Annotated in this window: 55 protein-coding genes, 1 tRNA gene and 1 other annotated feature; of the genes, 38 read left to right on the top strand and 18 right to left on the bottom strand. The window is 38.6% G+C overall.

Going from position 1 to position 57,671, the window contains the following annotated elements; genetic code table 11:
- The first annotated feature begins 76 nt into the window (after window positions 1-76).
- Window positions 77-1,390: a CitMHS family transporter gene (locus tag AC1TO6_RS02405; RefSeq protein WP_482100120.1), complete on the top strand. Its 1,314-nt coding sequence runs from the start codon at window positions 77-79 to the stop codon at window positions 1,388-1,390.
- A gap of 94 nt (window positions 1,391-1,484) precedes the next feature.
- Here the strand turns inward: AC1TO6_RS02405 and yyaC (AC1TO6_RS02400) are convergent, their stop codons facing one another.
- Together yyaC (AC1TO6_RS02400) and AC1TO6_RS02395 are read right to left on the bottom strand one after the other, a co-directional pair.
- Window positions 1,485-2,078, bottom strand: a complete 594-nt coding sequence (gene yyaC / locus AC1TO6_RS02400) for a spore protease YyaC (protein WP_482100000.1) — start codon at window positions 2,076-2,078, stop codon at window positions 1,485-1,487.
- Window positions 2,079-2,175: 97 nt separating this feature from the next.
- On the bottom strand, window positions 2,176-3,336 hold the full coding sequence (locus AC1TO6_RS02395; RefSeq protein ID WP_482099999.1) for an AbrB family transcriptional regulator: 1,161 nt from the start codon (window positions 3,334-3,336) through the stop codon (window positions 2,176-2,178).
- A 131-nt stretch (window positions 3,337-3,467) separates the two neighbouring features.
- Here AC1TO6_RS02395 and AC1TO6_RS02390 point away from each other — a divergent pair, with 131 nt between their 5' ends.
- Window positions 3,468-4,340, top strand: a complete 873-nt coding sequence (locus AC1TO6_RS02390; protein WP_482099998.1) for a LysR family transcriptional regulator — start codon at window positions 3,468-3,470, stop codon at window positions 4,338-4,340.
- 95 nt (window positions 4,341-4,435) lie between these two features.
- Here AC1TO6_RS02390 and asd read toward each other — a convergent pair whose 3' ends face one another.
- Both asd and pssA read right to left on the bottom strand, forming a co-directional pair.
- Complete coding sequence (asd, locus tag AC1TO6_RS02385; protein WP_482099997.1) at window positions 4,436-5,212, bottom strand: archaetidylserine decarboxylase; 777 nt, start codon at window positions 5,210-5,212, stop codon at window positions 4,436-4,438.
- Window positions 5,213-5,235: 23 nt separating this feature from the next.
- A complete protein-coding gene (pssA, locus tag AC1TO6_RS02380; RefSeq protein WP_482099996.1) occupies window positions 5,236-5,769 on the bottom strand; it encodes a CDP-diacylglycerol--serine O-phosphatidyltransferase in 534 nt (177 codons plus the stop codon).
- A 240-nt stretch (window positions 5,770-6,009) separates the two neighbouring features.
- On the opposite strand from pssA, the gene AC1TO6_RS02375 reads away from it, so the two are divergent.
- The 3 genes from AC1TO6_RS02375 to AC1TO6_RS02365 all read left to right on the top strand — a co-directional run bounded on the left by AC1TO6_RS02375 (window position 6,010) and on the right by AC1TO6_RS02365 (window position 9,894).
- The gene (locus AC1TO6_RS02375; RefSeq protein ID WP_482099995.1) at window positions 6,010-7,626 is read left to right on the top strand and encodes an ATP-binding protein; all 1,617 of its coding nucleotides are present in this window, start codon (window positions 6,010-6,012) and stop codon (window positions 7,624-7,626) included.
- A gap of 2 nt (window positions 7,627-7,628) precedes the next feature.
- A complete protein-coding gene (locus tag AC1TO6_RS02370) occupies window positions 7,629-8,333 on the top strand; it encodes a response regulator (RefSeq protein ID WP_482099994.1) in 705 nt (234 codons plus the stop codon).
- 238 nt (window positions 8,334-8,571) lie between these two features.
- A complete protein-coding gene (locus tag AC1TO6_RS02365) occupies window positions 8,572-9,894 on the top strand; it encodes a CitMHS family transporter (protein WP_482099993.1) in 1,323 nt (440 codons plus the stop codon).
- Between the two features lie 18 nt (window positions 9,895-9,912).
- Here AC1TO6_RS02365 and yyaC (AC1TO6_RS02360) read toward each other — a convergent pair whose 3' ends face one another.
- The 3 genes from yyaC (AC1TO6_RS02360) to AC1TO6_RS02350 all read right to left on the bottom strand — a co-directional run bounded on the left by yyaC (AC1TO6_RS02360) (window position 9,913) and on the right by AC1TO6_RS02350 (window position 12,283).
- Entirely contained in the window at window positions 9,913-10,524 is a 612-nt protein-coding gene (yyaC, locus tag AC1TO6_RS02360) for a spore protease YyaC (RefSeq protein WP_482099992.1), read from the bottom strand.
- A 332-nt stretch (window positions 10,525-10,856) separates the two neighbouring features.
- The gene (locus tag AC1TO6_RS02355) at window positions 10,857-11,297 is read right to left on the bottom strand and encodes a YusW family protein (RefSeq protein WP_482100119.1); all 441 of its coding nucleotides are present in this window, start codon (window positions 11,295-11,297) and stop codon (window positions 10,857-10,859) included.
- Window positions 11,298-11,377: 80 nt separating this feature from the next.
- Entirely contained in the window at window positions 11,378-12,283 is a 906-nt protein-coding gene (locus tag AC1TO6_RS02350) for an AEC family transporter (protein WP_482099991.1), read from the bottom strand.
- Window positions 12,284-12,507: 224 nt separating this feature from the next.
- Between AC1TO6_RS02350 and AC1TO6_RS02345 the strand changes: the two genes are divergently transcribed.
- The 5 genes from AC1TO6_RS02345 to AC1TO6_RS02325 all read left to right on the top strand — a co-directional run bounded on the left by AC1TO6_RS02345 (window position 12,508) and on the right by AC1TO6_RS02325 (window position 15,744).
- Entirely contained in the window at window positions 12,508-13,305 is a 798-nt protein-coding gene (locus AC1TO6_RS02345) for an ABC transporter ATP-binding protein (protein ID WP_482099990.1), read from the top strand.
- 106 nt (window positions 13,306-13,411) lie between these two features.
- Window positions 13,412-13,963, top strand: coding sequence for a DUF420 domain-containing protein (locus AC1TO6_RS02340; protein WP_482099989.1), 552 nt, complete (start codon window positions 13,412-13,414; stop codon window positions 13,961-13,963).
- Window positions 13,964-14,520: 557 nt separating this feature from the next.
- Window positions 14,521-14,973 carry a hypothetical protein gene (locus tag AC1TO6_RS02335; RefSeq protein ID WP_482099988.1) on the top strand — a complete coding sequence of 151 codons (453 nt, stop codon included), beginning with the start codon at window positions 14,521-14,523 and terminating at the stop codon, window positions 14,971-14,973.
- Between the two features lie 186 nt (window positions 14,974-15,159).
- Entirely contained in the window at window positions 15,160-15,372 is a 213-nt protein-coding gene (locus AC1TO6_RS02330; RefSeq protein ID WP_482099987.1) for a DUF6366 family protein, read from the top strand.
- Between the two features lie 183 nt (window positions 15,373-15,555).
- On the top strand, window positions 15,556-15,744 hold the full coding sequence (locus AC1TO6_RS02325) for a hypothetical protein (RefSeq protein ID WP_482099986.1): 189 nt from the start codon (window positions 15,556-15,558) through the stop codon (window positions 15,742-15,744).
- A gap of 441 nt (window positions 15,745-16,185) precedes the next feature.
- Here the strand turns inward: AC1TO6_RS02325 and AC1TO6_RS02320 are convergent, their stop codons facing one another.
- The 3 genes from AC1TO6_RS02320 to AC1TO6_RS02310 all read right to left on the bottom strand — a co-directional run bounded on the left by AC1TO6_RS02320 (window position 16,186) and on the right by AC1TO6_RS02310 (window position 20,426).
- Complete coding sequence (locus tag AC1TO6_RS02320) at window positions 16,186-16,902, bottom strand: 3-ketoacyl-ACP reductase (protein WP_482099985.1); 717 nt, start codon at window positions 16,900-16,902, stop codon at window positions 16,186-16,188.
- Window positions 16,903-17,508: 606 nt separating this feature from the next.
- Entirely contained in the window at window positions 17,509-18,360 is an 852-nt protein-coding gene (locus tag AC1TO6_RS02315) for a collagen-like protein (RefSeq protein ID WP_482099984.1), read from the bottom strand.
- 29 nt (window positions 18,361-18,389) lie between these two features.
- Window positions 18,390-20,426 carry a PKD domain-containing protein gene (locus tag AC1TO6_RS02310; RefSeq protein ID WP_482099983.1) on the bottom strand — a complete coding sequence of 679 codons (2,037 nt, stop codon included), beginning with the start codon at window positions 20,424-20,426 and terminating at the stop codon, window positions 18,390-18,392.
- 165 nt (window positions 20,427-20,591) lie between these two features.
- Here AC1TO6_RS02310 and AC1TO6_RS02305 point away from each other — a divergent pair, with 165 nt between their 5' ends.
- The 8 genes from AC1TO6_RS02305 (at window position 20,592) to AC1TO6_RS02270 (ending at window position 27,987) form a co-directional block, all read left to right on the top strand.
- A complete protein-coding gene (locus AC1TO6_RS02305) occupies window positions 20,592-21,011 on the top strand; it encodes a hypothetical protein (RefSeq protein WP_482099982.1) in 420 nt (139 codons plus the stop codon).
- Window positions 21,011-21,481 (top strand): hypothetical protein, encoded by a 471-nt coding sequence (locus AC1TO6_RS02300; protein ID WP_482099981.1) that lies wholly within the window; start codon window positions 21,011-21,013, stop codon window positions 21,479-21,481. Before AC1TO6_RS02305 ends, AC1TO6_RS02300 begins: the two co-directional genes overlap by 1 nt.
- 40 nt (window positions 21,482-21,521) lie before the next feature.
- Window positions 21,522-22,100, top strand: a complete 579-nt coding sequence (locus AC1TO6_RS02295; protein WP_482099980.1) for an SCO family protein — start codon at window positions 21,522-21,524, stop codon at window positions 22,098-22,100.
- A 114-nt stretch (window positions 22,101-22,214) separates the two neighbouring features.
- Complete coding sequence (locus AC1TO6_RS02290; protein WP_482099979.1) at window positions 22,215-22,940, top strand: hypothetical protein; 726 nt, start codon at window positions 22,215-22,217, stop codon at window positions 22,938-22,940.
- A gap of 48 nt (window positions 22,941-22,988) precedes the next feature.
- The gene (locus AC1TO6_RS02285) at window positions 22,989-23,279 is read left to right on the top strand and encodes a hypothetical protein (protein ID WP_482099978.1); all 291 of its coding nucleotides are present in this window, start codon (window positions 22,989-22,991) and stop codon (window positions 23,277-23,279) included.
- A gap of 18 nt (window positions 23,280-23,297) precedes the next feature.
- The gene (locus AC1TO6_RS02280; RefSeq protein WP_482099977.1) at window positions 23,298-23,585 is read left to right on the top strand and encodes a hypothetical protein; all 288 of its coding nucleotides are present in this window, start codon (window positions 23,298-23,300) and stop codon (window positions 23,583-23,585) included.
- Window positions 23,586-23,604: 19 nt separating this feature from the next.
- A complete protein-coding gene (locus AC1TO6_RS02275) occupies window positions 23,605-27,249 on the top strand; it encodes a multicopper oxidase domain-containing protein (RefSeq protein WP_482099976.1) in 3,645 nt (1,214 codons plus the stop codon).
- A 63-nt stretch (window positions 27,250-27,312) separates the two neighbouring features.
- The gene (locus AC1TO6_RS02270) at window positions 27,313-27,987 is read left to right on the top strand and encodes a hypothetical protein (RefSeq protein ID WP_482099975.1); all 675 of its coding nucleotides are present in this window, start codon (window positions 27,313-27,315) and stop codon (window positions 27,985-27,987) included.
- A gap of 67 nt (window positions 27,988-28,054) precedes the next feature.
- Here AC1TO6_RS02270 and AC1TO6_RS02265 read toward each other — a convergent pair whose 3' ends face one another.
- Window positions 28,055-28,636, bottom strand: a complete 582-nt coding sequence (locus AC1TO6_RS02265; protein ID WP_482099974.1) for a hypothetical protein — start codon at window positions 28,634-28,636, stop codon at window positions 28,055-28,057.
- A 227-nt stretch (window positions 28,637-28,863) separates the two neighbouring features.
- Here AC1TO6_RS02265 and AC1TO6_RS02260 point away from each other — a divergent pair, with 227 nt between their 5' ends.
- The 6 genes from AC1TO6_RS02260 (at window position 28,864) to AC1TO6_RS02235 (ending at window position 36,203) form a co-directional block, all read left to right on the top strand.
- Complete coding sequence (locus AC1TO6_RS02260; RefSeq protein ID WP_482100118.1) at window positions 28,864-30,612, top strand: EAL domain-containing protein; 1,749 nt, start codon at window positions 28,864-28,866, stop codon at window positions 30,610-30,612.
- A gap of 242 nt (window positions 30,613-30,854) precedes the next feature.
- Complete coding sequence (helD, locus tag AC1TO6_RS02255; protein WP_482099973.1) at window positions 30,855-33,080, top strand: RNA polymerase recycling motor HelD; 2,226 nt, start codon at window positions 30,855-30,857, stop codon at window positions 33,078-33,080.
- A 219-nt stretch (window positions 33,081-33,299) separates the two neighbouring features.
- Window positions 33,300-34,094, top strand: coding sequence for a basic amino acid ABC transporter substrate-binding protein (locus AC1TO6_RS02250; protein WP_482099972.1), 795 nt, complete (start codon window positions 33,300-33,302; stop codon window positions 34,092-34,094).
- A 56-nt stretch (window positions 34,095-34,150) separates the two neighbouring features.
- On the top strand, window positions 34,151-34,861 hold the full coding sequence (locus tag AC1TO6_RS02245) for an amino acid ABC transporter permease (protein ID WP_482099971.1): 711 nt from the start codon (window positions 34,151-34,153) through the stop codon (window positions 34,859-34,861).
- 16 nt (window positions 34,862-34,877) lie between these two features.
- The gene (locus AC1TO6_RS02240; RefSeq protein WP_482099970.1) at window positions 34,878-35,600 is read left to right on the top strand and encodes an amino acid ABC transporter ATP-binding protein; all 723 of its coding nucleotides are present in this window, start codon (window positions 34,878-34,880) and stop codon (window positions 35,598-35,600) included.
- Between the two features lie 153 nt (window positions 35,601-35,753).
- Entirely contained in the window at window positions 35,754-36,203 is a 450-nt protein-coding gene (locus tag AC1TO6_RS02235; protein ID WP_482099969.1) for an SRPBCC family protein, read from the top strand.
- Between the two features lie 103 nt (window positions 36,204-36,306).
- On the opposite strand, the gene AC1TO6_RS02230 is transcribed toward AC1TO6_RS02235, so the two are convergent.
- Complete coding sequence (locus tag AC1TO6_RS02230) at window positions 36,307-37,008, bottom strand: DUF421 domain-containing protein (RefSeq protein WP_482099968.1); 702 nt, start codon at window positions 37,006-37,008, stop codon at window positions 36,307-36,309.
- 126 nt (window positions 37,009-37,134) lie between these two features.
- Complete coding sequence (gene thpR / locus AC1TO6_RS02225; RefSeq protein ID WP_482099967.1) at window positions 37,135-37,680, bottom strand: RNA 2',3'-cyclic phosphodiesterase; 546 nt, start codon at window positions 37,678-37,680, stop codon at window positions 37,135-37,137.
- A gap of 313 nt (window positions 37,681-37,993) precedes the next feature.
- On the opposite strand from thpR, the gene AC1TO6_RS02220 reads away from it, so the two are divergent.
- From AC1TO6_RS02220 to AC1TO6_RS02210, 3 genes are all read left to right on the top strand, one after another.
- On the top strand, window positions 37,994-39,082 hold the full coding sequence (locus tag AC1TO6_RS02220) for a branched-chain amino acid aminotransferase (protein WP_482099966.1): 1,089 nt from the start codon (window positions 37,994-37,996) through the stop codon (window positions 39,080-39,082).
- A 180-nt stretch (window positions 39,083-39,262) separates the two neighbouring features.
- Complete coding sequence (locus AC1TO6_RS02215; RefSeq protein WP_482099965.1) at window positions 39,263-40,057, top strand: HAD family hydrolase; 795 nt, start codon at window positions 39,263-39,265, stop codon at window positions 40,055-40,057.
- A 268-nt stretch (window positions 40,058-40,325) separates the two neighbouring features.
- Entirely contained in the window at window positions 40,326-40,580 is a 255-nt protein-coding gene (locus AC1TO6_RS02210; protein ID WP_482099964.1) for a GlsB/YeaQ/YmgE family stress response membrane protein, read from the top strand.
- A 121-nt stretch (window positions 40,581-40,701) separates the two neighbouring features.
- On the opposite strand, the gene serA is transcribed toward AC1TO6_RS02210, so the two are convergent.
- Window positions 40,702-42,288, bottom strand: coding sequence for a phosphoglycerate dehydrogenase (gene serA, locus AC1TO6_RS02205; RefSeq protein WP_482099963.1), 1,587 nt, complete (start codon window positions 42,286-42,288; stop codon window positions 40,702-40,704).
- Window positions 42,289-43,449, bottom strand: a complete 1,161-nt coding sequence (locus AC1TO6_RS02200) for a pyridoxal-phosphate-dependent aminotransferase family protein (protein ID WP_482099962.1) — start codon at window positions 43,447-43,449, stop codon at window positions 42,289-42,291.
- Between the two features lie 70 nt (window positions 43,450-43,519).
- Window positions 43,520-43,747, bottom strand: a binding site (T-box leader).
- Between the two features lie 154 nt (window positions 43,748-43,901).
- Between AC1TO6_RS02200 and AC1TO6_RS02195 the strand changes: the two genes are divergently transcribed.
- Window positions 43,902-44,918 carry an LLM class flavin-dependent oxidoreductase gene (locus tag AC1TO6_RS02195; protein WP_482099961.1) on the top strand — a complete coding sequence of 339 codons (1,017 nt, stop codon included), beginning with the start codon at window positions 43,902-43,904 and terminating at the stop codon, window positions 44,916-44,918.
- A gap of 171 nt (window positions 44,919-45,089) precedes the next feature.
- Here AC1TO6_RS02195 and AC1TO6_RS02190 read toward each other — a convergent pair whose 3' ends face one another.
- Entirely contained in the window at window positions 45,090-46,052 is a 963-nt protein-coding gene (locus AC1TO6_RS02190; RefSeq protein ID WP_482100117.1) for a M23 family metallopeptidase, read from the bottom strand.
- A 202-nt stretch (window positions 46,053-46,254) separates the two neighbouring features.
- Between AC1TO6_RS02190 and AC1TO6_RS02185 the strand changes: the two genes are divergently transcribed.
- The 4 genes from AC1TO6_RS02185 to AC1TO6_RS02170 all read left to right on the top strand — a co-directional run bounded on the left by AC1TO6_RS02185 (window position 46,255) and on the right by AC1TO6_RS02170 (window position 48,883).
- Window positions 46,255-46,761, top strand: coding sequence for a DUF3231 family protein (locus AC1TO6_RS02185; protein WP_482099960.1), 507 nt, complete (start codon window positions 46,255-46,257; stop codon window positions 46,759-46,761).
- A 109-nt stretch (window positions 46,762-46,870) separates the two neighbouring features.
- The gene (locus AC1TO6_RS02180) at window positions 46,871-47,668 is read left to right on the top strand and encodes a GNAT family N-acetyltransferase (RefSeq protein ID WP_482099959.1); all 798 of its coding nucleotides are present in this window, start codon (window positions 46,871-46,873) and stop codon (window positions 47,666-47,668) included.
- 105 nt (window positions 47,669-47,773) lie between these two features.
- On the top strand, window positions 47,774-48,091 hold the full coding sequence (locus tag AC1TO6_RS02175) for a thioredoxin family protein (protein WP_482099958.1): 318 nt from the start codon (window positions 47,774-47,776) through the stop codon (window positions 48,089-48,091).
- A gap of 78 nt (window positions 48,092-48,169) precedes the next feature.
- Window positions 48,170-48,883 carry a gamma-glutamyl-gamma-aminobutyrate hydrolase family protein gene (locus AC1TO6_RS02170; RefSeq protein ID WP_482099957.1) on the top strand — a complete coding sequence of 238 codons (714 nt, stop codon included), beginning with the start codon at window positions 48,170-48,172 and terminating at the stop codon, window positions 48,881-48,883.
- 54 nt (window positions 48,884-48,937) lie between these two features.
- On the opposite strand, the gene AC1TO6_RS02165 is transcribed toward AC1TO6_RS02170, so the two are convergent.
- Together AC1TO6_RS02165 and AC1TO6_RS02160 are read right to left on the bottom strand one after the other, a co-directional pair.
- On the bottom strand, window positions 48,938-49,672 hold the full coding sequence (locus AC1TO6_RS02165; RefSeq protein ID WP_482099956.1) for a glycerophosphodiester phosphodiesterase: 735 nt from the start codon (window positions 49,670-49,672) through the stop codon (window positions 48,938-48,940).
- A gap of 423 nt (window positions 49,673-50,095) precedes the next feature.
- Window positions 50,096-50,653, bottom strand: a complete 558-nt coding sequence (locus tag AC1TO6_RS02160; protein WP_482100116.1) for an SLOG family protein — start codon at window positions 50,651-50,653, stop codon at window positions 50,096-50,098.
- Window positions 50,654-51,006: 353 nt separating this feature from the next.
- On the opposite strand from AC1TO6_RS02160, the gene tnpA reads away from it, so the two are divergent.
- The 6 genes from tnpA (at window position 51,007) to AC1TO6_RS02130 (ending at window position 57,655) form a co-directional block, all read left to right on the top strand.
- On the top strand, window positions 51,007-51,444 hold the full coding sequence (tnpA, locus tag AC1TO6_RS02155) for an IS200/IS605 family transposase (RefSeq protein ID WP_482099955.1): 438 nt from the start codon (window positions 51,007-51,009) through the stop codon (window positions 51,442-51,444).
- A gap of 15 nt (window positions 51,445-51,459) precedes the next feature.
- Window positions 51,460-52,674 (top strand): RNA-guided endonuclease TnpB family protein, encoded by a 1,215-nt coding sequence (locus AC1TO6_RS02150; RefSeq protein WP_482099954.1) that lies wholly within the window; start codon window positions 51,460-51,462, stop codon window positions 52,672-52,674.
- A 282-nt stretch (window positions 52,675-52,956) separates the two neighbouring features.
- Window positions 52,957-53,028: transfer RNA gene (locus AC1TO6_RS02145), tRNA-Asn, on the top strand.
- Between the two features lie 203 nt (window positions 53,029-53,231).
- Complete coding sequence (locus AC1TO6_RS02140; RefSeq protein WP_482099953.1) at window positions 53,232-54,905, top strand: ribonuclease J; 1,674 nt, start codon at window positions 53,232-53,234, stop codon at window positions 54,903-54,905.
- Between the two features lie 638 nt (window positions 54,906-55,543).
- Window positions 55,544-57,121: an FAD-dependent oxidoreductase gene (locus AC1TO6_RS02135; RefSeq protein WP_482099952.1), complete on the top strand. Its 1,578-nt coding sequence runs from the start codon at window positions 55,544-55,546 to the stop codon at window positions 57,119-57,121.
- A 300-nt stretch (window positions 57,122-57,421) separates the two neighbouring features.
- Window positions 57,422-57,655: a DUF2798 domain-containing protein gene (locus AC1TO6_RS02130; RefSeq protein ID WP_482099951.1), complete on the top strand. Its 234-nt coding sequence runs from the start codon at window positions 57,422-57,424 to the stop codon at window positions 57,653-57,655.
- The last annotated feature ends 16 nt before the right edge of the window (window positions 57,656-57,671 follow it).

Here is a 57,671-nt window from a genome sequence, read left to right as displayed (position 1 = left end):
AAGATAAACTAGTAAGTGAAAAGCATATTTCACTTACATTGGTTCTGAAAGCGGTTTCTTTATAGGGGGTATTATTATTCTTACATTTTTAGGGATATCAATGGTTGTTGTTTTCACGTACTTAATCATGTCTAAGCGGTTGTCGCCAGTTACTGCGCTTGTAATAGTACCGATTGCCTTTGCATTAATCGGCGGGTTTGGTATTTTAGAGCTTGGTGGCATGATGATGGATGGATTGAAAGTTGTTGCACCATCAGCTGCTTTACTGCTCTTTGCAATTCTGTTTTTTGGAATCCTAATCGATGCAGGACTATTTGATCCTCTAATCAATAAAATGATGAAAATTGTAAAAGGTGATCCAGTCAAAATTGCCGTAGGGACAGCAGTGATTGCTATGATTGTTGCATTAGATGGTGATGGGACAACAACACATATGATTACAATTTCCGCAATGTTGGCACTTTACCTAAGAATAGGTATGAACCCACTGATTTTAGCGACAATTTCAATGCTGGCTGTCAGTATAATGAGCGGTATGACTCCTTGGGGGGGACCCGCGACTAGAGCAATCGCATCTTTGGGGCTTGATGCAAACGAATTTTTTATTCCGCTGATTCCTACGATGATTGCAGGAATGGCAAGTATTCTTTTTATTGCCTATGTGCTTGGAGTAAAGGAACGTGTTAGATTAGGTGTTATCGTGCTCGAAGAAATTCCAAGGGAGACATTAGCGATGAGTGGTATAGCTGCCACTACTGTAGCCCTGAAGGAAGATCTTAAACGTCCAAAACTAAGATTAGTTAACCTCGTTTTAGTGATTGTGATTATGGGAATCTTAGTAACTGGAATTATGCCTGTACCTATATTATTTTTAATAGGTTTTGTGATTGCTGCTATGATTAACTATCCGAATTTGGAACAGCAAAAAGAGCGTATTGTAGCACATGCAGGTAACGCAATTACAGTTGTCACTTTGGTGTTTGCAGCCGGTATATTCGCAGGAATCTTCTCTGGAACCAGCATGGTAGATGCTATCGCAAACTCATTGATAGCCATCATTCCAGAATCTCTAGGTTCGTTTTATCCGTTAGTTGTTGCGCTAACAAGCATGCCTTTTACATTTGTTTTATCGAATGATGCATACTACTTCGGTGTTTTACCTATCCTTGCTGAAGCAGGGGCCGCGTATGGAGTGAGTCCATTGGAAATTGCGAGGGCTTCGGTATTAGGACAACCTATACATTTCCTGAGCCCGCTCGTTGCGTCCACTCTTTTACTCGTAGGAATGGTTAAAACAGATATTGGCACATTTCAACGGTTTGCAATTAAATGGGCTTTTCTTTGCTCGTTAGTCGTTATCATCGTTGCCTTTGTTACAAATGTTATTTAATATCTATAATCAACTATCATAAAAACGAATCCTTCCAAACTCCATTAGGAATTTTGAAGGATTCGTTTTTTCTTCATATTTTCAAGCCATACATTTAACCTTCAACCACTTCAATTCTCGTAATAACTTCTGTAATGGTTTTGGCAAGGTTCATTACAGTATGTAATCGTGTATCATTTATAAATTGGGATTTTGGAAGTGGATCGATATAATTGACCACACCTTTGAAATGATAATCACCTACTTTGGGTAAAATCTTTTCAAGAGCCTTTCCAGGGGATAGTGGCCCTTCTTCAAAAAGAATAAATCCGACTTGATCTCGTTCGCCTAAACAAGCATCAATGCAGAAAATTAGTGGTTTTCTAAACTGTTTATTAATATTTTTCAAAGTCACTTTTAAATTAAATGCATGAATCGGTTCTTCCAATGTACCGTAAACAAGATATGGAGTCTTGCTATCCTTTAGCATGGAACCTACTAAAGGGCCTAAGGAATCTCCGACATAGCGATCTGAGCCAATGCATAAAAAAACGATATCTTTAGCTTCGTTTGATGGATGATCAATAATTTTTTTTAGTACAAGCGCTAGTAATTCAATTTCTTTTTCTGCGGTACGTTCATTCGAATTCAGTGAGTAAGATATAGCCCCCTGATTTCCTTTATCTATACCGTTGTAAAAAATATCCATTCTAACCCTCCCCTTGTATTCAACAGCAACAATGAACAAGTGAAACTGTTCTCTACCAAAATTATAACGTTAAAAACATAACTAACATAGCAATAACCTAGGCGGAAAATTGTGCAGGCGTGTTCTTTTTGCTATCTAAGCGATTTAAGAACTTGAAAAAGGGCGGAAGAATCATACAAACAGCCATTATTCTAAGCACTTGTACGGCAACGACAAAAGTAGCGTCAGCATTGAGGACAACTGCAGTGGTCGTCATTTCAGCGATACCCCCGGGAGCAAAAGCCAAAGCCGAAGTAATCAAAGGTAATCCTGTTAGTACTGAAACGATGTATGCACATAGGAACATGGAGAAGATAAGAAAGATTGTACTTAAAAATGAAATGGCTAATGTTTTCTTTAATCCGTAAAACATGCTTTTATGTATACGGGAGCCGATGCTAGCGCCAATGAGCACTTGGGAACATATGACTAATCCCGAAGGCCACCAGGCTACAATGGAATAATCAAAAACTAGCGAACTGAAAGACTTTACAATTGCAATACATATCATACTGCCGATTAGCCAAGGTGCAGGGAATTTTAAAAATTTCCCAACGTGATATCCGAGGAATGCAACAATAATTAGCAAAGCAGTCGAAATAATATGTCCCGATTGAAATTGTACTATTACTGAAGTAGTGCTAGGGACAGTCGCAGTGGCAACAGGATTGCTTACCCAAATAGATAAAATAAGTGGGATGGAAAGGACAACTAAAAATATGCGCATCGTTTGAATGATGCTGACAACACCTGTATTGGCACCGACTTCTTCCGCAATACTAGGGATAGAAGACAATCCACCTGGTGCAGTAGCAAAAAAACTAGTTAACATATCTAAATTGCTAAATTTCCATAATACGAGTCCGGATAACAAAGAAAATAAGATAGATAGTAAAAGCATAGTAATAACAGTTGCCCAGTTTTCCATAAAAACGAATAAAACAGAATCATTCATTTTCTGTCCAAGTTCAATTCCTAGGATACATTGTCCAATAGCCATCCAGTATTTCGGAATACCTTTTTGTGGGAGGGACATGTTCAATAAAGTAGGACTAAAAATAAAAATGAGGGTTGCAGTTAGAAGGGTTCCAATCATCCAACCGACTGGAAGGCCTGTAAGTGCAAGAAAAAATCCCCCGATTCCACTGATGACAACAAATGTGGAAGTTTTTATGAATTCATTTTTACTTAACAATAATATACCTTCTTTCAGTAACATTTTTAATATATTTTGTCTACCCACTGTATTTGCAAGTCTTATTAAGTATAGTACAATATAAGAAATAAAAATAATATCGATTATTGATAAATAGACATAAAGTATATTGATAGCTGAAGGGTGATATTTGTATGGACGAGCAGGATTGGGTAGTTTTACAAATGCTCTATCGCGAAAAAAATATAACAAAAGCAGCTCAAAAGTTATTTATTTCACAACCAGCACTGACACATCGCCTTCAACAATTAGAAAAGAAGTTCAATGTAAGAATCGTAAGTAGAGGAAGACGTGGAGTTCAATTTACTCCACAAGGAGAGTATTTAGCAAAATGTGCAGACGATATGCTTTTGAGTCTTCAGAAAATTAAAGAGAATGTCCTGAATATGGAAGATAAAGTAGAGGGGATATTACGATTAGGTGTTTCGAACTTTTTCACGGATTATAAGCTTCCATATCTATTAAAACTTTTTAAGGAACAGTATCCCAATATTGAATTTAAAGTAACGACGGACTTCAGCAGTCATATTGTACATTTAATTCATAATCAGGATGTCCATGTTGGTTTTGTAAAAGGAGAATACGGTTGGAAAGATCAAAAACGATTGCTATTTGAGGAAACATTATGTATTGCTTCCAAAGAAAAAATTGATATTAATAACCTACCATCCTTGCCAAGAATTGATTATCGTACTGATCCATTACTTAAAACTTCTGTCGACAATTGGTGGTATGAGAATTTCAGCCAGCCATCATTGGTGAGCATAGAGGTTGATAAAGTCGATACATGTAAAAAAATGGTTGTGAATGGATTAGGTTATGCGATATTACCAAGTATGATTTTAAATGACGTAGAGGACATCCATAAAATCGTTATCAAAACGAAAGATGGAAAGCCGATCATTCGAAAAACATGGATGTTATATCATGAAGATTCCTTGGAATTAAATATTGTTAAGGCCTTTGTTAAATTTGTTGAACAAATAAACTTGGAAGATGGGATATAAAAGTTAACGTTTATTTAGATGTTGATTAAAAAAACAATTAAAAAGCAATCCTTGAACAGTATGTACACTGATCAAGGATTGCTTTTTAATTACTGTTACAACCAATTACCAACTGGTTGTCCCACTCTTACCTCGCTATTCAACTCTATTGTCGGAGTGAAGTGTGGGTTGTTCTCCAGAAATAGAATAACAGTAGAACCAAAACTGAAATAGCCGAAGTCATTTCCCTTAATACAATCTTTCGATGAATTAAGGAGTTGTATACTATTCACATTTAAAGCACCGACTTTTACAATCGCCACTTTTCCAAAAGCCGTATCTATTTCAGATATGAGACGATGGTTTGTAGAAAATGGGCTCTGACCAAGACGTAATCCTAAACTGTTCACGGGATAAGAAACTCCGCCAAGTGCGTAACGTGAAACCAGTTTGCCCGTTACTGGATAGTGGAAATGATGATAATGACTCGGAGAAAGATAAAAAATAAAATACGAGCCATCTTTATAGGGAGCTGCTTTTTTTTCAGTGCCCATTATTTCGTTTATCCTGTACTGGTGGCCTTTTATGAGGAAAGTTTGGTCATTAGCTATTTTCCCTGCACCGCTAACTATGCCGTCTACCGGTGAAATGAGAGCATGAGGTGAAGAGTTTATTTGACGGATACCTGGTTTAAGGTTTCGTGTGAAAAGTGACTGTAAACTTTTATAGTGTGAAATAGGGTATTCCATTTCATCATTACTAATACGATAAAAATTGCTGAAAGGCCGAATCAACGGCCGACTTACTATTGAACTAGAAAAAGATTTTAACAGAGCCGAAGAAACAGGATTTCCCGTCAACTCAACAAAAGATTTAAAGAGTGCTTTTTTCATTTAGTATCCTCCGTTGTATTCATTTACACTTTCGCAATTCGAATGTTACTTATCATTAATAACGACATAATAAACATCAGTACAACGAAAAATAATGGAGCCATATAAGGAACAAGGAAAAAGCTTAATGTCATAACCACACCCGCCGCTGTGATCGGTACTCCATAAAATGCACCATCGAATTCACTTGAATTGTAGCGGGCAAGACGAACCGCTCCAGCTAAAACATAAAAAATGGTAGCAATGGTTCCTAACCAAGGCGAGGTATTAAGTGTTGTTTCATAAATTAATAAAGCAGGTGCAAGTCCGAATGAAACCAGATCACACAACGAGTCTAGTTCTTTTCCGAAAAGTGATTCTGCATTATAACGTCTTGCAACCATCCCATCAAAACGATCGAATAACGCAGCAAGGAATATAAATAGTAAACTCATATGGCCTAAGCCTTTTATAATAAGGATAATAGCTATAACGCCAAAACTTAAGTTCATCAAGGTAATTGCATTCGCCAACTGTGCTTTGACTTTGGAATGTTCGAAGTACCTAGGTAAATACATGCTATACCTCCCAATTATATTATGATTATATTATTGATTTAAAACCATTATTTGTAATCATTAATACTTAATTATACTTGAATACAGATAGAGTCGCAATTTTAATTCAATATTTAATAGCTACTGTTACAATTCGTTTTATAAATTATGATGTATTATAAAGATAAGGCTCACACAGCGGGAAATATAGAAGGATTATCCGAAATAGTAAAGTTAGACGTAAAGGTTGTGAATGAACAGATGGTCAGAGTGGTTAAGAAATCTAGAATGACTCTGTTAACTCAAATAACATCACTTATAACAATCGTTGTTTTGATCAGTACGCTTCTGGTAAGTATTCTTTTTTATACAATGATTGACGATATAGTTGAAAGTTATATGGGAAAACAAGCGATGACAGTAGCGAAGTTAACGGCCCAACATCCAGCAATAATTTTAGCATTTAACGATGGAAAACCATCACAGATAATCCAACCGATTGCTGAAACAATTCGTCGGTCAACAGGTGCAGACTACGTAACCATCGCTAATGATAAAGGACTGCGTTATTCGCATCCCAATCCAGAAAATATAGGAAAACCAACAGCTACGGGTAATGATCAAGTGCTTGAATTGCACCAGTCCATCATTTATCGGGGAAATGGGATATCTGGACCCGCCATTAAAGCGAAGACACCCATTTGGAATGACAAAGGGGAAGTTATCGGTGTTTCATCCGTCGGTTTTTTAGTGAATAATATCGAGCAGCAAGTACTCGATTATAGAAAACGCATCATTTTGTTGGCAATTATTCCTCTCCTTGTAGGTATAATTGGGGCGATTTTGATAGCGAGACGTTTGAAAAAACTAATTTTTGGTTTGGAACCGCAGGAAATTTCGCTCCTCTTTACAGAAAAAGAGGCGACACTTGAGTCAATTCGTGATGCAACAATTACTGTTAATAATGAAAAAGAAATCACCTCAATGAATAAGCGGGCACGTGAATTATTCGACGATCAACAACTAATAGTGGGCTCAGTTATTACAGATAATCATTTGGGGAATTATATCGATAATGTCCTCGAAACAAAGGAAAGTGATATAAATAAAAAGCTGTTGTTTGGTCAACAACTTTATATTTTAGATACATCTCCAATCATACTGGCAGATGAAGTTATGGGAATCGTTTTAACAATACGGACAGTAACAGAAATTGAACAATTGACGGAAGAGTTTTCTAAAATAAAAACATTTTCTGAAAGTATGCGTGCTCAAAACCATGAGTTTCTAAATAAATTAAACACAATCTATGGATTGCTTATGTTAAAAGAGTATGATCGTGCTATTAAGATTGTGTCTTCAGAAGTTAGTGAACGTCAAGATATCATTTCTTTTCTGATGTCGTCAGTAAAAGACCCATTGATTGCAGCTTGTTTACTTGGTAAAGTAAACCGTTCTAAGGAATTACAAGTACGTTTGGATATTGACTCTGAAAGCCGCTTGGATAGTGTTTCAGATAATGCAAAGTCGAATCATTTTGTTCCAATCATTGGTAATGTCATCGACAATGCGATGGAAGCTGCAAGAGCAAAGAATGGCAATAAAGGAATCGTCAATGTTTCATTTACAGATTTGGGTAATGAAATCATTTTTGATATTGAAGATAACGGAGCGGGAATACCAATAATGATGGAAGATGTTATTTTCCTAGATGGCTACACGACAAAAAGTGGGGAGAATCATGGAATCGGTTTATCGATTGTGAAAAATGCAATTGGATTACTGAATGGTCAAATCTATGTCGATAAAAGTGAGTTAGGTGGAGCAAGATTTACAATTGTTATTCCACAAGAGAGCTGGACTGAAAAGGATGTGTGAAAATGTCTAATGGAACGATTAACGTTGTTATCGTTGAAGATGATGAAGACGCAGCAAAAATCTATAAGCAGTTTACCAATCAAATCGATCATTTCAATGTTATTGCAACAGCAAGTTCGGGGAGACAAGCCTTGCAACTATTGGAAGTCATACAACCTCAACTGCTATTACTGGACGTCTATTTACCAGATATGAATGGAATTGAATTGCTCCGAGAAATTCGGAAAGAGTATCGTGGCATTGATGTTATTATGATTACTGCTGCTAACGATACAGAAACGGTCAGTGAAGCAATACGCGGAGGTGCTTTCGGTTACTTGATAAAGCCGATAATAATCGACAAGTTAATTGCTACGCTTACGCAATATGACGTTGTCAGAGGACAACTTTATCAAAATCAATTAGTTAATCAGGACAATATAGATGACCTATTTCGTTCGAATAATAAGATGCTAGCGGCGGCTGGACCTAAAAAAGAGACATATCCTAAAGGAATTGACAAACATACGCTGAAACTGGTCAGGGGTAAGATAGAGGATATGGAAGGAAGTTTAAGTGCAGATGAACTCGGCCAAATGGCTGGAATTAGTTATTCAACGATGCGCAGGTATTTGGAATATCTCGTTTCTCTTGAGGAAATAGAAGTTGAAGTATTATATGGAAATGTTGGAAGACCAGAGAGAAAATATAAAAAGACAACAAACTAAAAAAACGATTGCTCAGTCATTATTTATAATTGAGCAATCGGTTTTTTCATTTGTTAGAGCGTCCGTGGAAAATATGAAAACAATACAAACTATAAAAAGAATACGCTTTACTTTCTTTATCTATTTCTTTGGCCAAATTATTGATACTATTCTTTTAAGAAAGCGCTATCATTAGTTTTTGTTTCTACCGAACAAAATGAAGCTGCAATTTAATAAAGGGAAAATAGGGGGATGAAATATGTTATCAGTTTTAGGTTTTTCAATGATTGCCGTATTTATGTATTTAATCATGTCGAAGCGCCTTTCTGCATTGGTTGCGATTATGGTCGTGCCTATCGTATTCGGAATTCTTGGGGGATTCCTAACTGAGCTTGGACCGATGATGCAGGCGGGTGTAGAAAATGTTGCAATGACAGCAATAATGATCTTATTTGCGATTCTATACTTCGGAATAATGATCGATACGGGTCTGTTTGATCCTTTAATAGCGAAAATCTTGCAAATAGTAAAAGGCGATCCATTGAAGATTGTTATTGGGACAGCCGTTCTATCCATGATGGTAGCGCTAGACGGAGATGGGACAACGACTTATATCATCACGGTCTCCGCATTGCTGCCTTTATATAAACGCCTTGGTATGAATCGGTTGGTATTGGCTACAACGGCGATGCTCTCGATGGGTGTCATGAATATGACGCCGTGGGGCGGTGCCTCTGCTATGGCGATGGCTTCGTTAGGGCTCGATTCTTCGGAGCTATTCATCCCGATGATTCCGGTCATGGGATTCGGCTTGATTTGGGTACTGATTTCCGCTTTCATGTTAGGGAAAATGGAACGCAAGAGATTGGGTGTTGTTGAACTTGAACCCATTAAAAAAACTGATTCAAAACAAACTGTAGCGGATATGGAATTGGCGGCAACTGCAGAAGTAGCCGATTACCGCCGCCCTAAACTCGTTTGGTTCAACCTTTCATTGACGGTAGCCCTAATGGCTTGTTTGATCATTGACTTTATGTCATTGGGAGTTCTCTTTATGATTGCATTTGCAATTGCATTGCTCGTCAACTATCCAGAATTGAAACAGCAACAAGAACGTATCGCGGTCCATTCGAAAAATGCATTAGCAGTTGTCTCTATTGTTATTGCTGCAGGTATCTTTTCTGGTATTATGAGTGGTACGGAAATGATTGATGCGATGGCAAAGACAATGGTTATGATTATTCCCGATGCACTGGGCCCATATTTAGCGGTAATCGTAGCATTTCTAAGTGCGCCATTCACTTTCTTTATGTCGAATAATGCATTTTACTTCGGCGTGTTGCCTATTTTGGCACAAGCAGGCGAAGCTTATGGAGTGAGCGCTGTTGAGATAGGGAGGGCGTCTTTGATAGGTCAGCCGATTCACGTGCTGAGCCCACTAGTGGCAGCAGCTCATTTATTGATTGGCTTAGTTGAAACGGAGTTTGGTGATCTGCAACGTTTTGCTGTGAAGTGGGCATTCGGAACCGTAGTCGTTATGACTCTAGCTGCATTAGGATTAGGTGTTATAACAATTGGTTGAAATTAAAATGACGACGAATCAATAATGATTCGTCGTCATTTTTGCATGGGTTTTATTTTTTGTTGAATTCAATATGATCGTAGAAGTGATTTTTGCAAGAGTCAGGACCGTATCCAAGCGTGTAGAATTCAAAGAACTAACGGGGTTTATGGCATCCAAATAATTTACAACCGCTTTCAAATGATAGTTGCCCAGTTCAGGAAGAGCATTATTGATGGCACATCCGGGGATAAGAGGGCCCTCTTTTAATAGAATGGAACCAACCTGATGTCTATCACCCAAACAGGCATCTATGCTGAAAATGATTGGTTCAGAAAATCGGTTATTAATGTCTTTTATTACTTGATTTAAATTCAGTGCGTGAACAGGATCTGCAATTGTTCCAAAGACATGATAAGGGCAATGGTTTTCTTTCAACATCGTTCCGACAAAGGGTCCAAATGAATCACCTGTAGATCGATCTGAACCGATACATACAAAAATGATTTCTCTGTTATACGACTTGCATAGTGTCGTTAACAGAAAGGACATTTCATCCATATCTTCTTTCGTTGAGGATTCCGATGAATAACTGTAATACAACTGAGCCTCTTTTACATGCGCTGTTTTTCTGTTCTTAAAAGGAAACAATCGGTGAGCCCCCTTCATAAATCGCTTTTATATAATATTAACAGATTAATCAGACTATTGGAAGCGTCAACAATAGATTTAGAACAAAAAATTAAATGTATTTGTTAACTAGATGGATAGTTTCCGATTTAATACAGTATTTATACTGAGCGCAGGGAGGGATTGAAATGAACCCCTCCATCAGTCTTATCGCTCCAGTTACCACGTAGACGCGTCTTTGCTGGATAGTCTTTAAAAGTTAGCGTATTTCATTATCAGGGATTAGACCTGCAATCTGTAATGTGTATTTCTTGAAGTAATCACATTGTAATATCAGTCCTTACACCTCGAAACTACTTCGACATCATCAATTTTTTCATGTCATGACCTTTAAACTTCACATCCAATTTCAAAGTTGTATAATCAATCACTTCGAATGCCTCCGATGCTTTCTTGATCATATCTTCTGCATCCATATCCGGTTCTAACGAAAGCTCCTCGAAAATCGTATTGAGCTTATCCATCGCTTTGTTCCCGTGCAAGAAGGATTCCTCCAATTTATTTTCATAGATCGCTTCTGTTTTATCACTTTTTTCATCGTAATTGGCAACAATCGCATTCTTCGTATCTTTTGTATCAATTGTCAAATTAAAAATTGTAAAGCCATATGTGTCACCAATGGATTCCTTAGGTGTATCTGTTTTGTCCTCCATTTCAGTCACTATATTCCTATTGCTACAGCCTATAATTAAAACTAAAGTAGAAAACAGTGCGATTAACTGTATGATCCGCATCTTTTCCAAGTTGGTCATCCTCTCCCGGCATCGTACAATCAATCTAACCGTGGAAGTAGAAAGTTATACGATATGGGTGGTTATACACCTACGAAGAAAAGGACAATAGGAATGGTTATGATACTTAACAGAGTGGTGATAAATGTCGTAAACGACACTAAATCAGGTTCCGTCCCGAATTGCAATGCAAACATCGTCGTATTCGCTGCAGCTGGCATTGATGCTTGGACAATAATGACCGCTTTAAGCAGGTCGTTCACTGGCATGAAATACAAAATACCCACTGCAATCATAGGAGAAGCAAACATCCTGATGACAGTAACCGCAGTTACATAACGGTAAGCTACTCTCTTTCGGGAAATGACCGCAAGCTGCATACCAAGTACAAGCATGACAGTCGGAATCGAGGCATCTGCCACCAGACTGATGCCTTCCATTAATACGGATGGGATAGATACCGAAACTAATTGAAGTCCAATACCTAAAATAGCTGCGTAAATAAGTGGCATACGGATTACGCGCTGAAACGACTGCCGTAAAGTAGCTTTTTCCTCACCACCGATGGACGCAAAGAAAATCCCTACTGTATTCATTAGCAGCGATTGGAACACCATCATGACCACAGCATAGTCAAATCCGACAGCGCCGAATGCGAACAGGACAACCGGTGCTCCGTAGTTTCCGCTGTTCATGAATACACCGCCAAGAATCATTGCCGAGAGCTGTGGCCGTGTTGCTTTCATGAAGATAGAAGTAACCCACACAACAACAAGAAGAATGATTGTAAGAAGTAAACTGAATAGGATGATGTAAAAATAGTCTATGGTCAATTCATTTGTGTAGAATGTCCTAAATGCCAAAAAGGGGGACATTAAATATAGGGCAGCTGTTGATATCGACTTGATATCAAAGCCTATTAATCTCTGACCTAAAAAGCCAATGAAAAAAATGATAAATACGGGTAAAATGATCAAAATCAAGTTCAATTCGATTCAACTCCAAGAATATGTCATTCTACTAGCATAGCAGAATTCCGACTAATCAACTATATAACTTGACATTGTGTAAGTAGTACATTATTTAAAGTGAACAAATTACAACGTCCGATATACGTTACTAAAATTTCTCGGAAAGGAAACATGGTTCATTTCGAAGTGGTATGATGATAAAAAGTCAACCTATTTTGTTGTGAAAGTGAGGCTGCTTAAATATGAAGGAAATTGTTTCATTTAAAGATGTATCGTTCCAACGAGGCGACCGAGAAATATTAAAGGATGTCAATTGGTCCATTCAACAAAATGAGCATTGGGGAATACTTGGCTTGAATGGTTCAGGGAAAACGTCACTTCTCAATATCATGTCCGGTTTTAATTTCCCGTCAAGCGGTAAAGTTTCTGTTCTTGGTAATCTGTTTGGAAAAACCAACTTACCGGAACTGCGTAAAGAAATTGGTTTTGTCAGTAGTTCCTTGGATCGCTTTGCGGAATATTACAATAATGAAAAGATAGAAAGAGTTGTAGTGAGCGGAAAGTTTGCGAGTTTCGGTATTTATGAACAAGTGGAAAAAGAGGATTGGGAGAAAGCAAATTCTTTACTTGAAAGTTTAAATCTAACGTATTTAAAAGGAAAGCCCTATCTGCAACTGTCCGAAGGGGAGCAAAGAAGAGTACTCATCGCCCGTGCCTTAATGAGTAACCCCAAAATGCTTGTATTGGATGTACCATGTTCAGGATTGGATATTTTATCTCGGGAACAGTTCCTACAATCACTTGATAGCGTAATGGGGAACGGGTGTCATATTGTATACGTAACCCATCATATTGAAGAGCTTGTCCCAGGGATATCGCATGTGCTTCTGCTTAAAGATGGGAAAGTCGTAGCAGGTGGACCAAAAGAAGAAGTAGTTAGCGATAATCTGCTGAGTGAAACATACCGGATTCCTGTCAGTATTCAGTGGAGAGAAGATAGACCTTGGTTAGTAGTGAACAGAAGTGAAGCAGTAAAGTAATCGGACACCCGTTCACAAAAAAGTGCCTTTTTATACGGCACCGCTTGGTATCTTACTATACAATTAAAGGATAGTGTTTTATCTAAACAATAATGGAGTGATTGTCATGAATAATAATGGGAGCTCTGCAAAACCGTTTAAAAAACGCAATTATAAACCAATGATTATTATACTTTCCGTTATACTGATCGGTGCAATCGCTGTTCTTTCGGGAATGCGGGGAGTTAAAGATTTCGATTCATTCGATATAACAATCCTGCCTATGATGAATGCAATCTTTAACAGTTTTACTTTTGTATTCCTTGTCTGTGCTCTTATCGCCATATTAAAGCGGAATATAACAGTTCATCGCCGTTTTATTTATGCTGCTTTTTCCACAACATTTCTGTTTCTGATCACGTACGTCTCTTACCATTATCTATCGCCATCCACTTCTTATGGTGGAGAAGGATTTATGGCTGGATTCTACTATTTCATCCTAATTACACATATCATTCTTGCGGCAGCCATCGTTCCACTTGCGCTGACGAGCGTGGCACGTGCATGGAATATGGAGAACGAGCGTCATAAGAAAATTGCCAGATGGACAATGCCGATTTGGCTATACGTCAGCTTTACAGGCGTGTTGGTGTATATCCTGATATCGCCGTATTATTAAGTGAGTGAATCGCTTCAAACAAAGATGGATTCCCAGTTTAATTAACTTCATAGTAGGACATGAATCAACACTGCCAATCGACAGTGTTGATTTTTTTATATTATTTTTAGGGAATTAATAAATATGGAAAGGAATCAGCCTTTTCAATTTGCATACAATCCTAAATAGGTCGATGCAAAGATTTCCTTCGATTACGCTTCAGCAAAAGGATGATAGGGTTTCTGTTCAAAAAGTAAACAAAGAGTAAAAAGGTATTCGTATTCACTGAGTCGAATATTGGGAGTATAGAACAAGTATCTGTTCATTTTCAATAAATGAGTTGTTTGTTAAAAAAGAATCTACTACCAGTCAGGTTTTAGAATGATTGTTAATGGTTTCTGAGTCATATAAATCCAGGGGGATAGAAAATTGATTTCATTTTCTCTTTTTTATTTAGTAGGAATCCCAGAGTCTGAAGTTTAACATGAATTGGATCACGCAATGGGCGTCATTATTTCTTCCAAAGAGAAGTCGGGTGTTGAGAAGGGAATAAGTTTATAAAGCCAAGGAGGAACTATATGGCTAAGATTTTACGCCTCGCTTTACTATTGATTGTTATAGGTCTTGTAGTTTATGGCATTATCCGAATATCCGATTCCTCCAAACCACCTTCACCGACGATAACTGTTGGTGACATGAAAATAACCACAGCGCAAGGAACTTATTGCTGGGAGGGGTTCTTGAACTCAATCTGTGTAGATATGATTTCTCCACCTGGAATCGTAGCACATCATGAATTGAAAGCAGTTGTCGTTTCGCCTGAAGCCAATTTGAAAATAGATTTTAAGAATAAACCTAAAAAGAATACATTAGGTGCGAATATATGGATAAACGATGCTAAAGCAGACAACGTAAACTTAAAAGGAAATATACTGACAGTGCCTAGCAAGAAAGGTGTTTATGTATATGACGTTCATGCGAGGTGGGAAGAAGGTGATTCAAGTTATGTGTTCATTATTGAAGTTCAATAGACCTACTATTAACTTACCGGGCGCTCAACTTAAACAATAAACGTTATTTCTCTTTGATTTTTAAAAAAGTAAATTCGATACTGAAACAGGGGAATATGCTTGGGCATTTAATCAGGATTTAAGTTTTACTTCTTCTATTAACAGCAAAAAATCTGATAGTACAGTATTGTTTAGGGGGTGTTTGGTTTGAATAATCTACAAGAAACTCCGGCAGATAAAAGAGAGAGATTAAGACAAGAAGAACTCAAAAAAAATCCAACAGGTGCATTGAGAGAAGGATTAAATCGAGCTGAAAATGGCAATTTAGTTGATTTAGCAGGTGGACTGGGTTGGAAAGGTATGGGGCTATTAATAATTTCATTACTAGTTGGATATGTAATTTACAAGTTGTTTTTTTGAATGTGATTAATAGTTTTACCATCATATGAAAAGCTTAAAAAAATCACGGTCCTCCAGATAATGGGAGATTTCCTGCAATCAGTAGAAGAGTATTTAAACTAACAAGGCTGGTTATTTCTTTAGTAAATTAAACGTAACATTTAGCCGGAAACTACGTATCTGTTGAAATGGGGAGGGAATGTTATGCATTGGGTGATGTGGGTTTTCTGGGGTTCCATGGTAACTTTGATAGTAGGCGGCTATCTTGTGGATTTTCTGACTGGGCGGAAATACAGTTTTAATGAGCGTGGAAAGTCATTAAATCAGAACTCAGCGGAATCAGATTCACTACGAGAGGCGGCGCGGCGAGATGAGCAAAATGGACTGTTTTAAATAAAGCAAAATCGTCCAAGGATTCCGAAGTAGCTTGTATAAGTGTGTTATTTAAATAAACAGGCAGAACGTCTAGAGGGAGGTAAATATGGCGATTTTATTCCCTGTTTTATTTGGGCTATCACTATTGATTTCAGTCATTACCTTGTTTTATGCATTAATAGTTCGGAGTTGGAAAAGTTTTTTAGGATTAGGTATTGTTTCATTGCCATATTCTTTCTATTTTTATGGGGGAGAACCCCCTATACAGTTTTTAGGACTTTTCTCAATATTTTGTTTTGCTGTCGCTTTATTGATACTTTTGAGGAGAAAACGGAGTTATGGATCAGGGTGAGGTTTAAGCTTAGCGAAAATAATATTATCATTAGCTATAAGAAACACAAAAACAAAAGGACCTTTATGAAAAGGTCCTTTTGTTTTGTAGAAATGTATCAAGTTTTATTAAGGATTCGTTGACCATAAACCTGCCGATTTAACAAGAATTCGTGGATGCAGTTTCAACTGGGCAACCATTACTTCAGCAAGATCTTCCGGCTGCATCACTTTGTCAGGATTGCCGTCCGTAAGATTTTCTTCGAACGCCAAATCTGTAGCTACTGTACTCGGTGTCAATGCGCTAACACGAATGTTATGCTTTCTTACTTCAAGCATAAGGGATTCCGTAAGTCCGAGAACTCCGGATTTTGAGGCACTGTATGCGCTTGTAACAGGTGCGCCTTTTTGTCCGGCGGTAGAGGAGATATTAATAATATCGCCTGATTCTCTTTCAATCATCTCTGGCAGAACTGCTCTTGTGACATAATAGACACCCATTAAGTTGACATCGATAATATTTTTGAATTCTTCCGGTGATAGTTCGAGGAACTTACCGAATTTACCGATGCCCGCATTGTTAATGAGGATATCAATTGGACCAAGTTCAGATTTAACATGTTCGACAGCGGCAATGACGGATTCGTTATTTGATACATCAGCGGTTGCCATCGTCACCTCAACTTCGTATTGTCGAAGTTCTTCTGCAACCTTTTCAAGATTAGCAGCTGTTTTTCCGATAAGACCAACGTTTATACCTTCTTTCGCAAAAGCGATTGCTGTCGCACGACCGATACCTCTACCTGCTCCAGTAATTATTGCGTTTTTACCTTTTATCGTTTGCATTCTGCTCACTCCATTCTAGTACATACTTCTTAAAGTATATCAAAAACAGAGTGGATTAGCGTCTGAAGCGATTTATGTTACCTTTACACGTTTGTTGATGAACCAATAATAACTAGTAAATAACTTGATCACACACTGGGGACTACGTGTATAGTTGCTCTTGGTTTTGTTCATCCGTCGCTCTCCAAAGATACAGCTACAAGAAGCGGTCAGAGATACAATTTTGACCGCTCAAACCTTCTACATACAACGTGCAAGAGTGCCCTAAATTGCATCATAGGGCACTTACATTCTTATAAAAGCTCATCTATTCTTTTTTTTAAAGAAACTACATTTTTCACTTAAATATTATAGGAATGCGACAGGCAATTATTCACAACAGGATGACCGAAAAGAGTGTGGCTAGATGTGACGGAGTCACTTCTAGCCACACCTGCCCCTCGGCAAAAGGGTAGTGATTAATTCGCCGAAAGCGGAACGAAAATAATCCAGTAAAAATGGCGGTTCTCAAGCCCTTCTCGTCAGTCTTTTTGCAAGTAAGTGGTAAATCAACAGATGTGCTAACTTTACTTAATCCATATTTGAAAATTACTAACTAAAAAAGATTTATCCCACACGAACGAGTTGTAATGTCGCCAGTTTGTAACTGAAGTTTTCTTGTAATTCAGCAACAAGTTTTACAAGATCACCTTCTTGTAACGAAAACAAGAGACTGGAAGTGAGTGTATTAGCAGTAGTGGATTCAGTCATTGATGATGATGCCTTAATTTTTTCATTGATTTCTATATAGAACTTTGAAGGAACGCATGTAATCGCTTTTGATACCAATACTACTTTATAGCTGATTTGATAAATTCCGTCTTTACCTATCACTAAGCCTTCGGGTGAAAATCCAACATCTTGCAGAGGCGTAGCGATACGAAATTTGATATTACCACTTCCAGAACTCTCCAATTCGGTATAGGCGAAGCCGTAAGCAACATTAATCGGTCCTGCAGGTCCTGCAGGTCCTGCAGGTCCTGTATCTCCTTTGTCTCCTTTGTCTCCTTTAGGTCCTTGAATCCCCTGGGGGCCTTGTTTTCCTGTTTCTCCTCGTTTCCCATCTAATCCAGACGATCCATCATAGCCCCGGGGACCTCGATCACCTTTGACACCTTGTTTTCCTGTTTCTCCTCGTTCCCCAACTAATCCAGACGATCCATCATAGCCCTGGGGACCTCGATCGCCTTTGTCGCCTTTGTCACCTTGTTCTCCTTTTTCCCCACGTTCCCCAACTATTCCAGGTGGTCCTTCATAGCCCCTGGGACCTCGATCCCCTTTGACGCCTTGTTTTCCTGTTTCTCCTTTTTCTCCTTTTTCACCATCTAATCCAGTAAAGCCTTGATAACCCCTCGGGCCTCTAGGGCCACGTTGACACTTACAGGGCTGGCCCACTCCGCAGTTTTTACAGTTTTCCATTTATTAACCTCCCTTTACCTTCATCGCTGTTACCTTCTAATATCGAGTGGAACATTTATGAGTGTTGCACTTGAGCTGGATTGAATAGAAACTGCTCTCGTTTCGTCGGGTTGCACAATAGAATCTTCTATTCGATACGCCCATTCTCCCAGTGCATCAACCGCCACTTGAGAAAGGAGGAGACCGCTCAACGAATTGCCAATATAGATAGAAATAGTAGCTCCAATTCCAATGACATCTGAATTTCCACTAATTCGCCATTCCGCATCTCTTGATCGAAATTCAGCACGAGTTATTGAAAGAATTAAGGGGACAGTCGTCACTTGGATTTCGTCGAATGAAGTTCCTCCGGGTCCGTTAACTGTTAGTCGAAAAGAAAGTGGAGCTGTTTGATTGGGAAATTGAAATGTTGCTGTTGCCGTATTTGCATTTGTTAACTGAACTATAGGACCTGAGATTTGTTCCCACTGATAGTTTGTCACAGTACCAGTTGCACTCCCAGACAACGTAACAACTTCTCCCTGTTGGACACTTTGGTTTGGTCCTGCATTGGCAATCGGTATTGAGGCAAATTCGATAATGTCGACGACTACTGTATCTTTGGAAGGTCCTCCTTCTCCATCGACGGTTAATTCAAATAGTAGTGTTGTTTCGGAACTTGGCGCTGTAAAAGTTGGAGTTGCCGTATTCGCGGCTTCTAGAGTGATTTCGGTCCCCGATAGTTGAGTCCAACTAAAAGTAGTAATGATACCAGTAGAATTGAGGCCATTAAGTGTAACTGGTGAACCGAATAGGACTGTTTGGTCATCACCAGCATGGGCTGTTACTGGAATCGGACCATTCGGTAAACCTGTTACTGATACGGGTATCGTTCTTTCGCCTCCAGCTGAAGACGTAATGATTACATGAGGTGGTGTAAACGTTAGATTCGTATTAAGAGTTCCTTCTGAAGGAATGGTTAGTTCTCCCAATCCAAAATCCGAGACAGATATAATAGGCGTCCGAACAGAATCACTTGATGAAGCTGTAATCGAAAGGTTTTGCGAATCCGTATCAAAATTAGCGGACGCAGTAATAAAATCTACAGGTACTACTTCTTTTATACTGTTTGGATTATCAGTTAGATTAGTGACAGTAATCGAAGTGGGAGGCGTTTCACCAGAATATCCAACACGTGCAAAATAGTGTCCATTACTGCCTTGTAATTGCGTTGGATTAATGCCGTTACCAGTCACTTCAATAATTTGAGCGATATCATCTGATGTGGCAAAAACATCTATTAATCCGTCCGTACTTGCGGTTTGTGTAAAAGTGGCTCTCAAAACATCAACACCTGAGATTGTTGAAATTTTACCAACAACTGTAAAATTTTTAGTTTCAATAGAATTATCAGGAGAAAGCCCTGGTGTTGTTGAACGATCCGGTGACCCTATACCGATTCCAGAACCTTCAATCCTGAAGAAATTTTGAGGTTGCCCAAATTGATCCACAAACAAGCTGCCTACTATTTCGTGTGGAACATTTGGATCGCCAATATAACCTTCAGGCGCTGCAGGTGCTATATTTGGATCCCATTGTAAAAATGGAAATACACGGCTTTTCAGTGCAAGTTCAAAATCTCCTCCGTTAAATCCTCCAATATCTTCTGTGAAATTAATTTCGGCAGTTCCATCGTCAGATTCCGCGATGAATGTATCGACTCCGTACGGGTGAGTGACGGTATACTCCGCATTTGGTCGTAATCCGAAAATACGAATACGAACTCTACCAAATACAACTTGTTCCTCGACCCTCGGCACTTCATTCACAAATGCAGCTTCTAATGCTAAAACGAGCCTCGCTCTTTCACCTGTACCCGTAGTCATTTCAGCTTCGACTTGATGATAAAAAGCTTCCCCTGGATAATTGTCAGGAAAAGAAACGGGTTGTGCTGGATCAGGTAAATCAGCAGGTGTAATGCCAGAGAATGGGTCAGTAGGGTCAACGTTTAGTTGAAGGCGTAAACCATTCTCATCTTTATACCAAACAGGGAATCCATCAAACGCATTAATGGGTCCGACTTCCATAAAACTCCTCCTCTAAATATATAAATCGTTTAGAAATTATTTAATAAATTCCTTCACAACATAGTCTATGTAGAGGGGATGTGAATTGATAGGGTTACTATGGTTAATCCATTGGACAAGTTTCTTTTGCACCTCCTATAGCATTACTTATGTAGAGGTGGGGCCATGTCTGAAACTGCAATCTTAGTTTTTATGTATGTGGATATATGCATATTTCTTGTTTTTTATTTGTATTTACGTGGAATTAAGAAGCTTATTGGGTTTCAATTAGGGATGAATATTAGCATTGTTATGGGGGGCATGAATGCTTTACTGTCTGGTGTACTACTGATACTCCAATATCCCTTTCATTTCACCTTAGTTACCGTTATCTCCACACTGGCAGGATTACTAACTGGAGCCTTGTTTGGTCTGTTATTCGATTATCAAACGTTTGTGACGGGTTTAACGAATGGAATAATCATTGGGTTGATGTCACCGATGATCGGAACAGTTATAGAAATGCCATCGTTGTTTATCTGGTTCATTCACGGCTTTTTTGTTTTAAGTTTATTCACTATTTTTATTTCAATTAGAAGGTCGTGATGTCAGCCTTGCTACTCATCTACCTATTGTTTATCTGGAACATAGTTGAAGTAAGTTCTGTATATAGGATTTTTAAAAAGAAACATTTATTATTTGATGATCGTTTTACGCAGACGATGTGTATGGCCATCACCATGATAGCTTCATTTGTCTTGGCACTGTACCTTAAACTGTTGCTTCCAGCAGATCTAAAGGCTTTTTATCTCCTTCCTATAGTAGTTGGGTTATTTATCGGTTGGAAATTTGGTTCAACAATAAAAGACCCGGCCGCTCTAAACGGTATTTATAACGGCGCAATGGGGGGGATAATGGGAATGATGCTCGGTGCTGTTCTTCAAAATCCAGCTCTGTGCAACATCCCAATCGAGTCTGAAGCAACGATTGCGACAAACATGTATAGTCTTGCTATTTTCACTGCTTGTCTTCATGCGCTCGTAAGTCATTTCATCCGCTATTCGTTAAAGGTGTAATCTGACTTCCTTAAATGAAGAGACTGAGGGGAGAATTCTAGTGAAAGTATTTATAGGTGTACTCTTATTCGTAATCGGATTCACTGCATTCTATTTCTTATGGCCAAAATCAATCGATTTGCCGAAAATTGGCACAGTAGAGGAGTGGACACTGACTGAAGTGAGTGGAAAAGATGTATCCATTCAAACAAAACCGAAGCTAATTACTTTCTTCTTTACAAACTGTCCAGACATTTGTCCGACTACAATGTGGGACTTAAAAGATTTGCAGGAATTAATGAAGGAAAAAGGTATTTCAGAAAATGAGTACCTTATCCTAGCAGTCACGTTAGATCCTGAATACGATACGGAAGAGAGGATAATACAGTATAAGGAAAATTTTGAAATTGATAGTCCCAATTGGTTATTTTTAAGAGGTTCGGAAGTAGATACAAAAAAGTTTACTCAATACTTCAATTTTTTCTATGAAAAAGATGCGGGGGGATTTGTAACTCATTCAACGTCTATGTATGTAGTGGATGCAAATGATCAAGTAAGAGCTTATCACGATATGGCAATAGGTAATAAACGAGTGAATATCGAAGAAATTGCTGACCATTTGCAGAAGCTATTAAAATGAACTGCAGATGCATTCTCTTGAAGGAGGTGAAATATTCCGATTTTTAATTTATAACCATTCATTCATTCATTCGTTATTCATTCATTATGAAAAAGGAGTAGTTTGGAGGTAAACATGGTGCAAGAAGAGCTTGAAATTTTTGGGAAGGAAAAGAAGACAGAGGAAGAATTGAAGAGTCCTCCTTCCTTTTCGTCTCCAACAAGTGCAGTTTCCTTAGAAGAAACGAGAATTCTTACAGAATACAATAGCCAGAAAAATTTATTTAACGTAGCTAATCGGGATGAAAAACGCAGAAAGCCTCTTATGTTGAAACAGTTTTTTAAAATGAAACGAAATCAACAAGTGGTAGTTTCCTCTGTTATCGAAAAAGGTGTAAATGTGACGACAGAGGGGAAAGTCGCAACAATCGGAAGAGACTTTGTAATGCTAACTAATCTTCAAAAAAGAATTTGGATCCCTTATACTGCAATCGAATCCGCAAACATTCCCTTCGGTTTTCCTACCTATTCAAACACCCATCAACACTTTATATATGATAACCAATTACAGCAAAAGCTTGTGCTCCAATTCGGCGAGACAGTGGCTAAAAGGGAAGCGCTAATTAAACAGTTTTTTGAAGAATCTTTACGAACAAATCTTCACTCATGGGGGGGAATGTGGGTAGAAGTGAAAATAGCTGAAATAGCATTTATTGGAAAAATTACGAAGACTACGAAAAAAGAGCTATACCTTCAATTGTTTAAGAAAGAGAAAGTTATCAAATTAAGCGATATTCGATACGTGTCTACGATTGGGCTGTTTCCTGTATGGAAAAAAGTGTTGAAGTCTATTTTTAAATAAACAATCAAATAAAAAAGTAATAAATTTTGAAAATGGGAGGCTTTATGATTGGAACATAACGAAGATAAATTATTTTTGGATTTAAAAAAGTGGATGGGGGAAGAAGTGCTTGTTATTACAAAGGCAGTACAGCTTAACTTGTTGGGGCAAGTATTTCGGCCCGTTTTTGCTGGAACAATTTCCGACGTCCATCAAGGGCATATAACGCTGTCGCCTGTCATCATTAAAATGGTTAATGCTCCATTTTATAAATTCCCGTTTCCAATTAGTATTCCACTTGAGCAAATTGTATCTTATTCAACTGAAGTACCTAGTGACTTGGTGTTCCCATTAGCATAATAGAGGAGTGATGAGTAAATGACTAACCAGAATGAAGCCAGCACAGTTAATGACACTAGAGAGGAAGCTCTAGTCAATCATTTTAGTAAAAATATTGGGCGAAGAGTGTTTATACTGACGGAATCATTTCCATTTATGTTTATTGGGAAAATTAAAGAAATACTTGGAGATATCGTCGTATTGGATGTGCAAACGACATCAGTACCTGCTTTAGAGAAAAAAGAATGGTATGTGCATATCGACGCAATTGATGTGTTCTATATTGAAACGGGGATTGGAGCAAAAATTCCTAATTTAAAAGATTAGTTAGAAAAGAGGCGTCATTATGATAAGAAAGTACCATGTAGTAGCCATTCCGATTCGAATCGTCTTAAATACGTTTGGCGATCATAATCCAAATGGAATGATGTATGTGTTAAAAGAAAATGAACAGAAAGTAAAGGAATTAGTGAAAAAAAATCTGTTCACTCCCGTTGATATTGTTCAGCCTCTTGTGATTCGGGCGAATGAAGGAGAAACAGTTGAAATTTTGCTTGAAAATAAACTATCTTTTAACATAGGTATGCATTTTCAACAAGCAGAGTATGAAGTGGACCAAGCTGACGGAGCGAATGTTGGATTAAACAAAGACAGTACAGTAGCTCCTTTCGATTCGATTTTGTATCGAATACAAGTTGTAAAAGAAGGAACATATTACTTTTCTGATTTAGGTAATCCGTCTAGCAGTGAAAATGGCTCCAATTCAAACGGTCTGTTCGGAGCGTTGTTTGTCGAGAAACGTTTTTCCTGGTGGACGGATCCTGAGACTGGGAAGCTGATGAATAGTGGCGTGTATGCTGATGTTCATCATCCGATTTTACCTTCCTTCCGGGAATATGCTTGGATTTTTCATGATGAAATGGAAGTGGATGATTTAACCGGGAATCGTCCAATCAATCATTTAACGAACCAGGATGAGGAATCATTTCACGGCGCTAATTACCGATTTGAACCGATAAACAGGCGCCAACAGCTTATCGCAGAAGGGGTCGTTGGTCCAAATACTGAAGGAGAAGAAGTTCACCATGATTCATGGGTATTTGGCGATCCATCCACACCGATTTTGCGGGGATATGTAGGAGACCCTGCCAAAATTCGAGTTATGCACGGCGGTGCAAAAGAAACACATGTCTTTCATTATCATGTTCATCAATGGTTGAGCGATCCGCAAGACCTCGAATCTGAAATTTTTGATGCGCAAGCGACCAGTCCACAGTCTCATTACACGATTGAACCGCTGTATGGTTTAGGTAGTTTGCAAGGTTCTTTTGGTGATGCGATTATTCACTGCCATCTTTATCCACATTTTGCGGTTGGAATGTGGGGAATGAACCGGGTTTTTAATACGCTTCAAGATGGAAGCCAGTGTTATCCTAATGGTGTTCCCATTAAATCGCTACATCCATTGCCGGACCGAAAAGCGCCGCCGAAGCCGACAAAATTAAAACCGGGATTCCCGAATTTTATTCCTGGTAAAGTTGGACACAAGGCGCCGCGGCCACCACTCGGTATAAAAGGCGGGCGGGGATTGACTGAACTAGAGCGTCACGCGGCTATTGAAAATCCGCGACCTGGCGCGGTATTTGTTGATCCTTGTCCTGAAGAGGCACCGGTGAATGAATTTAACATCTCGTTAATCGAGTTGCCAATCACATACAACAAACAAGGTTGGCATGATCCAAAAGGACGGATGTTTGTTCTCGATAAAGATTTAGAAGATATTTGTTCCGGTAAAAAAGAACCGGAGCCTCTCGTAATCCATTCACCGGAACATACTTGCATTCGAATTAATTTCACAAACAAATTGCCACACATTCTCGATGGTGATGCATTCCAACTCGTCACAAGAACGTACGAAACTGGCTTCCATATCCACTTTGTCAAATTTGATGTTCTTGTGAATGACGGAGCGAATGTCGGATGGAATTATGATTCCTCCGTTTTACCGGGTGAAACAATACAGTACTCCTATTACGCAGATTCCGAATTAAAAGCATGGTTCTTCCATGATCATTTATATCCAAATGCTCATCAACAGCATGGTGTATTTGGATCGGGTGTTATTCATCCTCGCTTTACGAAATTTCTCGACTCAACATCAGGAGAGGAAGTCGTTCATGGCACACAAGTTACTGCGACTAATCCATTAATTCCTGATTACCGTGACTTTGTGTTATTTGTTCAGGATTTTGCCTTGTTGTTTGATAAAAATGGAAAACCGCTCCAACCGCCAAAGTTTCCAGGTTCTGAAGATGACCCTGGATTATTCGGTGTAAATTATAAAAACGAACCACTGCAATTTCGTTTAGGTCCGGATTGCGACCCTGCTTTTACGTTCAGTTCCTATGTGAATGGTGATCCGATTACCCCAATACTGAAGGCTTATGAAGGGGATTCGATTCGCTTTCGCCTCCTTCAAGGAGCTCAAGAAGAATCCCATAGCTTTAATGTCCATGGATTGAGGTGGATGAGGGAGCGCGGCAGTATGAATTCTAATATGGAAGAGCAGCAGCATATCGGTATTTCAGAATCGTTTACGATGGAAACGTTTATTCCACGAGCTGGAGATTATTTGTGGGCGTTCGAGACAGAAGAAGATTTATGGAACGGACTTTGGGGCCTAATTCGGGCATTTGACGAAAAGGTGCCGGATTTAATACCTTTACCGGACCGACCAGAGCCGTTAAAGCGAACAAAACCGCTTCCTGAATGTACAGGAACAAAGCCGCCGCAAGCGGAAGACCCCACGTTAGTTCCTGTCGAAAAGGGACCAATTCGCTATTTTGATATTGTCGCTTTCCAACTTCCGATTATTTACAATGATTTCGGTGATCACGATCCGAATGGAATCATCTTTGCACTCAAGGAAGATATGGATGCTATTTTAAAAGGCACAAAAAGGCCAGAGCCGTTAATCATACGGGCCAATGTCGGAGATACAGTAGAAGTGACGTTGACAAGTCAATTGAAGCTCGATTTATTTCCCTTCAAAGATGGCATATATCCTTATCCAGAGGTGAAAGAGCAAGCCTTTTATCCACCGTCTTTACGAATCTCGCTGCATCCTCAATTGATTCAGTATGATGTGAAAACCTCGGCAGGCGAAACTGTCGGGTTCAATGGCGACCAAACCGTCGGACCGGGTGAGAAACGAACGTATCGCTGGTGGGTGGATTCCGCGCAAGGAGCTTGCGGCATGTGGGATATGGCGGATATCCGAAACCACAAATCTCAAGGTGCCTTCGGGGCATTTATTGCAGAACCGAGGGGAACGGAATATTTGGATCCATATACACTAAAGCCAGTTCGAACTGGAGCGAATGTCATTTTACGCAATCCTTTTTTACCGGATATAAGGGAATTTGTCATCATCATGCATGATGGAGTAAGACTGCTTGATAAAAACGATCGGGTTATTCTCGACCCAATTGCTGGAATTCTCTTACCACCGATAGATGCTGAAGAAGAAGTAGTTGATACGTATGATCAAGGATCGAGGGGCTTTAATTATCGAAGCGAACGATTAATTAATCGTTATCAAAAACATCCGGTGTTGCACGATTTATTTAGTTCACATGTGTTCGGTGATCCAGCTACTCCGCTGTTTGAAAGTTATACAGGGGATCCAGTAACAATTCGGTTGGTCACGCCAGCAGAGAGACGAAGGTCGCATACGTTCCATCTTCATGGTCACCGCTGGCGTTTTGATACCAAGGATATTAATACTCGAACAGAATCATTTGTTGGATTTAACGTAGCGGGGGCTACACGGAACATAGAGTTGTTGGGCGGGGCCGGTGCTTACGGGAATTTCCCCGGAGATTATATGTACCGTTCTGGAAATATTCAATGGGACATTGAGCAAGGCATGTGGGGGATTATAAGAGTACACAGTGAGCTGAATGACCACTTACCCCCGTTAGAACAATAAAGAAGAGAAGAGAGTATTCTTCTCTTTTTTCTACATAAATGACTTAAGAAAGGAGGTGAGAAAATGGAACAAGAACAAAAAAATGATTTTTATATTCCAGAGCGATGTTGTCCAGAACGATTTCCTTCTCCGCGACTCCCTTCCCCCGTGGACTGTCTGCCGCCAGAAGTTTTAGAAAGAGTTATTGAAAAAATTAGAGATGCAAATGAACTGCTACTGGATCTTGCATTAGCAGATGAGCGGTCGCCAGAAGAAACATTTCAAAAAGTATTTGACGGATTAATCGGTTTACGAGTTGAAATTACAAATCAACTAAGTGAGACGATTGAAGGAATAGTAACCTTAGCTGGATTTACTTTTGTCGTCCTACAGGAAGAGGGAATTGTTTCAATTTTGCCTTATAGTCAAATTGAAAACATTAAGCCTTCTGGGCGATATGCAGAGCCTTATCCTGATTCAAAATTAACCGAGATAGATCCTTGTTTACGTCGGAATTTAACATTTAACTTTGGTGAGGTCGTTTCGTCATCACCAGAATTAATTCACTTATTCTTCAGAATTCATTTAGATATTTATTTGCTTATAGTAGAAGCTAAACGAATTCAAGTGAAAGTTGACGGTTCAACAGTGGAAGGGCTTCTGACAGACGTGAATAAAGAAACGATTGTTTTAAAAGTGGAGGATGAAATAAATATCATCCCGATAGATAAGATTTCACTCATTACAATTAATCGATAAAATAAAAAAGTCAGCCTAAATGAAGTGTCGCTTCATTTAGGCTGACATGCTATTTATATTGAGAAATTTAACAGCATGTGCATTGACGATGGCAAGAACCAGTCACTTTAATATTTGCTATCTTATCAACGGAAAAGATCCAAGACTTACCTTTTTCATGTATTCTGTCTTCATACTCCTCATCAAGTTCGTTTTCTTCTTCAGGGTTTTTCTCTGTTGACTCTTTGTCCAAGTCTTCCTCGAAAGCCTCATCTATTTCCTCTTCAACATGGTCGGGGCTTTCTAACGGAAAGGTTTCTTCTACAAGTACTTCAACAAAATTGGATCCTACAGAGACAATCGTCCCTTTGACTGTATTTCCGGCTTCTAACTCGAACTCAGCTTCGCACCATAGTAGCTGACGCAGGCGGAAGTTTAACCCGTCTTGTAAACCGCTTAGTCGAATTGAAAAATCAGTATCGCATAAATCTTTACGGCAACTGCAACGGCTACGATGACAGTGGCAGGTACATCTATCATGACAGCCTTGATGTGGACTACATTTATGCGAACAACATCGCGAACACGAGCGATGTTTGTAATCAAGATCGAAATCATGGTGATGACTTGTTTTTTGACAATGGCAGTCCGGAATATAATGCTTATCCATATAATAACCTCCTTTCTTCATTCTTATTAGCATATGAACTTTTAAACAAAATCAATGGACAGTAAACCTACACAACGAGCACTATTATGTAATTCTATTAAAAGTTGAAAGTCACTTATCAGTTTACAAATTCTTTACGTAAAAATTACCTTCCTGTGACAAAGGATTAATGAATAGTATATATACTAATTATAATGACCTATTGAATGGGGAGAGTACTATTGATCATGTTAAAAGAAAATCATTTGCAAGAGTTACTTTTCAGCATCATTCGTAATAAAGACATTCAAACGGTCTTTCAACCGATTATATCTTTAGAAGATGGTGAGGTACTGGGGTATGAGGCTTTAAGTCGAGGGCCAGCTAATACGCCATTACAAAACCCTGAAAAACTTTTTACTTATGCAATGGAACAGGGACAACTTTGGAAGCTTGAACACTTATGTCGTTCAAAAGCATTGGAATCAGCTCATAAACTTCAATCAGAAGGTAAGTTGTTTTTAAACGTAAATCCAAATATAATGAGTGATCCGAAATTTAGGCATGGTTTTACTAGAGAATATTTAAGTAAATTTAATATGGATTCAGGAAGAATTGTGTTTGAAATAACTGAGAGAGAAGCCATTTCCAGGCTGTCGCATTTTAAAGATACAATCAATCACTATAAAGAGCAGTTGTATCAAATTGCAATTGATGATGTAGGATCTGGCTATTCCGGTTTGAATATATTAACAGATATTCACCCTCACTTTATGAAGTTGGATATGCATTTAATCCGCAATATTGATAGTGATATAACAAAACAGTCGCTTGTGAAAAGTTTATGTGAATTTGCGTCAATTTCCCAGATAAGTATCATTGCAGAGGGAATTGAAACAACAGAAGAATTGTCTAAGCTCATTGAATTAGGCGTTCATTTTGGCCAAGGCTACTTTGTCCAGAAGCCAAAATCCAACCTATTGCCGATAAGGGAAGAGGTAATTACATTGATAGTAGATGAAAACAAGCGTAAACAAAGTAAGTCTAATAAACGAATAACGGATACATTCGTGAAACAAATAGCGACTCCCTTAGAAACGCTTGACGAAACGATGTTAATCGATGAAGTCAAATCATTAATGGAACTAGACCATACTCTGCCGGGCTATTGCATCGTTGATCAAAATAGGTTGGTGGGTGTCATTACACGAAATCAGTTACATTTTAAAATTAGTGGTCCTTATGGATATAGTTTATATAGCAATAAGGCAATTACAGAAATAATGGATCCTGACTTTTTACAAGTGGATGTCAATACACCCCTTCACAAGGTGTCAGAACTTGCGATGAAGAGAAATCCAAAACACTTATATGACTTTATTACCGTAACGAAGAACGGACAGTATTATGGAATTGTAACTGTGAAAGAATTGTTAGAGAAAACGATGGAAATTGAAGTTAGCTTTGCGAAACATATGAACCCGCTAACCGAATTGCCTGGGAATTTATTAATTGAGCAACAGTTGCAGCACTGTATTGAATCAACAGATGGGTATGGCATCCTTTATTTAGATCTAGATAATTTTAAGCCATTCAACGATGTTTATGGTTTTGAAAACGGTGATAAAGTGCTTATGAAACTTGCTGATATTTTGAGGGGAATTGTGTTACCGACTGAATTTGTAGGACATATTGGTGGAGACGATTTCATCGCCGTTGTATCCTCAGAAAATAGTGTGAAGTATTGCGAACAAATTATAGAACAGTTCGAAGCATCCGTTAAGCAGTTCTATAATATGAAAGACGTTGAAAATGGATGGATTGCATCAAAAAATAGGCATGGAAAAGATGAGTTGTTTCCATTGTTGACAATTTCAATCGCCGGTATAATGAATCATCATTTTCAAACTACATATGATTTGGCAAAAAAGGTTAGTGAAGTGAAGAAACAATGTAAGCAACTAATGGGCAGTAACTTTATATTTGCAGAAAACTAAACAATCATAGAAGCAGAAAAGCCGTTCATCATTTAGTGATGAACGGCTTTGCTTCCTTGTAGGAGAATAGATTTAATGATTCATTTCCAGTTTTGAATGCTTTAGTACTGAGCAAAAGTGGATTGCACTGGGTTGGTAACAATGATAAAATACAATACTATCCAATTTCCTCGAAAATCTGTCAAACGAAACAAAACGAAACGACAGGATAGGACGCAAATACGTAAAATGGGGGGCCTGTTATGATGCAGAAACATCCTGATTTCGAATTTGAATCGGAACGTTTAGATTATACAAAACAATATATGCAAAAACTTCTGGAAGAATCAATTCGTGATGTGAAATCTTCTCAAGAGCAGATACGACAGTCCATGGCAGACTTGGATTATTTAGACTCTAGTTTAAGCTACATCAACATTTTAACAAACGCTAGATTTTTTGAAATGGCCCGATCCCAAAGAGAAGGGCTTGAAGCGATTCAGCAAAAGCCCTATTTTGCCCGCATTCATTTTCAAAAGGAAGATGAAGCAGATGAAATGCTTTATATCGGCAAGACTTCTTTGTTCCACCGTGAAACGCAGGAGCCCATCATTGTTGATTGGCGGTCGCCTGTGGCAAATGTTTACTATGATGGTAGACTCGGTGCTCTTTCTTATAAAGTAAGAGATGAAGAATTCGAAGGACACCTTTATTCCAAACGGCAATACCGAATTGAAAAGGGCGAGTTGCTTGATATCCGTGATGTGGATCTGACAACGAATGACGAACTTTTACAGGAGGCACTTGCGGGAAAAGCTGATACACGGCTAACTGAAATTGTATCGACGATTCAGAGTGAACAAAACGCCATCATTCGAGCAAATTTGAAACAGCCCATAATTGTACAAGGGGCAGCCGGAAGTGGAAAGACCACAATCGCTCTCCATCGAATCTCCTACTTCCTCTATACAATGGGTGAAAACTTTCCGTCTGAAAAATTAATGATTTTGGCACCCAGTAAGTTATTCATGGATTATATCGCGGACGTACTTCCAGAACTAGGAGTAGGACGTATCTGTCAGACTACGTACACGGAATACGTGCTGAACGCGACAGGGCTAAAACTGAAGCTGACAGATCCGGATGCAAAGCTAGAACTGCTAACTGAATCTGAAACCTTAGAAAAGGGTTTGCTATTTGTGACACGCTTAAAGGGTTCACTTCATTACAGGGGAATGATGCAACGTTATGTAGAAAAATTGGAACTCGACATGGCTCAACAGTTTGAAGATGTCTACATTGAAAAGTATCGAATCGTGAAAGCCTCCCGTTTGAGACAGCTCTTTCTCAAAGATTTTTCATATATGCCAGTAGAAAAACGAATTGAGCGGATTAAAATGATCATCGATGGTGACGTAAAGCGAAAACGGAAGCAGCTTATGAATATGCTGACAACAAAATACGATGCCGCACTTGATAATGCACTTTACGGAATTCGGGATGAAGAGAAACGGAGAACCAAGCTCACAAGAATTCTGGAGGAGCGTGACGAAAGGCTTCCCATCATTGAAAAGGAAGGAAAAACGACTACTTCCGCCTACATGCGTAGATTCAAAAAATTTAATGTGAAAAAATTGTATCGGGATTGGCTGTCAAATAAGCAGTTGCAAACAGAGCTCGCGCCTGAGTGGTCCGACAGTGAGAGAGAGGCTTTTTTCACAACACATAAAAAAGAAACGTGGGAAATTGAGGATTTAGCAGCTATTTATTACTTGCATGCGTTATTAAAAGGAGTTGCGGATAAGTGGAAGATGAGGGTTGTCTTCATTGACGAAGTACAGGATTATAGCGAGTTTCAGCTTGCTGCATTACAAGATGGACTAGAGACAGATATGTTTACGATGGTTGGAGATCTAGCCCAGGGAATCCATAGTTATAGATCATTAACATCATGGGAACCTGTTAAGACATTATTTCCGCGAGCAACTTATACGACACTCCAAAAAAGCTATCGGACAACAATTGAAATAATGAATCTGGCCAATCAAGTGCTTACGCAGATGGATGAAGATTTGCCGCTTGTAGAGCCTGTCGTACGCCATGGGAGAGATCCTGAATTCTACGATATGCCGGAGTTTGACAGTGTCAGGATTAAGGGCATCTATGATGGGATTATTGAACGCGGACATCAATCAGTAGCGCTTATCTGCAAAACACGGAAAGATGCGGAGAAGATTCATAGCCAGCTGGAAAAGTTCGGGATGCCAGTCCAATTGCTCGGAGAACAATCTGGTATCAGCGATGAGTGTCTACTCATCATTCCAAGTCATTTGGCGAAAGGGTTAGAATTCGATGCGGTCATTGTTGCCTCTTTTAACGAGCCATTCCGCAATCACCATATCGATCGGAAATTGCTTTATGTGACTATGACTAGACCGATGCATGAACTGCATATTACCAGTGCTACAAATATGGTTAGCTTACGTTGAGTTACGAAGCGATTCAACGCACGATGGACGAAGTGTTAACTATATTTCTTATCCATGACTCTTATACTATAAAAATACCTGAATAATTCAACTTCATATCTCCAATCTCCCTATTGTATAGGAAAGACGACTCGTATATAATAAAACTACTATCCTGAACTTTCGGATAACTCTATCGGTTTGTGTTCGAAAACTCGAAAATACAAGGGGGAAAAAAGAATGACAAAAAAATTGCGCATTTTAACTCTAGGACTATTATTGGCAAGTGTAAGCATTCTATTATTTGCCTGCGGAACAGCTGAGGAAGATTCTGGGACATCGACAGATGGAGCTAGCGAAAAAAGAGTGTTAAAAGTCGGGACAGATGCTACGTATGCGCCGATGGAGTACATGGATGAAAAAGGTAATATCGTAGGTATCGATATTGATATCGTGAAAGCGGTTGCAGAAGCAGCGGGCTTTGAAGTTGAATTTAAAAACTATGGTTGGGAGCCTCTTTTTCCAGCATTAAAAGGTGGGGAAGTAGACTTCGCAGTTTCTTCAATTACAATTACGGATGAACGGAAGGAATCGTACGATTTCTCTGATCCCTATTTCATAGCAAATCAATTGATTCTAGTTCCTGAAGATTCAAAAGTCACGAACTTTGAGGAATTGAAAGACAAACGAGTATCTGTTCAAATCAATACAACGGGTCATATCGTGACAAAGGAACTTTTGGGGAATACAAGTTCTAAAATCGTTGCAACAGAGTCTATGCCTCTAGCAATTAGTGAAATGATCAACGGAAATGCTGATGCGTCCATAGGCGACAATGCAGTCATTATTGATTACAAAGCAAATAATCCGAACGTAAAGGTTAAAACGATAGAAGATGACAGTTTCGAAAAAGAGTATTATGGATTAATGGTTAAAAAAGGGAATACGGAAATACTTGAAATGTTAAATGAAGGAATAAAGAAAATAAAAGAATCTGGGGAATTGAAGGAAATCACAGGATTTGATGTTGAGTAATCGTTTTTATTAAAAACGGTTTGCATACAGCAAGTCATTACATGGGAGTGATTGAATTGGATTTCCTAGATATAAGATGGGATATGATTTGGAACTATCGCGAATTGTTCATTCGTGGAATAGGAATTACTTTAGCACTTACCATTGTTGGTTATTTGGGAGGTTTTGTATTAGGCCTATTCGTAGGAATGGGGAAATTATCCAAGAAAAAGTGGATTTATTACCCTTCCAAATACTATGTAGACTTCTTTCGCGGAACACCATTACTCGTACAGATTCTACTAATACATTTAGCACTTATTCCTGGGATTTTCGGTCACTCATTAGGTTATTTTGTTTCGGGTGCACTTGCTCTTGTTTTAAATAGTGCTGCATACAATGCGGAAATTATCCGAGCGGGCATTCAGTCGATTGAGAAAGGACAGATGGAAGCAGCAAGGTCTTTGGGGATGACACAAAATGTTGCAATGAAAAACATTATACTCCCACAGGCTTTTAGGCGAATGGTTCCACCGCTTGGTAATGAATTAATTGCACTTCTCAAAGATTCTTCATTAGTCACGATTATCGCTGCAAATGATTTATTATATGCAGGGAAAGTAGTCGCGGGAGCTTATTCAAGATTTTGGGAACCCTATATCACGGTTGCCATTCTATATCTATGTCTAACGTATATCTTTGGAAAAATTATTACGTATGTTGAAAATCGGTTCAGTAATAGTTATGTTCCCACACAAAGAAAGAAAATATTTTCGAGTAGGCGTTAAGTAGGAAGGTGATCGAGTGATTAAAGTACAAGGCCTTTATAAATCATTTGGGCAGTTAGATGTTTTAAAGGGAATCGATTATGAAGTGAAGGAAAAGGAAGTCATTTGCGTTATTGGTCCAAGCGGTTCTGGGAAAAGCACATTTTTACGTTGTATAAACTTATTGGAAGACATCACAGCTGGGAATGTCTATATTGATGGCGTAAAAGTAAATGATCCAAAAACGGATATCAATGAAATTCGAAAAGACGTGGGAATGGTATTTCAACAATTTAACTTATTTCCACATATGCGGGTAATCGATAACATTACAATTTCACCAAGAAAAATCCGTAAAATGAATCCTGCTGATGCAGAACTTTTGGCTCATCAATTGTTAAAAAAGGTTGGGCTTGCTGATAAGGCGAATTCATACCCTGAACAATTATCCGGTGGGCAGATGCAGCGGGTTGCGATTGCAAGGGCATTAGCGATGCAACCAAAGATTATGCTATTTGATGAACCAACTTCTGCACTCGATCCGGAAATGGTGAAGGAAGTGCTGGATGTCATGAAACAGCTAGCTATTGAAGGGATGACGATGGTCGTTGTCACGCATGAAATGGGATTTGCAAGAGAGATGGGTGACCGCTTGCTGTTCATGGATCAGGGAGTTATCGTAGAAGAAGGTATTCCTGATCAAGTATTTAATAATCCCGAAAATGAGCGGACAAAAGCATTTTTAAGTAAAGTGCTCTAGTCTGGCCGACAGATAGCAAGGAAAGCAGATGAGTGAGGTGAGTTCACTTTTTCTGTTTTCCTTTTTTCGGAAGTAAATAATTGTTTAGTCATTTGGTATGATAAAGTTAGATACTAACTAGTAGGCGGGAAAACTTTGAAGGTGGTTTTTATATTGAAAAAATGGACAAGAGAAATCGAGATTGATGCATCAATTGAACAGGTCTGGAAGTTTTTTGATGGAACTACAGAAAATATGAGAAAAATTATGCCGCAAGTGGTTGATAACAAACCAATAACAATAACAGAAGAAAAAGTAGGAAGTGTGTATTTACAAAAATATAAAGAAGGTAAGCGCGTGATGGAGTACGAAGTAGAAACATTGCAATATCAAGATTTACCAAATGAAAAAAAGATGAAAGCCGGTTTCACGCTTGCTAATATGTTTGAAATTACAGCGTATTATGAATTGGTTAGGCTCAGTGAGCATAGAACCTCTTTTACATATACCATGACGAATCGTCCTTTAAAATGGTATGTGAAGTTATTTTTACTGTTTTCCAACGATAAAGTTGTTATGGAATTTTTACAACGTGTGAAAAAGATGGCTGAATCGGAAAATTGAACCACGGTGTCGGTCACCATCGATTTGGGTTTATTATCTTAAGTACTTCTTAATTTTGTAGTTGCAAATTTGTTACCCCTTCGAATTTACCACTCATGCTGAATTAGTCATACAAATAAATTTTAATATCGTCGCTATCATCAAGTGTAGCGAGTAAAACATCATTTAATTCCACGTTATAGATTGTGAATTTATTTTCCAGCCAATGTTTGTCCTTCCCTAAATGATGTAACTCCTGAAAATCGATTTTTCCTTCTTTAATGATTATACTTTGAAAAGAATATGGTTTTTTAATCAATTGTATGTCTTCACGAGTCAAAGCTTGGAGTTGAGGTGACAGGAAAAATGAAATGGTTCCATCTGGTTCCCATTGTGCTAGAGCAACGTTTTGGACATCATCAATTTTTTCTTTTCGCAGTTCCGACAATAAATGATCGATTGTAATCCTTGCTTTTGCCAAATTCGTAAAAACTATTTCACCGTTTTTAATCAGTGGATAAGGAGAAGGTTCAAACCATTTTCTGAATGTGTCCCATTTTAAACTTAGAAAAATAAAAATGATGTATAAGACAATTAACACTGTCGTTGTTATCAAGGATCCTTTCATCCCCAATTTTTCATCTGATAATGGGTGAGCAATAATATTTCCGAGAATTAAAGCAACGGTGAAATCGATTAGTCTCAACTGTGAAATAGATCGTGCTCCCATTATTTTAGTCGCGAATAGTAAGAAGAGAAATGAAATTATTGCCCTTAAAATCCACTGGATTGACGTGAGTGTTTCTTGTCCATGAAAAAAATCCATATATCTTCACATCCTTACTAATCGTTGGGTTTCAATAATACTAATTATTTTTGACTATTAACAAGTAAGGTTAGAAATTCAACCTGAATTTCACTAGGTAATATGTTTTATGATTTAGTTTTCATCCTATGATTGCAGTTGGAACGTTTTTATTACTTCATATTTGGGAGACTTTTCCGGATGTATCGTGAACAGGGAAAACGAGAGGACTGGAACTTCAATCGGTGCAAAATTTTCATTTTGAAAGGTCAGTTTATCCTTCGTCTTCCTTTTTTTTGCGATTGTGACGTGGGGAGTGAATCGATCCGAGATTGGCATATCAAGTTGTTTGGCGACAGTTATCTCAATTTCTCTTTGTAAAGATGGTAATTCCAAGGTTTCACTTACAGTCAAATAGACGACTCGCGGACTAGACGATGGACCGAAATAGGATAATCCATTGATATGCATGTGAAAGGGTTTATGACCAGCTGCAATTACCGAAAGACTATCCGTTAGGAAAGGCAAACGTTGCTCTGGCAGGGGTCCTATATACAGCAAAGTTACATGCAAATCCTCTAAATGCGGAATCACTTTATAAGCTGTTTGAAGTTCATATTTATTCCTGAAACCCTCAACATGATTTTCTAAAGTCGATGGTATTTTTATACCGATGAAATAATGTTTGGACATTCTTGCTCCTCCTTTAAAATGGAATTGATGATTCAACCTTAGTGTGGCCCGGAAGATCTTCATCAACTCAGCAATTTCGTTAAAAAACATTTTCACTTACAAATATTTTTTTATAGGGATTAGATAGCTTATTTATAAAGAAGTTGATATAATCAATATTATTAGATAATGATTTTGTCGATTGTATCCAAATAAAGGAATATGGTTAAAGTGGTTACACGTCGCTTAACTAGGTATTCCTTTTAATCGACAACTATACGGAAATGGCCAGAGCGAATGGCCGGAAAATTAGGAATAGGGAGATGCACATATTATGACGACCCGTACAATTACAGTCACATTAAGCGAAACGAAAAAACAACAGCCATCATCCGACCAATTGGAGTTCGGGAGAGTATTTTCAGACCATATGTTTGTGGCTGACTATTGTGAAGGACAAGGTTGGACGGATCATCGAATTGTTCCGTACGCACCACTTGAGTTGGATCCAGCATCCACGGTTTTCCACTACGGCCAAACAGTATTTGAAGGACTAAAAGCTTATGTAGGTCAGAATGGTCAAGTCCTGCTGTTTCGTCCGGAAGAAAACATGAAACGTATGAACAGATCGAGTGAACGCCTGTGTATGCCGCATTTCGACGAAGAGATTGCAATCAAAGCTTTGGAACAATTAATTACTATTGATAAAGACTGGATTCCAGAAACGGAAGGGACTTCACTTTATATTAGACCTTTCATGGTCGCAACAGAACCGTATCTTGGTGTTGCACCATCTAAGAAATATAAATTTATCATTATTCTTTCACCTGTTGGTTCTTATTATACAGAAGGAATCCATCCGGTTAAAATTCTAGTTGAGAATGAATATGTGCGTGCAGTAGCAGGCGGAACGGGAAATGCAAAAACAGCAGGTAACTATGCATCTGGACTGAGAGCACAGGAGATAGCAAGTAAAAAAGGCTATTCACAAGTTCTTTGGCTTGATGGAGTAGAGCGAAAGTACATTGAAGAAGTTGGTAGCATGAACGTCTTTTTCAAAATAAACGGCGAAGTCATAACACCAGTTCTGAATGGTAGTATTTTGGAAGGGATTACGAGAAAGTCAATCCTTCAGTTACTAAGACACTGGGATATTCCGGTCGTTGAACGTAAAATTTCAATGGAAGAATTAATGCAAGCACATATGGATGGTACGTTAGAAGAAGCGTTTGGAACAGGAACGGCAGCAGTTGTTTCACCAATTGGAGAACTTAATTGGGGCGATGATATAATGGTCGTTAATAATAATGAAACCGGTGAATTATCTAAAAAACTTTATGATACACTCACAGGTATTCAAACTGGAAAAGTAGAAGATCCATTTGGTTGGGTAGTCAAAGTTACTGAACCGGTAAAAGCGTAACCGTTTCTTCAATTAGAAAGTAGAAAAGGGTAGCCCTCTAAGGTGCTATCCTTTTCTTTGGATGAAGCAAAGCATTTAGTAGTTAAACGACAAGCTGCTCAAACTGATATTTATAGTTTGGATAAAGAATTTGTAATCTAATGTATACTTATATATAAAACAAATAGGGGATGGTCATTTATGATTAAAGCAATTATTTTTGATTTGGATGATACGTTGCTATGGGATAATAAAAGTGTTGCAGTTGCATTCAAGAAAACCTGTGAAATTGCCGCACAGAAACATGATATTGATCCGGTGGTACTTGAAGAAGCTGTCAGGTTCGAAGCCAGGAAACTTTATGAAACTTATGATATATATGAATTCACACAAACAATTGGTATTAATCCTTTTGAAGGTCTTTGGGGGAATTTTAATGATGAAGGCGACTCCTTCCAGAGAATGAAAGAAATTGTTCCAAGCTATCGGAAGGTTGCGTGGACAAGGGGACTTAAGCGGCTTGGTATTGACGATGTAAAACTTGGAAGTGATTTAGCCGAACTATTCCCCGAAGAACGGAAAAAAAGTCCGTTTGTATATGAAGAATCATTAAAAGTGCTAGATCTATTGAAAGATACATACAAACTCGTTCTACTGACGAATGGTTCTCCAAGTTTACAATATACGAAACTGGAAATCACTTCGGAAATAGCACCTTACTTTGAAAAGATTATCATTTCGGGCGCATTTGGAATCGGAAAGCCAGATCCATCGATTTTCCACCACGTACTCACTGAGACTGATGTAAAAGCAGATGAAGCAATCATGGTTGGAGATAATTTGATGACAGATATTTTAGGTGCCTCTCGAGTGGAAATGCGTTCTGTATGGATTAATCGTGAGAATAAACAACCAAGTGAAGAAGTAATACCCACTTATGAGATATGTCATTTAGAAGAACTATTTCCCATACTAGAAGAGTTGAGGAAAAAGTAAACTGTCAACTAGTGGGAAATCCTATGGCGCGTAGGACTTTGAAACTTGGAGACTAAACAATTCCATACTTAAGGATTTCTCGGATCTATTCACTATTGTGAATAGATCTTTTTTTGAGAATATTATCGAAAAGGTATAATCATAGTTTCTGAAGCGTATTAATTTAGTGTGAGATTTAGGTATAGTTCTCCTTCCCGAGCTTCAATTACTATAGTCATTGGAATAATGATTCATGAAAATCCAAATTACTTAAAAGGAGATGTACAGTATGGGTTTGATATTATTTTTAATTCTAGGCGGAATTATTGGATGGTTTGCAGGAATCATTTTAGGTAAAGATTTGCCGGGCGGAGTCATAGGTAACGTCATAGCTGGTGTAATTGGTGCATGGATTGGTGGAAGATTGCTGGGGAATTGGGGACCTAAACTTGCGGACTTTTATATTGTTCCTGCTATTATAGGGGCACTAATTTTTGTGATTATTGTTAGCTTTCTCATGAAGTCTATGCGTAAAACGTTTTAACCAAAAGACATGTATCAGTTATATACTGAAAAAAGAACGAGCATCAATGTAAAATGATGCTCGTTCTTTTTATGGAAATAGTGGATTTTGTGATAACGTAAGTCCGTTTTCTAAATAAAACTCACAAGTCTATTGCAATAACATCGAAAATATCTTCAAGCTTTTTCAATCGATCAACATTATTCTGTTCAACATGATTATCAACGGTTAGCATCATTATGGCATCTCCGCCGACATTCGATCGACCAACCTGCATCGTCGCAATATTGATGTTTTCGATTGCTAGCAACGTTCCAACTCGCCCGATGGCACCGGGCTGATCTTTATGGTTAATGAACAACAAGTGACCTTCAGGTGTAACATCTACGAGGTTGTCATCGACTTTCACAATACGTGCGCCTAAACCGTTAAGCAAAGTTCCGGCAACACGTCTTAAACCTTTCGTTGTCGATACTTCTACAGTAACTAAATTTGAAAAGCCTTTAGATGTTGAAGTTTTATGTTCATTTACCTTGATGTCAAAACGGTCTGCCAAAAATTTCGCGTTTACATCATTCACATGTGTACCGAGGTTACGTTTTAAAAGTCCTTTTAGCGTGTTTCGAGTTAAAGGGCGGACATCAGATTCTGCGAGATTTCCTGAGTAATATATATTTACCTCTTGAATGACACCTTCTGCTAAATGGGACAGGAATACACCAAGTTTTTCAACTAAGTTAAAGAATGGCTCAACTTTGGCCAGTGCTTCTTTAGAAACGGAAGGCAGATTAACAGGATTCTGGACAGCTCCGCCGTTTAAAAATGTTACAACATCTTGGCTTACGTCGATTGCCACACTTTCTTGCGCTTCAATCGTACTTGCACCTAGGTGAGGAGTTGCAATTACTTCGGGAAGTGTCAGCAGTTTATGACCAACAAATGGCTCTGTTTCAAAAACGTCGAGTGCAGCACCTGCTACTTTTTTAGCAACAATGGCATCATAGAGTGCATCTTCGTCGATAATACCGCCTCGTGCACAGTTAATGATCTGGACGCCATCTTTCATCAAGTCGAATGCTTCTTTATTGATCATGTGACGAGTATCTTTCAGAAGTGGGGTGTGAACTGTTATGAAGTCGGCGGCTTTTAGCACGTCTTCAACAGAACCTGCTGTAATTCCCATTTTTTTCGCTTTTTCTTCAGTTAAAAAAGGATCATAGGCAATGACATTCATGCGTTGTCCTTTCGCTCTTGCAGCAACTTCCGCTCCAATTCGTCCTAGTCCTACAACACCTAGCGTCTTGTTTTTTAATTCAACGCCAATAAATGATTTACGGTCCCATTGTTGGTTTTTCAACGAATTGAATGCCTGTGGTATTTTACGTGCTAGAGCCATCAACATTGCCATTGTATGTTCAGCAGCAGAGTTCGTATTGCCATCTGGAGCGTTGACGACGATAATTCCGTGTTCAGTTGCCGCATCCAAATCGATGTTATCGACGCCGACACCAGCACGTCCTATGATCTTCAAATTTGTCGCTTTTTCAATGATTTCACGTGTCACTTGTGTTTGGCTACGGACAAGCAGTGCGTCATAATCTTTAATGTTATCAGCCAATTGTTCTGGTGAGAAACCTGTTTCAATAACGATGTTCAAACCTTCAGCTTGTCTTAACGGATAAATACCATCTTCACTTAATGGATCGCTGATTAGTATATTAAAAGTCATTTAGACCAACACTCCTTCGTTTACGTAGACTTGCTGTGCTGCTGCAGTCCCTTTACCTAAATCTATCTTTTTGCCGATTTTGAGTAGGCCGATTTCCATTGCACTTATCGTTTGCAGAACATCTGCCGGTGAACAGTAACCCATATGGCCAATACGGAATATTTTGCCGCTTAAATGTTGTTGTCCGCCTGCAACAATTAAACCAAATTCTTGTTTAATGACTTTTCTAAACGCTTCTGCATCGAAGTCATCCGGTTTTACGGCAGTGACAGTGGGGGAGGCATCCTTGTCACTTGTTAGTAAAGGGATTCCTAACGCACGGAAAGCGGCGCGCGTCATATTCATCATCAATGTGTGACGTGCGTTCACTTGTTCGAATCCTTCATTCTCCATTAGTTGAAGCACTTGTTCCAGACCGAATAACAAAGATAATGCAGGTGTAAATGGAGTTGTATCTTTTAACAAATTGTCACGATATCTAATTAAATCCAAATAATAGCGAGGTTGGGGATTGTTTTCAATGATGTTCCATGCGCGGTCGCTCGCTGCGATAAAAGCGAGCCCTGCTGGAAGCATGAACGCTTTTTGAGAACCTGTCACTAATACGTCGATTCCCCAGTCATCCATTTTCGTCTCTACACCACCGACACAAGAAACGCCATCTACAATGATTAAAGCATCCGAGACTTCATGGACTGCTTGTGCCAGCTCCTTAATAGGATTCAATACACCCGTTGACGTCTCACAATATGTAGAAAATACGGCTTTAATAACGGGGTTATTTTGCAATAGACCTTTAATCTGCAAAGGATCCAGTGCTTGTCCCCATTCGACATTCACACTATGAACCTTGATATTGTAAGCTTCACAAATTTTTGTGAAACGTTCACCGAATGCTCCTGTTACAATGACTAATACTTCATCGCCGGGATTGACAATATTTACAACGGCAGCTTCCAAACCTGCTGTCCCGCTGCCGGTCAATATTAGAACGTCTTGACTCGTGCCAAAAACCTTTTGCAGTCCAGGCTTGATATTTCTAAGCATAGTCGATGTCTCTTGTCCCCGGTGGCCGATCATTGGTTGACTCATCGCCCGTTGTACACTTGGTGGGATGGGGCTCGGTCCCGGAATTCGTAGTAGCATTTGGTCTTGTAACATCTTCATTCTCCTCTCGATTATGGAAATAAAAATAAATATAAAAAAAGCCTTCCTCCCCTTACAAATGAATGTAAGGGGCGAAAAGCTCTAATACTCACGCGGTACCACCCTTTTTACTGTCCAATAAAAGCGACAGTCTTAGTTAGCATGCTTAACGCGCATGTGACGGATAAACCTACTAAATGTTTCGGCTTATCTATTCCGGAGTGCTACTCTACAAAGAAATCACTGATTTGCACCATCCATCAGCTCTCTTGAGATTTCAGTAGATAAAGTGTGTCTCCATCAAAATAGTTAGATTAGTTATGGAATTAGAATTAATCATAACAAATGAAAAACTAATGTCAAGCATCATTTTTAAAGATATCAATTTTTTCTGAGACCAATTGATAGAACAATACATGCAGGAACGGTATCCTTTCTAGTGAGAACAAAATAAGGAGTGATTAGATTTGGTTGTTGATAATATAAAAAAATTCAATTCGATTCCATTTTCAGTTCTAGATCTTTCTCCGATAAATGAAGGCAGCAACGCTACGCAGTCCTTCAAAAATAGTGCGGAATTGGCACAGCACGTAGAGCGATTGGGGTTCAACCGCTACTGGCTTGCTGAGCATCACAATATGCCAGGTATTGGAAGTTCTGCGACATCAGTCCTTATCGGGCATATTGCTGGAGCGACAAAACGGATTCGCGTCGGTTCGGGGGGAATTATGCTACCTAACCATGCGCCGCTTGTCATTGCAGAGCAGTTCGGTACACTCGAATCAATCTATCCGGGAAGAATTGACCTCGGTTTAGGTCGTGCACCCGGTTCGGATCAGGCAACAGCCTTTGCGCTACGCCGTACTTTGCAAAGCACTGGCGATGATTTCCCTGAACAGTTGGCAGAACTTCAAGCTTATTTTGAACCGGACAGATCAGCCCGTGTTCGCGCATTTCCAGGTGAAGGACTCGATATTCCGATATGGCTTCTTGGTTCATCCGGTTTCAGTGCACAGCTCGCAGCGCAGAAAGGTTTGCCATTCTCTTTTGCAAGTCATTTTGCACCCGCCTATACAATGGCAGCAATGCAGCTTTACCATCAGAATTTCAAACCATCTAAATTTCTTAAGGAACCGTATGCCATGCTTGGCGTCAACGTCATCGCAGCGGAGACGGATGAGAAGGCTCAATGGTTGGCAACTTCACAGCAACTACAATTCCTTGGTATCACTACGGGAATGCCGTCACAACTAAAACCACCCGTCGACAATATCGAAGACTTTTGGTCACCACAACAAAAGGCATCTATTGCGCAAACGCTTGATGCTCGTACAACAATCGTCGGCAGTCCGGAAACTGTAAAACAAAAGCTCGAAAGTTTCATTCAAGAAACGAGAGCAGACGAATTAATTATTAACACGCAAATATTCAATCATGAAGATCGATTGCGTTCTTATGAAATTGTTGCAGAATTGATGAATTGAATAAATAAAAGCCGCGACCTTTATGAAGGGGTGCGGCTTTTTACCATGAAAAATTACTCAATTAAAATATTTTTATGGTAAATATTGATGATAGACGTTGGGAAGATAAGAGGGGGAAACAAATTCGAAAATAAAAGCACCGGTATGATAACCGATGCTTTACACTTTTATTCATCTCTGCTTATCTTGTCGTTCCCAAACTTTGAGCGAAGGATAAGGATCAAAAGCCCATTCTGTCCGTCCGTTATATTTGTACATCCCGTAGTGGAGATGGGGAGGGAAACGACCTGATGTCCCTTCTTTACCATAACCTGAGCTGCCTACTGAACCGATGATTGTTCTTGGTTCAACGATGTCACCTTCTGTGATATCTTTATTGAAATAAGCTAAATGGGCAAAATAGTGGTACGTATTATGTGTATCTCGAATACCGACCCGCCAACCTCCAAATTCATTCCAGCCCATTATTTCAACTACTCCATAAGACGTGGCTCGCACGGGGACACCATAACCTGCAAATAAATCGGTTCCTTCATGAATTCTTCGGCCGCCCCAGCCTCTTTTTGCCCCCCAGGTTCCATTGTAACTATAATTATAATTGGTGGGAATAGGGAAAGCATGTTCATCCAGATCCAGCGTTTCAAAGTGCTTATACAGTTTTGCAATCGTCATGATTTGTCTAACAGTTTCTTCACGCTTGTAATATTCTTCTAAAGCTAATTTAAAATCCTCTTCTTCTTGTCCATACCCGCTTAAATAAGTAGCCATTGTAAAAAGCACATCTTCCGCATTATTATTATCTGCAACACCGTCTCCATTACCGTCAAGGCCATTTCCGCCAAAGTAGGCAATCGATTCAGAAGATGTATCGTCTTTATTTGGATTAAGTGGGCCAATCCAATAATCATCTAAAAATTGGATTGCGATGGTTCCATCTTTCTTGGGTATATCAGTTCGAACCTGCTGGATATTACGTTCATACTGATCGACGGCGGCTAAATAATACCACGGAACAGTTACATTCTCGAAACGTAAATAAAATTGCATTCGTTCTTCCAGAATTGTTTCTCTTGATGGTTCTTCCTTTGCTACAACAACAGTAAAGAATAGAAACGACAATGTGATGATATACATCGGAAACAAAATCCAATGTCGCACAAAAATACCCTCCCTTTTTAGCCATTTAATTAGAATTCCCTAAATTGATTAATTCATAACTGTGTAGCTATGTGAAAATTTTCGAGCTAGACAAAATGATGTATATAACTTTTATATCTTCACATAATAAGGTTGAGATCCATTTAAACAAGTGGAGAAAAAAGGAGAGATAATAAAATTGGGAATTTTAGATGGAAATCCGAAAGACGAACCGTTGCACTACGGAGAAGTAATAGGATCATGGGCATATGTTTTGGCGAATAATGGGCTAATTAGTGGCTACGAAGCATTTGTTAATCATGCAGGTGACGGAGATCTCATTGAACTCCTAGAAGAGGCAATTAAAACGATGAAATCAGAAAATAAGCAACTTGAAAATGTTTTGAAAGAGAATGGAATCGCATTACCCCCTTCATTGCCTGAACGACCTAAAGCGACAGCAGAAGATATACCGGTCGGTGCGAGATTTATGGATCCGGAAATCAGTGCTGCAATGTCCATTAATGTCGGGCAGGGTCTTGTGTCATGCAGTCAAGTAATGGGACAATGCTTGCGGGAAGATGTCGCAATGATGTTCAGTAAATTCCACGCGGATAAAATGCTGTTCGGTTTTAAATTGTTAACTTTGAATAAAGAAAAAGGGTGGATTATTCCCCCACCGCTTCATAAAAGTGTTCCAAGCTAACGGCTGGATTAGAAGGACCTTGTCAGCTTTATTGACAAGGTCCTTTTCATATTGTGAATTCGAGCACCTCTTGGTAAACTTAGGCATAAAAGTAAAAGAGGTGTTCTGAATGATTCGACTACTTACTGAGGAAGACAGGCAACTAACATTAGATTTTGTCTCTCAAAAACCAGCAGAAAACCTTTTTATAATTGGAGATATTGAAGCCTATGGGTTTGATAATCCCATTCAGAAGTTATGGGGAGATGTTACAGAGGATGATCAATTACATGGTGTTTTGTTAAAATATGCTGGAAACTTCATAGTCTATGCACCAGGGGAATTCGATGCGCAAGGTATCGCAGAAATAATCAATTTTGATGAAAAATACGAGTTCATATCTGGGATTGAACATATTGTCCTTAAATTGGAACCGCATTTGACTTTGAAACCAACTAATCCACGAGTACTTTATTATGCGAAATGTGAGAAGGCAAATGACTTGCCAGTAGTACCCGCACGAATAGATGTGAAGAAAGCTGTACCTGAGGACGCTGAAAGAATAATTGAGCAAATGCAAGGGATACCTGAATTCGCAATGAGCACGATGAGTGTTGAACATAAACGTGATTCACTTAGCAATGGGTCAGCACGGTCTTATTTCATCGAAGAGGGCGGTCGAATAATTAGTTCTGCATCGAGTACGGCTGAGAATAGCCAGTCTGCAATGATTGTAGGTGTAGGAACGTTACCAGGTCACGAAAAAAGAGGGTTGGCTTCATTTTGTATGTCGGTGATCTGCGAAGAACTTCTCAAAGAAGGTAAGATGATATGTCTGTTTTACGATAATCCCGATGCAGGTTCTATTTACAAACGGATTGGCTTTGTAGACATCGGAAAATGGTCCATGTGGAGCTTCAAAAAATAGTTGGTTGTTATAAAAATGAGTCGTTTAAAGGCTGAGTTGGTGACTGCCACTTTTTTTGATGATAGAATTAAAATTATAGATAATTTAAAATAAGGAGTGATTCGAATGGAGAAGTTGCAATCGATCGAGCAATTTGAACAATTGAAAAGTGAGGAGCGTATAATCTTTATGTTCTCAGCAGATTGGTGTGGGGATTGTCGCGTCATTGAACCAATTTTACCTCGAATTGAAGCGGATTATCCTGAATATCAATTCATCCTGGTTGACCGTGACGAGTTTATCGATTTATGTGGGGAACTTGATATTTTTGGAATCCCTAGTTTCATAGCATTCCATGACGGGGTAGAAGTAGGGCGCTTTGTCAGTAAGGATCGAAAATCGCAAGCAGAGATTGAAGAGTTTATCAACAGCTTGTCTGCCTAATGCATCGTGATTTGATTGACGTGAACTTGCAATTTGTAACCCTGATAAATAAAATACCGTTAAGTAGGGGGACTGTTGATGAAACCGGTTATCGGCATAACGACAGATGTCGAACAAAGTGGCAAGCACATTTTAGATAATGAATATGTCCGATCGGTCATCAGAGCGGGCGGTTTACCGATTATCATTCCGGTTGGGATTGAGGAAGATGTCAGTCAGCTGCTTGGAATGTTGGATGGACTCATATTATCCGGGGGGCAGGATATTAATCCTATGCTTTTCAATGAAGAGCCATATGCTTATCTGGGTGAAGTTTCGCCAATCAGGGATTCAATCGAGCTGGAAATTACTCGACATATGCTCAAAACAGGCAAACCTATTCTCGGTATATGCAGGGGGCTCCAAGTACTGAATGTTGCAGCTGGGGGCACGATTTTTCAAGATTTACATAAACAAAACGAGAGTCCAACACTTCAGCATTTTCAAATAGCACCCAATTCACATCCATCTCATTATGTGATGGTTGAAGACGGAAGTTTGCTAAAAACGATAGCGGGAAGTGAGCGCATTCAAGTTAATTCATACCACCATCAATCTTTGAAAGATGTAGCTGCTGTTTTCAAAGTTACTGGTATGGCGAGTGATGGAATTATAGAAGCAATCGAATGCATTGGTAAGGAATTTGTACTGGGTGTTCAGTGGCATCCCGAATTATTATCAGCAAAAGGAGATTCTGTCTCGCTACGGCTATTTGATAAGTTTATTGGTGCGTCTGCTAGTAAAAAAAACTGAGCTAGTTTGAACGGTACCCCAATTGGTAGTCACACTTACTAGCTGGGGTGCAGTTCATTTGCTCAGTTTTTTATTGTTCAAATAAGTCATCATTTTTTCTGGGTAATCTGTGAAAATAGCGGTGACACCGACTTGAGTCAAAGCATCTACATATTGATACTCATTTACCGTGAATACACGAATGGAAACACCTTTATCGATAACCATTTTAGCAAACGGTCGGAGAGCGGATGGTAATGTTATATGCAAGGCATCTGCAGGAATTGATCGCAAATAATCAAGCGGTTCCACAAGTACTTCCATAAACAAGGCGGCGGTTTCTATATGGGGGGCTATTTTTTTTGCCATTTGAACCGCTCCGTGGTCGAATGAAGAAATTACGACACGACTATCAAGTTTCATAACCGATACTAGCTCGGTAACTTTTTTGACCATTCCTTCATATGGAAAAATATCTGATTTGAGTTCAATATTTAGATGATGAGACGTTTCAGAGAAAATATCGAGTACTTCACGTAATGTAGGTATGACTTCCCCTTGAAATACGGAAGAAAACCAGCTGCCAAAATCAAACATCCTTAGTTCTGATAGCGTCATATCCTTTATGAAACCGTGGCCATTAGACGTTCTATCAATTGTTTCGTCATGGATGACGACCAGTTCACCATCTTTTGTAAGATGAACATCAAATTCTACGCCGTATATTTGCAGTTTAGCAGCTTTCCGAAAGGCAGAAATTGTATTTTTGGGATGTGTTCCTGATGAGCCGCGATGAGCATAAATATTCAATTTAAAACCTCCTTTATTTACCTATAATTGTAAGGCTTTCATCATGGAGTAGCAATTGATTTACTTGCTGAAAACAATGTAAATTGGAAAAGGGATGTCCTCAATTGAGGACATCCCTTTGTTTTTTGTTAGGTACCACTACTATTTTGAATTTAATTTTTCATCCCGAAAATTCGGGGAATAATTTCCATAGAAAGGATAAGCTTTCAGAGCCGCGGTCATTGTTCCACTGGGTGTCTTCTAACTTAAGCAACATAAACCCTGCCTACTTTTACGTCCTTGCGACCCTTTAGTCGCGCCAGTGTGAATAAGTATTCTCAAAAACAGTACATAGAATGCCAGATATTCAATCATAACGATTACCTAATTGTTAACTGAATCATCTTATCATGGATAATATCATCTGTCAAGGTAACATAAGATTCATTGCCATTCATCCATCTGTTCTTCCTCCGCGATTACTTGTAAGTCGTCCGCGGTAATTGTGAGTACTTGGTAGTCCGTACGTTCAGCGTGTTTTTCTGCTGCCTTCTTCACAAATTTTGGAGATCCTTCATTTTCCTCATCATAGACAATGAGAATTCCATCAGAATTACGCATGAAAAATTTGTCTTTTTCGATAAACTGCCATGGAGCTTCGTAAGGTTTGCTCGTTAAACTAACATGATAATCGGCCAAAGCAACAATCGTATGGTACTTTTCCTTTTTCATGTCGTTCCAATTTTTCTCTTGCTCTTTAAAAGGGGTGATAATCGCATATTTTAATTCGGTATGTTCTTTTCTTAATTCAATTACGATTTCCGCTGCCCATGTTTCAATACCTAGTTGACCGCTAATAATAACCCATTCCAATCCATCGTCTAGCAATGTTACGAGTCGATTTTCCAAAGCCTTTTTAATGAAATGTACTCCTGGGTGTTTATCATCAAATATACCAAGTTCATGCGGTTTATACCCCGTAACGACCAATCGTTTTAGAATACGTTCCGCCTCCTTTACCAGTTAAAAAATGATTACCTATCATTTTACCATGAATAGTGTTCGTAATATAGGTAAGTCTCTAGAGTTCATATTACGCTTACCCTAATATTGTAAAGGATATTTTGGACAGGGTGAATATCCATGTCATGCAACATGGATTGAAATCAGGAACAAAATCCAAACTGTTTCCATAAAGTTGGAATTTTCTTTTTGGATATAATCATCTGTTTGGAAATCTTATGTTCTGTTGATTAACTTGTGGCCGCACACTCGTGACTTTAGTCGTGAGTTAGGCCATTTTTTTTTGGTGTTTTATAAATACGTATGTTATAATTTAAGTATGAGGTGTCAATATGGAAATTAAAAAAGGTCGCGGATATGTTTATTCAATTCAGTATCATATTGTTTGGTGCGTGAAGTATAGAAAAGACCTGCTTCGAGGAGAAGTAGACAATCGGTTAAAGGAAATTATGCAAGAGCAGGCAATCACGCACAAGTTCGAAATTATTGAAATGGAAACAGACTTAAACCATATACATATGTTAATTGACTGTTCTCCACAACACACCATTCCAAACTTGTTAAAGGCACTGAAAGGGAATTCTGCCCGATTCCTGTTTAAGGAGTTCTCAGAACTTAAAAGTGAGCTTTGGGGTGGAAGTCTGTGGAATCCATCCTATTTCATTTGTACAGTAAGTGACCGAACGGAAGAACAGATTCGTCAATATATTAAAGCACAGCCTACTAAAAAGAGGGAACGAGGGCGACCCTTTTCAAACATCCAATCGTAAAAGGAGCTGATCCTAATGACGAGTAAAACAGCTGAAAGGAATAAAACATTAAAAGAAGAAGGAAAACAGTTGCGTCATTACGGTCTGCGTCTTCGTGCGAAGCCAACGAGTGAGCAAGCTAAAAAGATTGCGTATTCAGTGGATTGTGCTCGTTTCGCTTATAATATGTACTTGTCGCAAAAAATCGAGTATTACCAACACACAAAAAAGACGCTTTCTTATGGCGTATTTAAGAAAAACTTTAATCAACTGAAGAAAATTGAAACATATGCCTGGCTCAAAGTGCCGGATAAGTTTGCTCTCGAATGCGGGATGGAACAAGTCGATGATGCTTACGCCCGATTCTTTAGTGGGCAAAATGGCTATCCTAGATTTAGGTCGAAGCGTGGATCTAAGCAGAGCTATTCAACGAAATCAACAAACAACAATATCAAATTGAACATTCAGGAACTGTATGTGAGTCTCCCGAAGATTGGGAAAGTAAAGGTCATGTTATCGAAGAAACAAATTACTCGATTTGAGACAGAGAATAAAAATCGTAGACTATTGGGAGCGACAGTAAATGTTCACAGTAGCGGTCAAACGCATATATCTCTTCGTTTTGAAGAAGTTGTTCCAGTTATCGAAAAGGTTAAAACTAGCGAGATTTTGGCTAGTGAAGTTGTCGGGTGTGATATGGGGCTGACCCATTTTCTGATTTCATCAAATGGCGTAAAAATCGAAAACCCACGTTACTTGAAGCAAGACTTGTTAAAGCTTTCCAAGTTGCAAAAACTGCTTAAAAACAAGGTGATCGGTGGAGCAAACTATAAGAAAATGCAAACAAAAATCAGTAGACTACACTTACACATTGTGAACAAAAGAAAAAATTTCCTGCACCAAGTCTCTCGAAAATTGGTGGACGAAAACCAAGTCATCATTTTAGAGGATTTAGACGTCAAGAAAATGATTAAGAATAAGAGACTTGCACGTAGTATTGCGGATGTGAGTTGGGCTATGTTTAAAACATTCGTAATCTATAAAGCAGGGTGGGTAGGCAAGCTAGTTATTTTAATTGATCGGTTTTTCCCATCGTCCCAAATATGTAGTGGTTGCAAGAAAAAGAATATACTTTTGTCGCTAACTGATCGAATTTGGGTCTGTCCAACATGTGGAATCAATCATGATCGTGACAAAAACGCAGCCCTTAATATAAAAGAAGAAGGATTGCGTTTATTAATGGATATCTAGCTCTATCTTCAGTACCGCAGGAACTGCGGGGTGTGCCTGTCAACATCTTAAGATGTTGTTTGTTTCTCATTTTTTGAAACAATGGAGAGAGTGTTAGACGCTTTTATTATTAAGTGCAGTTCTCGATGAAGCAGGAATCTTACGATGAGAACCAGGGTCCGGAGATTATGTTGTCGTTTTTTTGACCTCAGAATCCCGTGACTTTAGTCGTGGGAGGTTCAAGAATGTAATGTATAACACAATGAGTTTTGGATATAATACGTTTACAAAGTTAATCTCCATTCCGAAGTAGCTCAGCGGTAGAGCAATCGGCTGTTAACCGATCGGTCGTAGGTTCGATTCCTACCTCCGGAGTCATTTTTTATTAAAAACCTCTTCTCAATTGAGTAGAGGTTTTTTGATGTTTTAGGAATAATACGAGTCAGTAATGAACATTCGTCTATACCCCATCACATTTATTCTTTAAAAAACTTTATTCCATTTGAATAGTAACAATCATAAATAAAAACCAAATGGGAATACTTCGTATAGAAATCTAAATTAGGAGGAAATCTATTTTGATGACAACAGAGAGTAATTTATCAATTTTTGCTTTAGGTGGTATTAACGAAATAGGGAAAAATATGTATGTTTTACAGTACGCAGACGATATCGTGGTAATTGATTGTGGTTCTAAATTTCCGGATGAGAGTTTAATGGGAATTGACTTGATAATCCAGGATGTATCTTTCTTAAAAGAAAATAAGGATAAAATACGAGCATTAGTCATTACACATGGGCACGAGGATCATATTGGAGGCATACCATATTTTTTAAATCAAATAAATGTACCGATTTATGCGACAAGATTAACGTTAGGGTTAATTGAACTAAGGTTAAAAGAGCATGGGCTTCTTAGAGGTACTGAGTTGGTCATGATAAACTCTGATTCAAACTTAGAGTTCGGAACGATGAGTTTAACATTTTTTAAAACAAATCACAGCATTCCCGATTGTTTAGGAATTGCATTTCATACACCTGAAGGCGCAGTTGTACATACGGGCGACTTTAAGTTTGATTTAACACCTGTTAATAACGAATATCCAGATATCCATAAAATGGCTGATATCGGCAACAAAGGTGTATTACTTCTCTTGTCGGAAAGTACCAACGCGGAACGCCCTGGCTTTAATACATCTGAACGGCTTATAGGTGGACATATAGAAGAGGCATTCCGCAATGCTCGTCGGAAAGTATTTATCTCGACTTTTGCATCTAATGTTCACAGGGTACAGCAAGTAGTTGACGCTGCACAGAAAACGAACAGAAAACTAGCTCTGCTGGGTCGAAGTATGGTAAATGTTGTTTCGGTTGCCTCTGAACTAGGTTACTTAACTATTCCAGATGGAATGCTAATTGAAAAAAATCAAATTAGACAAATGGATTCAGCAAAGGTAGCCATTCTCTGTACTGGTAGTCAGGGAGAACCTATGGCGGCACTATCGCGTTTGTCCAGTTCGAATTTTCGTCAGGTACAAGTCGATACAGACGATACCGTAATCTTTGCTTCAAGTCCTATCCCAGGAAATGAAAAGAGCGTTTCACGAATCATCGATAATTTATTTTTATTAGGGGCAAAAGTGATTTATGGATCGGGAAAAGAAACGGGCATGCATGTTTCAGGACACGCCTTTCAAGAAGAACTGAAATTAATGCTTACGTTAATGAAACCGAAATATTTCATTCCTATACATGGTGAATATAGAATGTTACATCATCACAGCTTGTTGGCCGAATCAATTGGAGTGGAAAAAGAAAATATTTTTATTATTAACAATGGAGATGTTGTTGATATAAAAAATCAGGTTGCCCGCCAAACACGAAAAGTTCAATCAGGAAATATTTTTGTAGATGGGTTGGGAATTGGTGATGTAGGAAATATCGTATTACGTGACAGAAAACTATTATCTGAAGAGGGAATGCTTGTAATTGTAGTGACTGTAAATAAGGCGGATGGTCAGCTTGTTTCTAATCCAGATATAATCTCCCGAGGTTTTGTTTTTAGTCGTGATTCAGAAGAACTTATGAATGATGTAAATCAGCTGGTTATAAAGACCGTTAGCAATTTAAAGGGAAGCGATCGAAACCAAAGAAATATATTAAAACAAAACATAAAAAAATCGACTGAGACCTATTTATATGATCGTACAAAAAGAAGGCCGATGATTCTTCCAATCATAATTGAAATATAACCTTATTTCATTATCTAAGCGAACTCCATGATGTAGTTGGAGTTCGCTCGATTTTTGTTTGTTTTAGGTTTCTCTAGGAATAACAATATTGTGTATGATAAATTCACTTTTCGAAAAAGTGGGTATCCGTACATGATTTACGGGAGAATTATGTCGATTTGGTACAATATATTTCAATTTATTATTCCCGCATAGGCGTTTTCGGGTCCACACTGCTTTGAGGTATAAGACCAAAAGACTTCATTTCGCAATACATCTAAAATAATATGGCTCATTAAATTCTACAAAAATAGTCTAATACATAAGGAATATGCTCAAGATGAATGTATACCGTCGGAGTAATCGGAATCAATTGTTGAATATAGTTCTCCTAATTTTCATGAGTATTAAAGTGGAGACGGAAATATATGTAAAGCATGCGTTTGGGAAGGAAAGGAATACTTTCCGATGATGAAGAATGGAAATATTATTGTACTTTATGTAGTTCAGTCATAACGGCTTATATCGGGCATGATATTCAGGAAACAAGACTATTAGCTGTCGACGAAAATAATCGATTATTGGATTAAATGTAAAGAAGTAAGGCTATGTTGTTTGTATAGCCTTACTTTATATGAGTATTGAATGGAGGATTAATTGTGACCCAAAATGATAATGAAAATGGAAAGTTGCCGGAGCAAGTTGAATCTTATTGGAGGACCGATATTGAGTTTCCACAGTTTCCAAGTTTAGAGGAAGATCTTCAAGTTGATGTCGTTATTGTAGGTGCAGGTATTACCGGAATTACATCCGCCTATCTGTTAGTTAATGAAGGCTTGAAAGTCGCTGTTATCGAAGCGGGAAAAGTGTTGAACGGGACAACTGGTCATACAACTGCCAAAATTACTGCTCAACATGATTTAATATACGATGAATTCATTCATAACATTGGAAGAAGTAACGCACGTTTGTATTATGAGGCGAACAGGGAAGCACTCAACTTTATCAAAGAAACAGTGGACCAACATAACATCGATTGTGATTTTAGCATGCAAGATGCGTACATATACGCCACTACAGAGAAATACGCACGCAAGATTGAAAAAGAAGCAGAAGCCTATGAAAAGATTGGCATAGAAGGGGGATTGGTTGATAGTATACCTTTTGAAATAGATTTTCAAAAGGTCCTTGTCATGAATAACCAAGCTCAGTTTCACCCAACCAAATATCTTGTCCATTTACTACAACTCATCACTGAAAAAGGCGGTCTTATCTTTGAAAACACGACAGCAGTGAATATTGAGACGGGAGATCATCCAGTCGTACTTACTCGTGAAGGACATAGCATAACCGCCAAACATGTTCTTGCTTGTTCTCATTTTCCGTTTTATGAGGGACTTGGGCTTTATTCTACAAGAATGCATGCAGATCGATCATATGCTCTTGCTATCAAAGCAAAAAAGAAATTTCCAGGTGGAATGTATTTAAGTGCCGATGAGCCGACACGTTCACTCCGATCTGTAATGGTAAACGGAGAAGAAATGGTCCTTATTGTTGGGGAAAGTCATAAGACCGGTCAAGGAATAGAGACGATGGAACATTACAAAGCGTTAGAGACTTTTGGTGAGGAAGTTTTTGGACTTGAGGAGATCGTCTATCGGTGGTCTGCACAAGATCTAATTACGCTGGACAAATTGCCTTACATTGGTGAATTAACATCAGGACAACCTAATATCCTGATTGCTACAGGTTTTAGGAAATGGGGAATGTCTAATGGAACAGCTGCAGCACTGTTATTCCGGGATATGATTCTAGACAAAGAGAACCCCTTTGAAAAGTTATTTACGCCTTCACGGTTCTATGCGCATCCGAGTTTGAAAAACTTCTTTAAGGAGAACGCCAACGTCGTCGGTCAATTAATTAAAGGAAAACTGGATTCACCAAAAACAAGGCCGGAAGACTTATCTAAGGGGGAAGGTGCCGTTATCACCCTTGAAGGACATCGAAAAGGTGCCTATAAAGATGATGAGGGCAAACTGCATATCGTAGATACAACCTGCACTCATATCGGATGTGAAGTCGAATGGAACAACGGTGACCGCACCTGGGATTGCCCGTGCCATGGGTCTAGGTTTTCATTTACTGGAGAAGTAATTGAAGGTCCTGCAGAAAAACCGCTAAAAAAATATGACTACAAAATGATTGAGAACTTTACATCCGAAGACTCAGGTTATTGACAGGAAACATCTTGCAGCAGTGGACTTCTACTGCTGTTTTTTTGTTTTTTAAAATACAAAAAACATTACGTTTCCATGGCGATATTGATATTCGAATGGCCTGATTGCTCTGGAAGAACCTTTGTGTGCATTCCAAGAGCATGATACCGGAGTTGAAGTGATATGATGGATAAGCATAATGTCAAAGCAACAGTAGTGAATACTGGCTACCATGGTTCGAATACAGGCAGTTTTGTTAATAGTAGTCGGGTTTATGTTATGTTTTGATCCTGAAAGTGTTTAATTGAAAGGTGGAGAAAAATGAGTATTAATGTTAAATACAAACCTATTATTTTTGCGTTTTTAATGGCCTTTAGTCTGTCCTTATTTATTTCATTTATTTTAGTCTCCATAAATAGAGGTTATAATAACACGTTTTTATTTTTATGGTTAAAAACTTGGTTACAGGCTTTTGTATTTGCTTTCTTCGGAGCTTACTTTTTTCCGAGAGTAATACAAAAAGTTATGAGGAAAATTAATTTTGTAGAGAATTAGAGTTAAAATATAAATA

It is taken from the genome of Sporosarcina sp. Y352, assembly GCF_056786535.1.
Note: the sequence above shows the minus strand (reverse complement) of the source record. Positions and strands in the feature narration are given on the sequence as shown.

Excerpts from the sequence above, each read along its gene's own strand:
- yyaC (WP_482100000.1), bottom strand. The coding sequence starts at position 2,078 with ATGGATATTTTTTACAACGGTATAGATAAAGGAAATCAGGGGGCTATA.
- AC1TO6_RS02395 (WP_482099999.1), bottom strand. The coding sequence starts at position 3,336 with ATGTTACTGAAAGAAGGTATATTATTGTTAAGTAAAAATGAATTCATA.
- AC1TO6_RS02390 (WP_482099998.1), top strand. The coding sequence starts at position 3,468 with ATGGACGAGCAGGATTGGGTAGTTTTACAAATGCTCTATCGCGAAAAA.
- asd (WP_482099997.1), bottom strand. The coding sequence starts at position 5,212 with ATGAAAAAAGCACTCTTTAAATCTTTTGTTGAGTTGACGGGAAATCCT.
- pssA (WP_482099996.1), bottom strand. The coding sequence starts at position 5,769 with ATGTATTTACCTAGGTACTTCGAACATTCCAAAGTCAAAGCACAGTTG.
- AC1TO6_RS02375 (WP_482099995.1), top strand. The coding sequence starts at position 6,010 with ATGGTCAGAGTGGTTAAGAAATCTAGAATGACTCTGTTAACTCAAATA.
- AC1TO6_RS02370 (WP_482099994.1), top strand. The coding sequence starts at position 7,629 with ATGTCTAATGGAACGATTAACGTTGTTATCGTTGAAGATGATGAAGAC.
- AC1TO6_RS02365 (WP_482099993.1), top strand. The coding sequence starts at position 8,572 with ATGTTATCAGTTTTAGGTTTTTCAATGATTGCCGTATTTATGTATTTA.
- AC1TO6_RS02355 (WP_482100119.1), bottom strand. The coding sequence starts at position 11,297 with ATGCGGATCATACAGTTAATCGCACTGTTTTCTACTTTAGTTTTAATT.
- AC1TO6_RS02345 (WP_482099990.1), top strand. The coding sequence starts at position 12,508 with ATGAAGGAAATTGTTTCATTTAAAGATGTATCGTTCCAACGAGGCGAC.
- AC1TO6_RS02340 (WP_482099989.1), top strand. The coding sequence starts at position 13,412 with ATGAATAATAATGGGAGCTCTGCAAAACCGTTTAAAAAACGCAATTAT.
- AC1TO6_RS02335 (WP_482099988.1), top strand. The coding sequence starts at position 14,521 with ATGGCTAAGATTTTACGCCTCGCTTTACTATTGATTGTTATAGGTCTT.
- AC1TO6_RS02325 (WP_482099986.1), top strand. The coding sequence starts at position 15,556 with ATGCATTGGGTGATGTGGGTTTTCTGGGGTTCCATGGTAACTTTGATA.
- AC1TO6_RS02320 (WP_482099985.1), bottom strand. The coding sequence starts at position 16,902 with ATGCAAACGATAAAAGGTAAAAACGCAATAATTACTGGAGCAGGTAGA.
- AC1TO6_RS02315 (WP_482099984.1), bottom strand. The coding sequence starts at position 18,360 with ATGGAAAACTGTAAAAACTGCGGAGTGGGCCAGCCCTGTAAGTGTCAA.
- AC1TO6_RS02310 (WP_482099983.1), bottom strand. The coding sequence starts at position 20,426 with ATGGAAGTCGGACCCATTAATGCGTTTGATGGATTCCCTGTTTGGTAT.
- AC1TO6_RS02305 (WP_482099982.1), top strand. The coding sequence starts at position 20,592 with ATGTCTGAAACTGCAATCTTAGTTTTTATGTATGTGGATATATGCATA.
- AC1TO6_RS02300 (WP_482099981.1), top strand. The coding sequence starts at position 21,011 with ATGTCAGCCTTGCTACTCATCTACCTATTGTTTATCTGGAACATAGTT.
- AC1TO6_RS02290 (WP_482099979.1), top strand. The coding sequence starts at position 22,215 with ATGGTGCAAGAAGAGCTTGAAATTTTTGGGAAGGAAAAGAAGACAGAG.
- AC1TO6_RS02280 (WP_482099977.1), top strand. The coding sequence starts at position 23,298 with ATGACTAACCAGAATGAAGCCAGCACAGTTAATGACACTAGAGAGGAA.
- AC1TO6_RS02275 (WP_482099976.1), top strand. The coding sequence starts at position 23,605 with ATGATAAGAAAGTACCATGTAGTAGCCATTCCGATTCGAATCGTCTTA.
- AC1TO6_RS02270 (WP_482099975.1), top strand. The coding sequence starts at position 27,313 with ATGGAACAAGAACAAAAAAATGATTTTTATATTCCAGAGCGATGTTGT.
- AC1TO6_RS02265 (WP_482099974.1), bottom strand. The coding sequence starts at position 28,636 with ATGGATAAGCATTATATTCCGGACTGCCATTGTCAAAAAACAAGTCAT.
- AC1TO6_RS02260 (WP_482100118.1), top strand. The coding sequence starts at position 28,864 with ATGTTAAAAGAAAATCATTTGCAAGAGTTACTTTTCAGCATCATTCGT.
- helD (WP_482099973.1), top strand. The coding sequence starts at position 30,855 with ATGATGCAGAAACATCCTGATTTCGAATTTGAATCGGAACGTTTAGAT.
- AC1TO6_RS02250 (WP_482099972.1), top strand. The coding sequence starts at position 33,300 with ATGACAAAAAAATTGCGCATTTTAACTCTAGGACTATTATTGGCAAGT.
- AC1TO6_RS02230 (WP_482099968.1), bottom strand. The coding sequence starts at position 37,008 with ATGGATTTTTTTCATGGACAAGAAACACTCACGTCAATCCAGTGGATT.
- thpR (WP_482099967.1), bottom strand. The coding sequence starts at position 37,680 with ATGTCCAAACATTATTTCATCGGTATAAAAATACCATCGACTTTAGAA.
- AC1TO6_RS02220 (WP_482099966.1), top strand. The coding sequence starts at position 37,994 with ATGACGACCCGTACAATTACAGTCACATTAAGCGAAACGAAAAAACAA.
- AC1TO6_RS02215 (WP_482099965.1), top strand. The coding sequence starts at position 39,263 with ATGATTAAAGCAATTATTTTTGATTTGGATGATACGTTGCTATGGGAT.
- AC1TO6_RS02210 (WP_482099964.1), top strand. The coding sequence starts at position 40,326 with ATGGGTTTGATATTATTTTTAATTCTAGGCGGAATTATTGGATGGTTT.
- serA (WP_482099963.1), bottom strand. The coding sequence starts at position 42,288 with ATGACTTTTAATATACTAATCAGCGATCCATTAAGTGAAGATGGTATT.
- AC1TO6_RS02200 (WP_482099962.1), bottom strand. The coding sequence starts at position 43,449 with ATGTTACAAGACCAAATGCTACTACGAATTCCGGGACCGAGCCCCATC.
- AC1TO6_RS02190 (WP_482100117.1), bottom strand. The coding sequence starts at position 46,052 with ATGTATATCATCACATTGTCGTTTCTATTCTTTACTGTTGTTGTAGCA.
- AC1TO6_RS02180 (WP_482099959.1), top strand. The coding sequence starts at position 46,871 with ATGATTCGACTACTTACTGAGGAAGACAGGCAACTAACATTAGATTTT.
- AC1TO6_RS02175 (WP_482099958.1), top strand. The coding sequence starts at position 47,774 with ATGGAGAAGTTGCAATCGATCGAGCAATTTGAACAATTGAAAAGTGAG.
- AC1TO6_RS02170 (WP_482099957.1), top strand. The coding sequence starts at position 48,170 with ATGAAACCGGTTATCGGCATAACGACAGATGTCGAACAAAGTGGCAAG.
- tnpA (WP_482099955.1), top strand. The coding sequence starts at position 51,007 with ATGGAAATTAAAAAAGGTCGCGGATATGTTTATTCAATTCAGTATCAT.
- AC1TO6_RS02150 (WP_482099954.1), top strand. The coding sequence starts at position 51,460 with ATGACGAGTAAAACAGCTGAAAGGAATAAAACATTAAAAGAAGAAGGA.
- AC1TO6_RS02130 (WP_482099951.1), top strand. The coding sequence starts at position 57,422 with ATGAGTATTAATGTTAAATACAAACCTATTATTTTTGCGTTTTTAATG.